The organism is Saccharomonospora amisosensis, from assembly GCF_011761185.1.
Classification (GTDB): domain Bacteria; phylum Actinomycetota; class Actinomycetes; order Mycobacteriales; family Pseudonocardiaceae; genus Saccharomonospora_A; species Saccharomonospora_A amisosensis.
This window is the reverse complement of the sequence record NZ_JAAOYM010000003.1, coordinates 1-56,797: the sequence shown is the minus strand read 5'-3', so window position 1 is coordinate 56,797 and position 56,797 is coordinate 1. Positions and strand designations below refer to the sequence as shown.

General features: G+C 67.7%; 50 protein-coding genes and 10 pseudogenes. 32 read left to right on the top strand and 28 right to left on the bottom strand.

Annotation, left to right across the window (positions count from 1 at the left end):
- Positions 1-145: 145 nt before the first annotated feature.
- Together FHU38_RS25720 and FHU38_RS25715 are read left to right on the top strand one after the other, a co-directional pair.
- On the top strand, positions 146-1,039 hold the full coding sequence (locus FHU38_RS25720; RefSeq protein WP_167177710.1) for a DMT family transporter: 894 nt from the start codon (positions 146-148) through the stop codon (positions 1,037-1,039).
- Positions 1,036-1,482, top strand: coding sequence for a DUF6328 family protein (locus tag FHU38_RS25715; RefSeq protein ID WP_167177304.1), 447 nt, complete (start codon positions 1,036-1,038; stop codon positions 1,480-1,482). Before FHU38_RS25720 ends, FHU38_RS25715 begins: the two co-directional genes overlap by 4 nt.
- A gap of 156 nt (positions 1,483-1,638) precedes the next feature.
- Here FHU38_RS25715 and FHU38_RS25710 read toward each other — a convergent pair whose 3' ends face one another.
- The gene (locus FHU38_RS25710) at positions 1,639-3,207 is read right to left on the bottom strand and encodes a glycoside hydrolase family 13 protein (RefSeq protein WP_167177302.1); all 1,569 of its coding nucleotides are present in this window, start codon (positions 3,205-3,207) and stop codon (positions 1,639-1,641) included.
- A 260-nt stretch (positions 3,208-3,467) separates the two neighbouring features.
- On the opposite strand from FHU38_RS25710, the gene FHU38_RS25705 reads away from it, so the two are divergent.
- A complete protein-coding gene (locus FHU38_RS25705; RefSeq protein WP_167177300.1) occupies positions 3,468-3,917 on the top strand; it encodes an SPW repeat domain-containing protein in 450 nt (149 codons plus the stop codon).
- Here FHU38_RS25705 and FHU38_RS25700 read toward each other — a convergent pair.
- The 7 genes from FHU38_RS25700 to FHU38_RS25670 all read right to left on the bottom strand — a co-directional run bounded on the left by FHU38_RS25700 (position 3,893) and on the right by FHU38_RS25670 (position 11,784).
- A complete protein-coding gene (locus FHU38_RS25700; protein ID WP_167177298.1) occupies positions 3,893-4,894 on the bottom strand; it encodes a hypothetical protein in 1,002 nt (333 codons plus the stop codon). The two genes, FHU38_RS25705 and FHU38_RS25700, sit on opposite strands and share 25 nt — an antisense overlap.
- Positions 4,895-4,924: 30 nt before the next feature.
- Positions 4,925-7,636: a helix-turn-helix transcriptional regulator gene (locus FHU38_RS25695; protein ID WP_167177296.1), complete on the bottom strand. Its 2,712-nt coding sequence runs from the start codon at positions 7,634-7,636 to the stop codon at positions 4,925-4,927.
- A gap of 58 nt (positions 7,637-7,694) precedes the next feature.
- Entirely contained in the window at positions 7,695-8,264 is a 570-nt protein-coding gene (locus FHU38_RS25690) for an NADPH-dependent FMN reductase (RefSeq protein ID WP_167177294.1), read from the bottom strand.
- A 288-nt stretch (positions 8,265-8,552) separates the two neighbouring features.
- Positions 8,553-9,704: an acyl-CoA dehydrogenase family protein gene (locus FHU38_RS25685; RefSeq protein ID WP_167177292.1), complete on the bottom strand. Its 1,152-nt coding sequence runs from the start codon at positions 9,702-9,704 to the stop codon at positions 8,553-8,555.
- Positions 9,705-9,706: 2 nt separating this feature from the next.
- Complete coding sequence (locus FHU38_RS25680) at positions 9,707-10,501, bottom strand: HpcH/HpaI aldolase/citrate lyase family protein (protein ID WP_167177290.1); 795 nt, start codon at positions 10,499-10,501, stop codon at positions 9,707-9,709.
- Positions 10,498-11,343 (bottom strand): hypothetical protein, encoded by an 846-nt coding sequence (locus FHU38_RS25675; protein ID WP_167177288.1) that lies wholly within the window; start codon positions 11,341-11,343, stop codon positions 10,498-10,500. The genes FHU38_RS25680 and FHU38_RS25675 overlap by 4 nt, the downstream gene beginning before the upstream one ends.
- Positions 11,344-11,451: 108 nt before the next feature.
- Entirely contained in the window at positions 11,452-11,784 is a 333-nt protein-coding gene (locus FHU38_RS25670) for a hypothetical protein (RefSeq protein ID WP_208417120.1), read from the bottom strand.
- Positions 11,785-11,857: 73 nt separating this feature from the next.
- On the opposite strand from FHU38_RS25670, the gene FHU38_RS25665 reads away from it, so the two are divergent.
- Positions 11,858-12,064: a hypothetical protein gene (locus tag FHU38_RS25665; protein ID WP_167177254.1), complete on the top strand. Its 207-nt coding sequence runs from the start codon at positions 11,858-11,860 to the stop codon at positions 12,062-12,064.
- Here FHU38_RS25665 and FHU38_RS28215 read toward each other — a convergent pair.
- From FHU38_RS28215 to FHU38_RS27850, 4 genes and pseudogenes are all read right to left on the bottom strand, one after another.
- Positions 12,065-12,172 (bottom strand): annotated as a pseudogene (locus tag FHU38_RS28215) (siderophore-interacting protein); the annotation flags it as partial.
- Positions 12,173-12,204: 32 nt separating this feature from the next.
- Positions 12,205-12,540, bottom strand: a complete 336-nt coding sequence (locus FHU38_RS28210; protein WP_208417056.1) for an iron chelate uptake ABC transporter family permease subunit — start codon at positions 12,538-12,540, stop codon at positions 12,205-12,207.
- Positions 12,507-12,632: a hypothetical protein gene (locus FHU38_RS27855; RefSeq protein WP_279590298.1), complete on the bottom strand. Its 126-nt coding sequence runs from the start codon at positions 12,630-12,632 to the stop codon at positions 12,507-12,509. The genes FHU38_RS28210 and FHU38_RS27855 overlap by 34 nt, the downstream gene beginning before the upstream one ends.
- Positions 12,629-13,111, bottom strand: coding sequence for a FecCD family ABC transporter permease (locus FHU38_RS27850; protein WP_208417055.1), 483 nt, complete (start codon positions 13,109-13,111; stop codon positions 12,629-12,631). Before FHU38_RS27850 ends, FHU38_RS27855 begins: the two co-directional genes overlap by 4 nt.
- Positions 13,112-13,375: 264 nt before the next feature.
- Here FHU38_RS27850 and FHU38_RS25655 point away from each other — a divergent pair, with 264 nt between their 5' ends.
- The 8 genes from FHU38_RS25655 to FHU38_RS25620 all read left to right on the top strand — a co-directional run bounded on the left by FHU38_RS25655 (position 13,376) and on the right by FHU38_RS25620 (position 20,781).
- Positions 13,376-13,594, top strand: coding sequence for a cold-shock protein (locus tag FHU38_RS25655; protein WP_167177285.1), 219 nt, complete (start codon positions 13,376-13,378; stop codon positions 13,592-13,594).
- Positions 13,595-14,216: 622 nt separating this feature from the next.
- Positions 14,217-15,013 (top strand): IS5 family transposase gene (locus tag FHU38_RS25650; RefSeq protein ID WP_167175274.1). Its coding sequence is split into 2 segments (ribosomal slippage): positions 14,217-14,547 and positions 14,547-15,013, totalling 798 coding nucleotides; the frame shifts between segments, so codons are not numbered across the junction.
- 34 nt (positions 15,014-15,047) lie between these two features.
- Complete coding sequence (locus tag FHU38_RS25645; protein ID WP_040925931.1) at positions 15,048-15,449, top strand: helix-turn-helix transcriptional regulator; 402 nt, start codon at positions 15,048-15,050, stop codon at positions 15,447-15,449.
- A gap of 301 nt (positions 15,450-15,750) precedes the next feature.
- Positions 15,751-16,611 (top strand): hypothetical protein, encoded by an 861-nt coding sequence (locus FHU38_RS25640; protein WP_009156951.1) that lies wholly within the window; start codon positions 15,751-15,753, stop codon positions 16,609-16,611.
- Positions 16,584-16,988: a hypothetical protein gene (locus FHU38_RS25635; RefSeq protein ID WP_009156950.1), complete on the top strand. Its 405-nt coding sequence runs from the start codon at positions 16,584-16,586 to the stop codon at positions 16,986-16,988. The genes FHU38_RS25640 and FHU38_RS25635 overlap by 28 nt, the downstream gene beginning before the upstream one ends.
- A gap of 111 nt (positions 16,989-17,099) precedes the next feature.
- On the top strand, positions 17,100-17,258 hold the full coding sequence (locus FHU38_RS28205; protein WP_157617326.1) for a CHC2 zinc finger domain-containing protein: 159 nt from the start codon (positions 17,100-17,102) through the stop codon (positions 17,256-17,258).
- 268 nt (positions 17,259-17,526) lie between these two features.
- Entirely contained in the window at positions 17,527-18,426 is a 900-nt protein-coding gene (locus FHU38_RS25625; RefSeq protein ID WP_198285915.1) for an AAA family ATPase, read from the top strand.
- A gap of 9 nt (positions 18,427-18,435) precedes the next feature.
- Positions 18,436-20,781: a S8 family peptidase gene (locus FHU38_RS25620; RefSeq protein WP_083841008.1), complete on the top strand. Its 2,346-nt coding sequence runs from the start codon at positions 18,436-18,438 to the stop codon at positions 20,779-20,781.
- Positions 20,782-21,023: 242 nt separating this feature from the next.
- Here FHU38_RS25620 and FHU38_RS25615 read toward each other — a convergent pair whose 3' ends face one another.
- Together FHU38_RS25615 and FHU38_RS27590 are read right to left on the bottom strand one after the other, a co-directional pair.
- Positions 21,024-22,511 (bottom strand): tyrosine-type recombinase/integrase, encoded by a 1,488-nt coding sequence (locus FHU38_RS25615; protein WP_167177283.1) that lies wholly within the window; start codon positions 22,509-22,511, stop codon positions 21,024-21,026.
- Positions 22,512-22,594: 83 nt separating this feature from the next.
- Positions 22,595-22,873, bottom strand: coding sequence for a helix-turn-helix domain-containing protein (locus tag FHU38_RS27590; protein ID WP_009156946.1), 279 nt, complete (start codon positions 22,871-22,873; stop codon positions 22,595-22,597).
- A gap of 172 nt (positions 22,874-23,045) precedes the next feature.
- On the opposite strand from FHU38_RS27590, the gene FHU38_RS27030 reads away from it, so the two are divergent.
- Positions 23,046-24,482, top strand: coding sequence for a hypothetical protein (locus tag FHU38_RS27030; protein WP_208417054.1), 1,437 nt, complete (start codon positions 23,046-23,048; stop codon positions 24,480-24,482).
- 7 nt (positions 24,483-24,489) lie between these two features.
- Here the strand turns inward: FHU38_RS27030 and FHU38_RS25600 are convergent, their stop codons facing one another.
- Positions 24,490-25,386: a DNA cytosine methyltransferase gene (locus tag FHU38_RS25600; protein WP_009156944.1), complete on the bottom strand. Its 897-nt coding sequence runs from the start codon at positions 25,384-25,386 to the stop codon at positions 24,490-24,492.
- 77 nt (positions 25,387-25,463) lie between these two features.
- Here FHU38_RS25600 and FHU38_RS25595 point away from each other — a divergent pair, with 77 nt between their 5' ends.
- Complete coding sequence (locus FHU38_RS25595; RefSeq protein ID WP_167177281.1) at positions 25,464-26,204, top strand: TIGR02391 family protein; 741 nt, start codon at positions 25,464-25,466, stop codon at positions 26,202-26,204.
- A gap of 342 nt (positions 26,205-26,546) precedes the next feature.
- Here FHU38_RS25595 and FHU38_RS25590 read toward each other — a convergent pair whose 3' ends face one another.
- The 4 genes from FHU38_RS25590 to FHU38_RS27025 all read right to left on the bottom strand — a co-directional run bounded on the left by FHU38_RS25590 (position 26,547) and on the right by FHU38_RS27025 (position 29,648).
- A complete protein-coding gene (locus tag FHU38_RS25590) occupies positions 26,547-26,699 on the bottom strand; it encodes a hypothetical protein (protein WP_167177279.1) in 153 nt (50 codons plus the stop codon).
- 292 nt (positions 26,700-26,991) lie between these two features.
- Entirely contained in the window at positions 26,992-27,648 is a 657-nt protein-coding gene (locus FHU38_RS25585; protein ID WP_167177277.1) for a DNA cytosine methyltransferase, read from the bottom strand.
- Positions 27,649-27,784: 136 nt separating this feature from the next.
- Entirely contained in the window at positions 27,785-28,924 is a 1,140-nt protein-coding gene (locus tag FHU38_RS25580) for a TRM11 family SAM-dependent methyltransferase (protein ID WP_167177275.1), read from the bottom strand.
- A 67-nt stretch (positions 28,925-28,991) separates the two neighbouring features.
- Positions 28,992-29,648 carry a hypothetical protein gene (locus FHU38_RS27025; protein WP_313886909.1) on the bottom strand — a complete coding sequence of 219 codons (657 nt, stop codon included), beginning with the start codon at positions 29,646-29,648 and terminating at the stop codon, positions 28,992-28,994.
- A gap of 828 nt (positions 29,649-30,476) precedes the next feature.
- On the opposite strand from FHU38_RS27025, the gene FHU38_RS25570 reads away from it, so the two are divergent.
- The 9 genes from FHU38_RS25570 to FHU38_RS25530 all read left to right on the top strand — a co-directional run bounded on the left by FHU38_RS25570 (position 30,477) and on the right by FHU38_RS25530 (position 44,885).
- Positions 30,477-31,601 carry a sigma-70 family RNA polymerase sigma factor gene (locus FHU38_RS25570; RefSeq protein WP_243852807.1) on the top strand — a complete coding sequence of 375 codons (1,125 nt, stop codon included), beginning with the start codon at positions 30,477-30,479 and terminating at the stop codon, positions 31,599-31,601.
- A gap of 119 nt (positions 31,602-31,720) precedes the next feature.
- Positions 31,721-32,044, top strand: coding sequence for an Mbov_0395 family pilin-like conjugal transfer protein (locus FHU38_RS25565; RefSeq protein WP_009156939.1), 324 nt, complete (start codon positions 31,721-31,723; stop codon positions 32,042-32,044).
- 60 nt (positions 32,045-32,104) lie between these two features.
- Positions 32,105-34,378, top strand: a complete 2,274-nt coding sequence (locus FHU38_RS25560; RefSeq protein WP_243852806.1) for a hypothetical protein — start codon at positions 32,105-32,107, stop codon at positions 34,376-34,378.
- 11 nt (positions 34,379-34,389) lie between these two features.
- Complete coding sequence (locus FHU38_RS25555; protein WP_167177269.1) at positions 34,390-35,601, top strand: PrgI family protein; 1,212 nt, start codon at positions 34,390-34,392, stop codon at positions 35,599-35,601.
- A gap of 663 nt (positions 35,602-36,264) precedes the next feature.
- Positions 36,265-38,037 (top strand): group II intron reverse transcriptase/maturase, encoded by a 1,773-nt coding sequence (ltrA, locus tag FHU38_RS25550; protein WP_208417053.1) that lies wholly within the window; start codon positions 36,265-36,267, stop codon positions 38,035-38,037.
- 95 nt (positions 38,038-38,132) lie between these two features.
- The gene (locus tag FHU38_RS25545) at positions 38,133-40,010 is read left to right on the top strand and encodes a VirB4 family type IV secretion system protein (RefSeq protein WP_009156936.1); all 1,878 of its coding nucleotides are present in this window, start codon (positions 38,133-38,135) and stop codon (positions 40,008-40,010) included.
- A gap of 59 nt (positions 40,011-40,069) precedes the next feature.
- Positions 40,070-42,628, top strand: a complete 2,559-nt coding sequence (locus FHU38_RS25540) for a type IV secretory system conjugative DNA transfer family protein (RefSeq protein ID WP_167177267.1) — start codon at positions 40,070-40,072, stop codon at positions 42,626-42,628.
- Between the two features lie 106 nt (positions 42,629-42,734).
- Complete coding sequence (locus FHU38_RS25535) at positions 42,735-43,823, top strand: replication-relaxation family protein (protein ID WP_167177264.1); 1,089 nt, start codon at positions 42,735-42,737, stop codon at positions 43,821-43,823.
- Positions 43,824-43,895: 72 nt separating this feature from the next.
- Positions 43,896-44,885 carry a hypothetical protein gene (locus FHU38_RS25530; protein WP_167177262.1) on the top strand — a complete coding sequence of 330 codons (990 nt, stop codon included), beginning with the start codon at positions 43,896-43,898 and terminating at the stop codon, positions 44,883-44,885.
- An 84-nt stretch (positions 44,886-44,969) separates the two neighbouring features.
- Here the strand turns inward: FHU38_RS25530 and FHU38_RS25525 are convergent.
- Positions 44,970-45,182: pseudogene (locus FHU38_RS25525) on the bottom strand (transposase); the annotation flags it as partial.
- A 48-nt stretch (positions 45,183-45,230) separates the two neighbouring features.
- Between FHU38_RS25525 and FHU38_RS25520 the strand changes: the two are divergent.
- A pseudogene (locus tag FHU38_RS25520) lies at positions 45,231-45,581 on the top strand (transposase); the annotation flags it as partial.
- Positions 45,582-45,692: 111 nt separating this feature from the next.
- Positions 45,693-46,977, top strand: a pseudogene (locus FHU38_RS25515) (ISL3 family transposase).
- 265 nt (positions 46,978-47,242) lie between these two features.
- Here the strand turns inward: FHU38_RS25515 and FHU38_RS25505 are convergent.
- Genes FHU38_RS25505 through FHU38_RS25495 form a run of 3 tightly spaced genes read right to left on the bottom strand, consistent with a single transcriptional unit; the run spans position 47,243 to position 49,608 of the window.
- Positions 47,243-48,388: an acyl-CoA dehydrogenase family protein gene (locus tag FHU38_RS25505; RefSeq protein ID WP_009156931.1), complete on the bottom strand. Its 1,146-nt coding sequence runs from the start codon at positions 48,386-48,388 to the stop codon at positions 47,243-47,245.
- A 54-nt stretch (positions 48,389-48,442) separates the two neighbouring features.
- Positions 48,443-48,928: a PaaI family thioesterase gene (locus FHU38_RS25500; protein ID WP_009156930.1), complete on the bottom strand. Its 486-nt coding sequence runs from the start codon at positions 48,926-48,928 to the stop codon at positions 48,443-48,445.
- Between the two features lie 44 nt (positions 48,929-48,972).
- The gene (locus tag FHU38_RS25495; protein ID WP_167177260.1) at positions 48,973-49,608 is read right to left on the bottom strand and encodes a TetR/AcrR family transcriptional regulator; all 636 of its coding nucleotides are present in this window, start codon (positions 49,606-49,608) and stop codon (positions 48,973-48,975) included.
- Positions 49,609-49,650: 42 nt separating this feature from the next.
- On the opposite strand from FHU38_RS25495, the gene FHU38_RS27585 reads away from it, so the two are divergent.
- Complete coding sequence (locus tag FHU38_RS27585) at positions 49,651-50,154, top strand: LLM class flavin-dependent oxidoreductase (protein WP_167177258.1); 504 nt, start codon at positions 49,651-49,653, stop codon at positions 50,152-50,154.
- A gap of 7 nt (positions 50,155-50,161) precedes the next feature.
- Here FHU38_RS27585 and FHU38_RS25485 read toward each other — a convergent pair.
- The 5 genes and pseudogenes from FHU38_RS25485 to FHU38_RS25470 form a co-directional block, all read right to left on the bottom strand.
- Positions 50,162-50,278 (bottom strand): annotated as a pseudogene (locus FHU38_RS25485) (IS5/IS1182 family transposase); the annotation flags it as partial.
- 24 nt (positions 50,279-50,302) lie between these two features.
- Complete coding sequence (locus FHU38_RS28065; protein WP_313886908.1) at positions 50,303-50,800, bottom strand: integrase core domain-containing protein; 498 nt, start codon at positions 50,798-50,800, stop codon at positions 50,303-50,305.
- A 161-nt stretch (positions 50,801-50,961) separates the two neighbouring features.
- Positions 50,962-51,210: pseudogene (locus tag FHU38_RS28060) on the bottom strand (IS3 family transposase); the annotation flags it as partial.
- A gap of 17 nt (positions 51,211-51,227) precedes the next feature.
- A complete protein-coding gene (locus tag FHU38_RS25475; RefSeq protein WP_083841069.1) occupies positions 51,228-51,545 on the bottom strand; it encodes a helix-turn-helix domain-containing protein in 318 nt (105 codons plus the stop codon).
- Between the two features lie 45 nt (positions 51,546-51,590).
- Positions 51,591-52,271, bottom strand: a pseudogene (locus FHU38_RS25470) (transposase family protein); the annotation flags it as partial.
- 521 nt (positions 52,272-52,792) lie between these two features.
- Here FHU38_RS25470 and FHU38_RS25465 point away from each other — a divergent pair.
- From FHU38_RS25465 to FHU38_RS25440, 6 genes and pseudogenes are all read left to right on the top strand, one after another.
- Positions 52,793-53,272, top strand: a pseudogene (locus FHU38_RS25465) (transposase); the annotation flags it as partial.
- A gap of 100 nt (positions 53,273-53,372) precedes the next feature.
- Positions 53,373-54,431 carry an IS110 family RNA-guided transposase gene (locus FHU38_RS25460; RefSeq protein ID WP_009156928.1) on the top strand — a complete coding sequence of 353 codons (1,059 nt, stop codon included), beginning with the start codon at positions 53,373-53,375 and terminating at the stop codon, positions 54,429-54,431.
- Positions 54,432-54,632, top strand: a pseudogene (locus FHU38_RS25455) (transposase); the annotation flags it as partial. It abuts the gene before it with no gap.
- 7 nt (positions 54,633-54,639) lie between these two features.
- Positions 54,640-54,950: pseudogene (locus tag FHU38_RS25450) on the top strand (integrase core domain-containing protein); the annotation flags it as partial.
- A gap of 169 nt (positions 54,951-55,119) precedes the next feature.
- The gene (locus FHU38_RS25445; RefSeq protein WP_167165498.1) at positions 55,120-55,557 is read left to right on the top strand and encodes a hypothetical protein; all 438 of its coding nucleotides are present in this window, start codon (positions 55,120-55,122) and stop codon (positions 55,555-55,557) included.
- A 141-nt stretch (positions 55,558-55,698) separates the two neighbouring features.
- The gene (locus FHU38_RS25440) at positions 55,699-56,562 is read left to right on the top strand and encodes an MlaE family ABC transporter permease (protein WP_009156926.1); all 864 of its coding nucleotides are present in this window, start codon (positions 55,699-55,701) and stop codon (positions 56,560-56,562) included.
- The last annotated feature ends 235 nt before the right edge of the window (positions 56,563-56,797 follow it).

Sequence of the window (56,797 nt, the reverse complement as noted above, 5' to 3'; positions counted from 1 at the left end):
TCGGAGACGGTCCGCAACCGGATCACTCCGTGGAGTTATTCCAATGGCTGATACGCACGGCTGTTCGCCAGCTGAGGCCTCGTAGCCTCAACGCGTGACAACGGCACACCTTGAGGGGTCGGCGCGACCCGACCGGACATGGCTGGTGGCCGTCGCGGCCGCGCTGTGGGGCACGGATGGATTGTTGCGGCTGCCGCTGGCCGACGCCTTGCCGGCCGCGACCGTGGTGTTCGCCGAGCACCTGCTGGTCGTGGCCGTGTTGTTGCCGCTGCTGCCGAGGGCGGTACGCGCGCTGCTCGCGTGTGGGCCCGTTGAATGGGTCGCCGTGCTCGTGATCGGCGGTGGTTCCTCGGCGCTGGCTACCGCCCTGTTCACCGCTGCGTTCCAGAGCGGCGATCCGGTGACGCCGCTGGTGTTGCAGAAGCTGCAGCCGCTGTTCGCCATGCTGGCGGCTTTCTTGCTGCTCGGTGAGCGGCTGCGCGGCGGCTACCTGCTGTTCGCACTACCCGCGCTGCTCGGTGCCTGGCTGCTGGCCTTCGCCGATCCGTTCGAGGTCGAGGTCGCCGCCGCTCGGACCGCGTTGCTCGCGCTCGGTGCGGCGGCGTTGTGGGCGGCGGGCACCGTGCTCGCGAGGCTGGTGTCGGCCAGGCTGCGCCCCGCGGAGGTCACCGTGTTGCGATTCTCGATCGGCCTGCCGTTCGCCGCGATTGTGGTGGCCGTGCAGGGGAATCCGTTCGCGGTGGGTTGGGGAAACGCGGTCGGTGTCGCGCTGTTGGCGCTGGTTCCGGGGCTGCTCGCGCTGAGCCTGTACTACGTCGGCATGCGGGCGACGCCCGCGGCTCGCGCCACACTTGCCGAGCTGGCCTTCCCGGTGACGGCCGCCTTGGTGAGCGTGACGGTGTTGGGTGCGACTCTTTCGGTCACCCAATGGATCGGGCTGGTCGTGGTCGTCGCTTCCATCACGGGGTTGGGCTGGCACGAGCGAGGCAGCGAAGCCGCTGTGGTGGTCGAGCCACGAAAGGTGGGTGTGTCGCCGTGAACGACACCGACGAGCCGCGCCACAAGCGCCTAGCGCGCAACGTGAACGAACTGCTTGGCGAGTTGCGGGTGGCGCAGGCCGGTGTACAGATCCTGTTCGGCTTCCTGCTGGCGGTTGTCTTCACCGGCACCTTCCGGCAGGCCAGCGGGTTCGAGAAGGGGCTACACCTGGTCACCGTCCTGGTCACCGCCTCGGCCACCGCGTTGCTGACCGCGCCAGCCGTCTGGCACCGGCTGCTGTTCCGTGCGGGAAGGCGGACCGCCATCCTGCGGGTCGGCAACAAGGTGGTCATCGCGGGCCTGGCGTGCTTGGCCGTGGCGGTCACCCTCACCGTCGCGTTGATCGGCAAGGTGGTCTACGGCCCGGTCGCCATGATCGTGCTGGGCGGCCTCGTCGGTGTGCTGTTCGCCGTGTTGTGGTTCGTGGTGCCCCGGCTGCTTTGAGTGGGCTGCGGCGAAGCCCGCTCACGGACGTGTCCGCAGCACCCAGGTCCATACCAGTTGCCCCCGCTCCTGCCCGCGAGTCCCCCGCTCCTGCCCGCGAGTTCTGCGCTCAGGGTCGAATCGCCGGTTCACCATCAGCCTGATCGACCGAAGCCGTCAACGGTCGGAGTCCCTGCTCCACCACACGGCGCTGTCCCCGGGAAGGACGATGGCGCGGTCGTCGCCGCCGAGTTCGGACTCCGCACAGCTGGCCAGCAGCGACCTGCCCGGCCGCGGCAAGGTGACCGGAGCCGAACCGAAGTTCACGGTGCAGGCGAAGCCGGTCCCCCTCGTGAAGGCCAGCACCTCGCGGCCGTGGTCAAGCCACCGTAGTTCGGCATCGGACAGGGCGCGCCGCAGCCGCAACGCCGTGCGGTACAGCGACAGTGTCGAGCCGGGATCGCCGTCCTGGGCTTCGACCGTCAGCGCGGCCCACTCGCGCGGCTGCGGCAACCACGGCGATGTGCCGAAGCCGAACGGCGGCTCCTTCCCCGACCACGGCAGTGGGACCCGGCAGCCGTCACGACCGCGGTCGGTGTGGCCGGAACGCTCCCACACCGGGTCGGTGAGCACCTCGTCCGGCAGGTCGGTCACCTCCGGCAGCCCAAGTTCCTCCCCCTGGTACAGGTACACCGAGCCGGGTAGGGCCAAGGTGAGCAACGCCGCCGCCCGTGCCCTGCGCAGCCCGGTGGCTCCTCCGCCGTAGCGGGTGACGTGGCGCTCGACGTCGTGATTGGACAACACCCAGGTCGTGGGCGCGCCGACATCGGAAACCGCGGCGAGGGAGGTGTCGATGACCTCGCGAAACTCCCGCGCCGACCAGCCGGTGGTGATGTAGTGGAAGTTGAACGCCTGGTGCAACTCGTCGGGCCTGAGGTAGCGCGCCAGCCGGTCAGGGCTGCGTACCCACGCCTCGGCCACCCCGATTCGCTCACCCGGGTAGGAGTCGAGGACCTTGCGCCACTCCCGGTAGATCTCGTGCACGCCGTCCCTGTCGAAGTACGGCAGTTCCCCGCTGACCACCAGCCTCGCCTGGCCGGTGCAGCCCGCGTCGGGTAGTCCGTCCGCCTTCACCATGCCGTGTGCGACGTCGATCCGGAAGCCGTCGACACCGCGGTCGAGCCAGAACCGCAGGATGTCGTCGAACTCCGTACGCACGTCAGGGTGTTCCCAGTTGAGGTCCGGCTGCGCGGGGTCGAACAGGTGCAGGTACCACTGCCCGTCCGGTACCCGTGTCCAGGCCGACCCGCCGAACATCGACTCCCAGTCGTTGGGTGGCTCGTCGCCGCATCCGTCCCGGAAGATGTAGCGCTGCCTCGCCGCCGAGCCTGCCGGAGAGGCGAGCGCCTCGACGAACCACGGATGCTGTGAGGACGTGTGGTTGGGCACCACGTCGACGATGACCCGCAGCCCGCGAGCGTGCGCGTCGGCGATCAGCGCCTCGGCGTCGGAAAGGTCGCCGAACAGTGGGTCCACCGCGCGGTAGTCGGCTACGTCGTATCCGCCGTCGGCCATCGGAGAGACGTAGAACGGGGTGAGCCACACCGCGTCCACCCCTAGGCCAGCGAGGTAGTCGAGCCTGTCACGCACGCCAGGTAGGTCACCGACGCCTCCGCCGTTGCCGTCGGCGAAGCTGCGCACGTAGACCTGGTAGATCACAGCGGTCTGCCACCAGAGGTCGCTCATGGTTTCCCTTCGGCTCCCGGCCAACTAATTCCATACCAGGATGGTCCCGTACTGCTCGACGAGCAGTACGCCGCGACAGGGCACCACGTACCCGCACACGTGATCGGCAAAGGTGAGAAAACGGCCGAACCGGCGAACCAGAAATTTCACGCGAGCCTCGCAAATCACATTCCGAGGTCGATGCTGATTGACTCGCGGTGCCATACTCGAGAAGGACTTTTCGAAGACACCGGCCGGGTACGGCAGCCAAGGAGTCGGAAATGTCGGGTCGCGTGGTGGGAGAGAACCAATTCTGGATCGGGCAGGCGGTCGAAGGTCTGCCGACGCCCAGCTTGCCGAGTTCGCTCATCTTTCTCAGCGCGGTGTGGCTGGGCTTCGCTCCGTTCGCGCTTCACTACGGCTTCCCGGGCCTGGAGGCCGCGGTGGATACGAACGACGTCACACTCGCTGTCGTCGTTGGCACGCTCGCCTTGTTCAGGGTGGTGTTTCCCCGAGCGTTGCCCGCGCTGAGCCTCGTCAACGCCGCACTGGGTGGTTGGCTGGTCGTGTCGGCGTTCGTCCTCGATCACGCGGCGGCCCGCCGAGGCGACGTCGCCCTCATCAACGACGTGGTGGTGGGGCTGGTGCTGGTGACGCTTGGCATCGCCAGCGCGTGGCTGACCTACCGGCAGCGCGACCGGAGGCCTCAGTCGTCCTCGTCGGCGAGGTAGGGGTGTAGCGGCCGGGTCCCGCCGGTGCGTGGCCGAAACCATTCCTCGAATTGTGCGCCGGGGTCAACCGAGACCGTGTCCGAGTCGTACAGCAATTCGTGGTCGCGGTTTTCGAAAGCGATCTCGTCGAACAGCGCGAAAATGTGTTCCACGCGGTCCTCGTCCAGCACTCCGGCGAGATCGAGTTCAAGCTCGGCCCTTGCCTTGGCGAGTCGCAGCGCGAGAGCCTCCGCCAGGCACAGCGGCGGTTCCCAGTCCGGCCGGGTGAGGCGGAAGCCGAGGATGGCCGTGGTCACCAACAGTTGCTTCGCGAACAGTGGACCGTAGCGATCAGCGTATTGCTCGGGCAGCTCGTCCAGCACCCACAGTGCCTCCACCTCGTCCGCGGTGGCGTCTTCGTCCTCCAGTAGCTGGATGTCGCCGAACAACTCGTCGGTCAGCATCTCGATGCCGTGCATCAGCGCGCCCGCGACATAACCTGCCTCCTCGGTGGTGACGTCGCCGAGGGTGCCGAGGTCCAGCGCACGCAACTGCTCGCCCGCGCGCAGCAGCCGAGCCCGCCGGTCGCCGAGCTCCTCCTCCGGCATGTGGTCGACGTCGCCGACCAGGCCGGGCTCCGGCTCGGTGGCGGCGAGCGCGCTCGCCAGTTGATCGTCGGTCGCCGTCACCGCGCAGTGCTTCACCTCCCAGCCCGCGAGCAACTCGATCTCGTCGAGGATCTGGTCGAGCACGGTGCGGGTGGCGTCCTCGGCGAGCACGAGCGCGGGCGCGTCGAGCAACCAGTGCACGATCGCCCCTCCGAGGTGAACCTTCAGGGAGTGCTCGATCGGGGTGATCTCGGTGCCGTCCGGACCCTCGATGCTCACGAGACTGTTCAGCCTGCTGTCCAGCAACGAGACCACCCCGACCTGCTGTAACGGGTCGAGGTCCTGGCTGTCGGCGGGCGAGGTCAGTTCGGCCGTGAGTAGGTACTCCACGGTGCGCAGTCTGGCATGGTCGCGGCGCGGTCAGCTTGCCAGGCCGAGCTTGCCCAGCTCACGCCGGGAAGAGACGCCGAGCTTGGGGTAGGCCTTGTAAAGGTGGTAGCCGACGGTCCTTGGGCTGAGGAAGAGCTGGTCGCCGATGTCTCGGTTGCTGAGCCCGTCCGCGGCCAGCAAGACGATCCGCAGCTCCTGCGGGGTGAGCCGTTCGGTGCCATTCGACTCCTGCCCTGGCGTGGTCAGCCGCTCGCCTGTCGCCCGCAGTTCAGTGCGGGCACGCTGGGCCCAGGATCGAGCGCCGAGCCGTTCGAAGCCGGACAGCGCCGACCGCAGCAGGCGACGCGCTCGGGTGCGGTGGCGCGCCCTGCGCAGGTACTCGCCGTAGACCAGCTCCGTACGTGCCCGCTCGAACGGGTGGTCCTGGCTCTGCCTGTGTAGTTCGACGGCTTCCGAGAACAGGCGATCCTCGTCCTCACCGAGCAGCGCCCGGCAGCGCAGTGAGACGGCGAGTGCCCACGTCGCATCGCTGAGTTGCGCCCATTGGCTGAACAGCTTGCCGGCGTCGGCGGCCCGCTGTGGTTGCCGTGCCCGCACCGCCGCTTCCACCAGGTCGGGGAAGGTGGCCACCGCGTGCAGCGGGTCGGTTTCGTCGGCAAGGGCCGTCAGCCGGTCGAGTGCGGTGTCGTTCCTGCCGAGCCCCAGTTCGAGCAGGCCGAGGGCAGCGGCAGCTCGCTCGGCGGAAGCCTCGGCGGCGTGGGCGGTGGTGCCTGCCTCATCGCCTTCGATCGCCGACAGCCGGGCGAGTACACCGGCGAACAGCGCCGCGCTGTGCCGCTGCCCGATGTTCTCGGCGAGGCGCATACCCTCCTTCGCCGTGTCGAGGGCCTGCCGGTGCCTGCCGAGGTGGAGGTGAGCGTCGGCGAGTACGGCCAGCGCACGCGGCAGCACACCGTCCGCCGAGTCGGCGTGTATCCGACGCACCAACTCCGCCGCCTGCTCGTGGGCGGTGCCGTGATCACCGAGCAGCACGTGCCAGGCCGCGTTCCTCGTCCGCGAGCGCAGCGTCAGCGCCCGGTCGGCACAGCCTGTCCTCATCGTGGGAGCGTCGAGCAGCCAACGCAGTGCCCGGGTGGCCGCCACCAGGTCACCGCCCGCCGCGGCGGCCAGTGCCCTGACCCGGTCCGCGCCAGGCAGCCGCAACGTCTCTGCGTGGTCGGCGATCACGGCAGCCGTGACGGGCTCACCGGCGGTCCAGGCCGAGCTCACTGCCCAGAACAGCAACTCGCTCGCCAGTTCGGGTGCGGAGGTCACCACCTCATCCGCTGCGAGCCGGAGCACGCGCCGTGATTCGGCGGGCTGGTCCTGGTCGTCGGCGAGCGTGGCGTGGATCATCGCTGCCTTCGCCTTCTGTGCCGGGTCCGTGAGCTGGGCGGTCGCCTGCCGCGCCAGCTCACAGGCCCGCTGTGGCTGCCCCGCATCGGTGGCGGCGCGGGAGGCCGCGAGCAGCCTCCTGCCGCGCTCCGCCCGCCGCGGCGTCAGTGCGGCCGCCCGCTCGTAGGCGATGACCACGGCGGAGTACCCGCCCCTGGCTCTGGCGTGCTCGGCACTGCGTTCGAGTTCGGCGGCGATCTCCTCGTCGGGCCCTGTGCTCGCGGCCGCGCGGTGCCATGCCCTGCGGTCGGCGTCGTCGGGCTGGTCGAGTACCTGAGCAAGCGCGCGATGCACCGCGATGCGGTCCAGCAACAGCGCGTCGTGGTAGGCGGCCGTGCGAACCAGCGGATGCCGAAACCACAGGCACGTCTGGGTGAAGGCGAGCAGTCCGGCGTCCTCGGCCAGTCGCAGGTCGGTGATATCGGCGCCTAGCAACCGTGCCGCAGCGAGCACCCTGCCGGTGTCGCAGGTGCCGTCTGCCGCGGCTACCAGCACGATCGTTCTGGTGCGTTCGGGCAGTGAACGGATACGGTCGGCGAATGTCTTGGTGACCCGGTCGGGCGCGGGCAGTGGGGCGAGCGCGTGGGGTTCGGGTCGTCCCCGGTCCAGCAGCAGCGCCGAGGACAGTTCCAGCAGCGCCAGCGGGTTTCCCATCGCCTCGGCCACGACCTGATCGGCCAGATGTCGCGGCAGTTCGGCAGCGTGCGTGCGCAGCAGCGCTTCGGCCGCCTCGGTGCCGAGGCCGTCCAGGTGCAACTGGTCGATGTCCCGCGCGGGAAACGCTGGTGCGTCCGGCTCCCGGGCCGTGAACAGCAGCGCGACCCGCTCGGTACCGAGCCTGCGTGCGGCGAACAGCAGTGTTTCCTTCGTCGGCCAGTCCAGCCAGTGCGCGTCGTCCACCAGCGCGAGTACCGGTGATTCCTTTGACAGTTCGGCCAGCAAGGTCAACACGGCGACGCCGACGGAGAACCGGTCGCCGGTGTGTCCGTTGCCGGTGCCGAGCGCGTTGCGTAGCACCCCGGCGTGCGGGGCGGGAAGGCGTTCGATGCTTTCGCGTACCGGGCCGAGGAGCAGGTGCAGCCCGGCGAAGGGAAGCTCGGCCTCCGATTCAACGGCGCTGCCGCGCAGCAGTCGCATGCCGTCGGAGTTGGCCGCGGCGTGTTCCAGCAGCGCGGACTTTCCGATGCCCGCCTCGCCACGGATGACGAGTGCGGCGGCGCGGCCCTGGCGAGCATCGGAAACCAGCGCCTCGATCGTGGCGATCTCGTCGGCGCGGCCGACAAGCGTCCTTGTTTCGGTGAGCGGCATGCGCACAGGCTCCAACTTAAAGTTAAGTAGAAGTCAAGCCAGGAGCATCCCGGGAGGTTCACGCGGCATACGGCCGCTTCGCGCGGGCCTCCCTCAGCGCGTGCCCCCACCAGGCGAGTTGGTCGAGCATGCCCTTGGCTGCGGAACCGCACGAGGCCGCGTCCGTCGGCTCGCCGTTGTCATCGAACCGTTCCCAGAAGTTGTGGAAGCTGATGGTGTCGCGCACGGTCGCCGCGTGCAGTTCGGCGAAGACCTGGCGCAGGTGCTCCACCGCGCGCAGCCCGCCTCCCATTCCGCCGTATGAGACGAACGCGACGGGCTTCGCCTGCCATTCGTGCCGGTAGTGGTCGATGGCGGTCTTCAGCGAAGCCGGGTAGCTGTGGTTGTACTCCGGTGTCACGATCACGAAGGCGTCCGCCATCGCGAGCCGGTCGGCCAGCCTTTCCGCGTCGACTGAGCCGTCGAGTGAGTTGGGCAACTCCAGTTCGGCGAGGTCGATGACGTCCACGCTCATGCCGTCGTACGACCGGGCCCGCTGGGCGAACCAGGCGGCCGGAATTGGTCCGAACCGGTCCTTGCGGGTACTGCCGACGATGATCGCGAGCCGCAGCTGTGTGGTGGTTTCCATGGGGTCGAAACTAGGGAACGGGGCTCGCGTGCGGCATCTGTCACGTGACTGGGTCTGCTTACGTAGTGAAACCGGCATGTGTCACTCGGGTAGTGGTGTCGTGATCACCGCAATGTGCATAGCGTTGATTGCCGGAAGGGAACTCCTGTCGAAAGGGTGGTGATCACCATGGCCGGCTGCGGATGCTGCGCTTCCTGCTCCGGACCTGGCTGCGGCTGCTGCGGGAAGTGCTGAAGCAGCGTGGATTGCGCCTGACCGGTCCAGCCGAGGCCGGTCAGGCGATCGTGTTCACAGTCCGCCCCTGGCCACCAGCTGGGAGACGATGACGTTGCGCTGGATCTCGTTGGTGCCCTCGCCCACGATCATCAACGGAGCGTCCCTGAAGTAGCGCTCGACGTCGAACTCGGTGGAGTAGCCGTAGCCGCCGTGTACTCGAATCGCGTTGAGGGCGATCTCCATCGCCGTCTCCGAGCAGAACAGCTTGGCCATCCCCGCTTCGAGGTCGCTGCGCTCGCCGCTGTCGAACCGGCGTGCAGCGTGCAGCAGCAACTGCCGTGCGGCGGTGAGTTTCGTCGCCATGTCGGCGAGGTGGTTTCCCACCGACTCGTGCCGCCAGATCGGCTTGCCGAAGGCCTCCCGCTCCTGTGCGTACCGCAGTGCGTCGTCCAGTGCCGCCCTGCCGACTCCGGTCGCGCGGGCGGCGACCTGTATCCTGCCGATTTCCAGCCCCCGCATCATCTGCGCGAACCCCTCGCCCTCCACCTCGCCGAGCAGCGCGTCGGCGGGCATCCGGCAGTCCACGAAGGACAGTTCGCAGCTCTCGACACCCTTGTAGCCCAGCTTGGGTAGATCTCGCGACACCGTGAAGCCGGGCACCTTCTCCACCAGCAACACGCTGATGCCCTTGTGGGCGGGCTCGGCATCGGGGTCGGTCTTGCACAGCAGGGCCACCAGCCCCGCCCTGCGTGCGTTCGTTATCCATGTCTTGCTGCCGTTGATGACATAGCCATCGGCGTCGCGGCGGGCTACGGTGCGTATCGCTTGCAGATCCGAACCTCCGCCCGGCTCGGTGAGCGCCATCGTCGCGCGCAACTCACCCGTCGCCATCCTCGGCAGATACTTGCGCTTCTGCTCCTCGGTGCCGTAGTCGAGCAGCAGTTTGGAGACCACGGTGTGCCCGCCCATCGCCCCGGCCAAGCTCATCCAGCCCCTGGACAGCTCCTCGGTGATCATCGCGTAGCACGGGGTGGAAACCCGCACGTCACCGTAGGGCTGCGGGATGGCGAGGCCGAACACGCCCATGGCCTTCAGCTGCTCGATGAGCGTCTCGGGGTAGGCGTTGGCGTGCTCAAGTTCGCGCGCGACGGGCCGCACCTCGCGGTCGACGAAGTCGCGGACCGTGGCGACTATGGCCTGCTCATCGGCGTCCAACTCGTACACTTTCAGCCTTCCCTTTCGATCAGCCCGCGCGCCCGCTCGACCACTGGCTTGTCCACCAACTGCCCGTCGACCTGGGCGGCGGCGCCGTCGGCCGCCGCCGCGAGCACCCGCTTTGCCCAGTCGAGTTCGCTCGGTGTGGGTTTGAGCGAATCGTGCAGCGGTGTCACCTGGCTCGGGTGCACGCACAACTTTCCGGTGAAACCGAGCCTGCGAGCGTGCCGCAGGTCGGCAAGCAGGGCGTCGGTGTCGTGCAGGGCAGTGGTGACGCCGTCGATCGGCCCCGGCAGTCCCGCCGCCGCGCTTGCCACGACCAGCGCCGACCGTGCGTAGGTGAGCGCGAGGTGGTCGTCGTGCGCCACGCCCAGTTCGGCCGCGAGATCGACACTGCCGAACGCGACCCGCACGACACCCGGCGCCGTGCACACCTCGCGGGCGCGCTGGATTCCGGCCGCTGTTTCGACGAGGGGGACCACCCCGGCGGCTCCGAGCGCGGCCAGCACCTCGGCGTCCTGCGCCTTGGGCAGCATCACCGCCGCGTTGGCTTCGATCACCATGGCCAGATCGTCGGCGAACCACGGTGTGCCGTGGGCGTTGATCCGAACCAGCGTGTCGGCGTTGCCCGCCGAGAGCCACTCGGCGGCAGCCGCTCGGGCCCGCTCCTTGCTTTCCGGCGCGACCGCGTCTTCCAGGTCGACCACCACCGCGTCCGCGCCCGTGGCCACCGCCTTGGCGAACCGATCGGGGCGGTCACCCGGCACGAACAGCAGCGTTCGCGCGCTCCGCAGTAGTCGTGTCATGCCAACTCCACCCGTGCTGTCGCGTGCGTCCGCCCACCCGCGCCACTCACCACCAGTTCGGCGGCGTCCGCCTCGGGGAAGCCGTGCACCAGCACCGGCTCGCCGCAGAACACCGGCCTGCGCAGCCGGTAGTCGAGACAGCGCACCGGCCGCGGCTCGTTCCTGCGCACCAGTTCCAACATCAACAGCACCAGCAGCGGGCCATGCGCCACGAGCCCCGGGTAGCGCTCGACCCGGGTGGCGTATGGGGCGTCGTAGTGGATGCGGTGCGCGTTGGCGGTCAACGCGCTGAACCGGAACAGCAGCGTGGGATCGGTGTCCACCGGCAGTCGCCACGGGTCCGACGGATCCGGCGGCGGACCGCTCGCGGGTTCGAACACCCTGCGCGAGTCCTCGCCGCTGCGATACACGTAGTCGACCTCGTCGATCACGCGAGTCTCGCCGCGCTGCCGCAGCTCGGTGTGCACCGTGACGAACACCATCTCGCCTGTGCTGCCCTGCTTCACGACGGCGCGATCCAATGTGGATATTCGCTCGGTTTCGAGGCCCACCAGCAGCGGGGCGCTCACTCGCGACCTGCCACCGGCGAACATCCTTCGCCGGTCTGGGATGGGAGGAAGGAAGTGGCCTGCCCTCGGGTGGCCGTCCGCGCCCAGTTCCTGCTGCGGCGGCCATTCGAGGAAGTGCAACCAGTGCCACAGCGGTGGCAGCGGTTCGCCCTCCCGCGCGGCGAGGGGCTGGTCGAGCACCGCGGAAAGCGCGGCCACCGGAGCCTGCGCGATGACGTCGTGCTCAGTGATCGGTTCCGGCTGCCAGCCATCGAGCTGAGTTCGCAGTGACATCTGTTCCCTACCATCCATCGTGCCCACCCACGACGCCTCGGCCGCGCAGGTCCGCGGAACCCCTCCGGGGTCAGCCCCAACACCTCGATGAGCACATCGGCGATGTGTTCACCGAGTCGCGGAGCGGGCACCGCGGGCTTTTGCCTGCCATCGAACACGATCAGCATGCCCGGCGCGAGGTAGGTGCCGATGCGAGCAGCATGACGCGAGCGCCGTCGCGGGTGGTGAGTCCCGGCCGAAGTCGCCGTACACGTCAGTGCCTATGCGCTGCCTGGGTTGCTCCGACAGTTGTGCCTCCGCCAGGTACCCGAGGTCGCCCGCGGTGGCGAGTGCGACGTCGTGCAGCGAGACGGTGAGCCGTGTTCCCTCACCCGTGCGTGACCGCCTGCGCTCGGCGGCGAGCGGACCCACCGCGAGATGGAGCCCGTGGCGATATCCCATGCGGGCAGCAGGTGGTTGCCGGACCTGAGTACCCGGAGGCCGTCACCGAGGGGAGCCAGCGGGTGCGTTGTCGATGCCGGAGCCGGATCTGGGGTCGGATGTGGCGGTGCGGGCGTTTGAGTTGGCGGTGGAGTATGCGCAGCAGCGGCGGACGCTGTCGACGTCCACATCGTCCACCGGCTGGCCGGTTCGGCGTTCTTCCTCGGCTGGCAAACCCGGCGGCGATCCCGCGCAGCGCTGGACCGAGCCTGCTGCCGTGGGCCGCGCCGTCGCTCCCTAACCACGTCACCCGCATCCCTCCCGGGTGGGTCAGCGTGAGCGCGTCGACCGCATGTGGAACCTCCAGCAGCACCTCACCGCGCGGGTAAGCGGGCAGGCATTCGAGGATGCTGGCGATGGCCGGTGTGGCGGTCTCTTCGCCTACCAGCAGTATTCGCCGGGCACCGTTGTGCGGCCGGAAATCGAGACCGCCAGGTGTCCCGCCGTACGCGGCATCCGGCCCGACGATCGACCTGGCGCTGGCGTGGCGTGGCGGCTTGGCCGGTCGGCGGTTCGTGCTCTGCGGGATCGCCCTGTCGTTCGCTTGCACGAGTGTCTCCTCGTGGCGAGGTGTGGAACCAGCAGGCCGGCGAACGCGATCGGCCCAACCAGCGCGGTCGCGCCACTGGCCAGCAACACCGCCGCGGTCAGCACCCGCAGCCGGCCGTGGTTGATGTTCTGCCTCAGCCCCTTGGCGAGTTCCTCGCCCAGCGCCACGCGTCCAGGAACCGGGCACTGGCCGCCGCGAGCACCACGCCCACCGCGGCGACCGGGAGTACCAGCAGGACCAGATCCGTGGGACGGTTCACCGGAGCCCCCACCGACCAGCAGCGGTACTCGGCGAAGCGGGCTGGTCGGTGAGCAACATCAGGGTGATCGCCGAGGTCGCGGTCGCCGTCACGGCGGCCCCCAGGAGAATCAGCGTGACTGGAGTCGGGCCTTCGGGCCCCAGCGTTGCGGCAGCGTAGACGAGGGCGGCGGCGGTCGCCCCACCGACGAAGGCGAACCACACGAACCCGGCGGGGTCGGTGACGCCGAACAAGGCGATCGCCGAAACCACCGCGAGCGAGGCGCCCGCGTTGATGCCGAGTAGCCCGGGGTCCGCGATCGGGTTCCTGGTCAGTCCCTGTAGCAGCGCGCCTGCCACACCCAACGCGACCCCGGCGAGCAGGCCGATCAGGGTCCTTGGCATGCGCTGGTTCCAGATGACCCCGTGGTCGGCGTTCGAGTGGTCGTGGCCGAGCAGCGCTTCCCACACGGCTGCGAGCGGGATATCCCGTACCCCCACAGCAGGCTCGCGCAGACCGCCACGGCAAGCGCGCCGATGATGAGCGGCCAGGTGGACCGGGTGCGCGCAGCGTCGGGGGAACGAGCGTCGGACGCACGGGTCCGGGCCACGGCACTCACCTACTGGCTCGTCGGATAGGTGAGCCTTACCGTAGTTACAAGCCGTGCGGGTGCTCCACCTCGACCCGGCTGTCGGTGCCCGGGCGGCGGGCAACGGCGCGCAAACTCGGTTGCCCGGCCGGTAGGTGCCCGTCATGCTGCTGACATGGCACACGGCACCGTCAAGTTCTTCAACCCCGAGGAGGGCTGGGGAGCGATCGCCTCGCCCGACCTGCCTGCCGGGTTCGACGCCTGGGTTCACTACAGCGCGATCGAGCTGGACGGATTCCGGAATCTGGAAGCAGGCGAAGCGGTCGAGTTCCGCTACGAAGAAGCCCAGCAGGATGGCTTCTGCTTCCGTGCGACCAGCGTCCGCAAAGCTTGACGACCCGTGATCGAAGTCGCCAGGTGTGGGCAGAGGCGCTTCGCGGACGGGTCCCGCCGGCGGCCAGGTCGCGGTCGGCGGGGCCGCACCGGGGTGGGGCGTCAGGCGCTGGATCGCCTCGACCGGACTGCTGGAGCGTGATCCACTCCGTGGTTGCCCGCCGGAGACCCGAGCGGTCTCGGCCCGCCGGGCCGCCGCTATACTTCGGCTGGTCCGGGCCGTTAGCTCAATTGGCAGAGCTGTGGACTTTTAATCCCCGGGTTTGCGGTGTCATCGAGTGTCACATAATGCCGCCAAGGGTTGATCTGTGCAGGTCGGGCGGCATTTTTCGCGAGCGTTAGTGTCGGGCAGTGTCGCGGCGTATCGGGTGCTCCGTGAGCAACGGAGCCCAATCGGAGACCAGCATCGGGCCTGCGTGCGCCCGCTGTAGGCCACCGCAGGCAGGTTGAGGGGGCGTCCTGCGGTACCACTATCACGCTTGTTATGAAGCAGTTTTGCCTCGTATTTTCGGCGCATATCCCCGGGTTGACGATTATATGATCAACTGTGTCGACTATTAAGAGCGTGTCTCACTTGGATGTGGGCTGAGGTGCGGGCATGATCATGGCCTGTGACGGACGAGTTGTCGCGGCGGCTGGTGCCCGACGAGTTGTGGGTGCTGGTCGAGCCGTTGATCCCGCCGGGAAAGACGCGCCCGCAGGGTGGCGGCATGCCGCGAGTGGACGATCGCGCGGTGTTCACCGCGATCGTGTTCGTGCTGACCAGTGGCTGCGCCTGGCGGCATCTGCCGCCGAGCTTCGGGGTCACCGTGCCGACGGCACATCGCCGGTTCACCGAATGGACCGAGGCGGGACTGTGGCGGCAGTTACACCAGGCGGTGCTCGACGAACTGGGTGGCCAAGGCATGATCGACTGGTCCCGAGCGGTCCTGGACGGAGCATCCGTCAGGGCCAAAAGGGGGGCGGTCTGACCGGCCCCAGCCCGGTCGATCGCGGCAAGCCCGGCTCGAAGATCCACGTGCTGTCCGACCGGGACGGCCTGCCCCTGACGGTCGGGATCTCCGCGGCCAACACCCATGACAGCCACGCACTCAAACCTCTGGTCAACGCGCTTCGGGCGACCCGGTCCCACCGTGGACCCCGGCGCCGGAAGCCGGTCAAGCTGCACGCCGACAAGGCTTACGACATCCCAGCACTACGCCACTGGCTGCGCCGGCGCGGGATCATTCCCCGCATCGCACGCAAGGGCATCGAATCCGCAGAGAAGCTCGGCAAACACCGGTGGGTCATCGAACGGTCCATCGCCTGGCTGACCGGCTACCGGCGCCTGACCACCCGCTACGAACGCAAACCCAACCACTACCTCGCCTTCCTCACCCTCGCCGCCACTATCACCTGCTACAAGAAACTCCCCAAATGAGACACGCTCTAACTACTCGATTGTTTCGGCGCGGGTGCTCTCGGCGATCACGCATTCGCCGGGGTTTGAGTCGTTCGGTGCCGAGATCGCACGGAGGACCGGGCTGCGGGGGCCGTCGATCTACAAGTCGCTCGCACGGTTGACCGAGCGGGGGTTCCTCCAGGAGGCGCGGGTAGAGCCCGCGCGGCACGGGACCCCACGACGCTGGTTCGCCTTGACTGATGCTGGGCGCGTGCTGGCCGTCCGGTGGGGCGTGATGCGGCGGGAGACCGTGGTCGCTGAACGCTTGCGTGCGGTGGCCGCCGTGCTGGACTTGGGTGCGGACGATCCGTTGTCCAGGGCGGCGGACTTGCTGGACGTGCCCGGTGTGCCGGGCGCCGAGTTCGACGTGAACGCCCTGGTCGAGGCGGTACTGGGACCCGACGGCGGATCTTGAGGATCTCGCCCGGGTCGGCTGCCTGCTGGCTGGGGTGATGCGGTCCGGGTGCGGTCATTCCACGGCCGCTGGCGCGCCTGCCGGGGCTCTGGTGCACCTGCGCTCGTGACCCCGCCGCCGCCAGGTCGCGTTCTGGATGACGACGGTGAACCTGTCCGGCTCGTTCGCCATGCCGCTGGCTGGGCTAATCCGGTGTTCCCCCTCCGCCGCGAGCTACCGTCGAGGGCGATACGGGCACGGATCGAGAGCGAACGGCCATCGGTGTGGTCTCCGTGATGGTCGGTGGCGAGGTGAGCGGGCGATGCCTGATGTGGAGGAGCCGGGGCAGCGCGATCGGAGCCTGGTTCTGGAGTTCATCACCGAGGATCCGTGGGAGCAGCAGCTGGCCCGGGACTACTGGCTCGTGGACGGCGATGGGAAGTTCGTCTACAAGGTCGGCGACCTGGAGCGGCGGGCCTATGACGAGCGCCCGGCGCTAGCCCGGCAGCGGATCCCGGGGTTGGCGTACTACCTGCGCAAGCGGGTTCGTGCGCAGGTCTCGGCGGCGTCGTGCCCGGGCTGCGGTGCCCGTGTTCATGTCGACAACCGGCCCGACTATCAGAAGGTGCTCAAGCTGCTGGAGGCCGGCGAGGTCCAGGCGTGCGCGCCGTGCCGCGCGTCCGCAGCCGATGCGGCAGATCGAGCGGTCGCTGTGAAGCGGTGGCGCGAGGACCACGGCTGGTATGACCAGTACCGGCCGGTGAAGGTCGCGGCCTTGTCGCTACGGGAGGCGGTGAGCCTGCTGGCGCTATTCAGTGCCCTTCGACAGCGCGTTCACCTCGACCACGCCGCTGCAACGGTGGCGGCGGAGGCTGGTGCCGCCTTACGCAGGAACCGAGCTGGACGCCCGCGCGCGGCTGCGGGAGCTGGTCAAATCGGGACTCCTGTTCCCGCATCCGGACTGCCCGTCCTCGGGATATGGCTCTGTCCGCAGCCGGGGTCAGGAGGTGTCGCTGAACTTCGAGACGGCACGTTTGACCGCCCCAGGGCCGGGGCCGACCGGCCCGCGCAACGAAGCCCTCGTCGCCGACCTCGTGGCGGCCTTGACCAGCCCGTGGCCCGAACGGTGGCACCGGCAGCGCGCGGTGGAGTGCCGTGCACGCCGAGAACACCGGCTACTTGATCCGAGCGCTGCACGAGCACGGCCTGCCCACACCTCGCCACGACCTCGAACGCGACATCATGGGACGCTTGGCCGACACGCTGACGCTGGCGGAGGCGGCCTACTTGATCGAGACAGCGACTGAGCGTGCGCATGAGCAACTCCGGCAGGGACACCTGGCCAACGTCCGCGAGGCCACCAACCAGGCCCTGGAGCGCTTGCGCTGGTATCTCCGCCAGATCACCACGGGCGAGGCCGAGCCGAAGGCACTGACCGCCCTGCCGACGCCCTGCTCGATCGTCGCGACGACGTTCTTCCGTACCGCGCTGGGACGGGATTCCGCGTTGCACGAACGCGCCGACCCGCTCACGCCGCCACCCGCATTCGAGTCCATGTGACGACGCGCTGGCGGTCAGCACCGCTACGGTGGCCGTGATGACCGCCGCCACGGCAGGCCCGGACCCGTCCCACGGCAACGACAACTTGGCCGTGGTCGGGGCCGCCGCGTCGTGTTACATGAGCGCGGCCCGCGACCGTGGTACGGCCGCTGCCCCTTCTTTGCATCGACGACCTTCCAGGTTCGCCCGACCCACGGGACCTACCACTGCTTTGGACGTTGCAACGCTGGCACGGCGCGGACGTCCAACGCTCGTGTCGAAGGATCGTGATGTCGAGCGGATTGACTGTGACGTGGCCTTCTCACGCCGCGCCGGTTGAGCATGTGCAGTAATCAAAAGGTCACTCTAAGTGCGGATCGATGTGGTTGGCGCACCCCACCGCTGTCTCTGTTGCATTACTCCTCTGGGGCGTGATCAGCCCGGCTAGCCCGACACGGCGTCACGGCCCTCGTATGCTGCCTGCATGGCAGGTCGGCATCTGAAAGAGATCTTCAAGGCGTTCCATGCTCGTGACGAGCTGGCGTTCCGACGTGCCGGGATGGAGATCATCGAGGAAGAGCGGGCGAAGCACCACAACGCGCTCGCACGTGACCTACAGAAGCTCCTGGTCGCCGGTGGGGGGCCCATCGATTCGAGCGCAACACTGATTGTGCCCCCACCGCCTAAGGATCGCGAGGGCGAGTGGGACCTGGGGGAGGTCAAGGAACCAGAGCGGATGCTCGAGGATCTGATCCTGGACCCCGCATTGGTGCAGACCCTGGACGGCCTGGTCGAGGAGGTCCGTCAGTGGCCTCAGCTGGATGCGGCCTCGATTCCGCGCCGCCAGCGGCTGCTGCTCGAAGGGCCTCCCGGCTGCGGAAAGACGACCGCCGCCGAAGCGCTGGCCGCAGAACTGGGGCGCCCGTTCCTGCTGGTTCGCCTGGATGCGGTGGTGTCGTCCTACCTCGGTGAGACGGCCAGCAATCTGCGGCGCATTCTCGACTACGCGGACCAGGCACCCTTCGTTGTCCTGTTCGACGAGTTCGACGCACTGGGACGGTCCCGTGACGACCACGCCGAACACGGAGAGATGAAGCGTGTCGTCACTGCGTTTCTGCAGATGACCGACCGCTACCGTGGGCCGAGTCTCCTGATTGCGGCCACGAACCACTCGGGCTTGCTCGACCACGCTCTCTGGCGCCGCTTTGACGAAGTACTCACCTTTCGCAAACCGACCGTGCACGAACTGCGGAGGCTGCTGCGGCTGCGGCTCAAGCGAGTACCGCACTCCGGCCTCGATATCGAGCGATATGCCGGAAGGCTGAAGGACCTCCCGCATGCCGCCGCGGAGAAACTCGTCACCGACGCCCGGCGCCATGCCCTGCTTCGCGACAGTGACACCGTCGAAAGCGACGATCTCGACGCCGTGCTCGCCAACGTCACATCACGTCCCTGGTAGTCCGCTGCAATGAGCGACCACCTCCTGCTCCCCAATCCGCGCCCGCTGCCGTCCCGACGCGCCGGAGGTGGCGGTGGCGGCGCGCCACCGCGTCAACGAGACCAGCACGCTGACCATCTCCAGCGGCAGCTCACCGCCACCGCGCGCGCACCGCGACGGCTCGATGCCGGCGTCGACCCAGCCCTGGTGTTCAAAATTAGCGCGACAGCCAGGCCGGATGAAAACGTCTTCGCGCGCCAGGCGCTGCAGGTTTTGGGCGAAACCATCGACTACACCTACTTCGTACTTGCCAGCGACCAAGGCGACGCACTCGGACACGCGATCGACGTGTACCGACGCACTGGTGACATGCGATCGTTCTTTGCGCTTATCGACGACATCGAGCCCTACGGTCCCGAAGATCGGCGTGGCCCAGGCATAAGCGAACTCGGTGACCGATTCCCCGGTCGCGTAGTGATCGACATCGGAATCTGGGTCGCTGGCACACGCGATGAGGCCGTCGCCCGCGTGCAGACCGTCGAGAACGTTCTCGCACGCACCGGTGACACCATCCTGCTGCGATCGGTCAGCGCCCGCCGCACCTACTTGCGTGCCGAGGTCACCGCAGAGGGCTTAGCGAACATGCTGGACACGAGCGTCGTCGAGTTCGTGCGGACACCACCTGTGCCGTTCCTGGACTTCCGAGACTGGTGGAACGCCGGCGCAACCGACGTACGCCGCGTTGAGAAGCCCGGTGCCGTAGTCGGGGTCCTCGACGACGCGCCTGCCACTGCCCACCCCCTGCTCGACGGCATCGTGCTCTCTGTCGAATCCCTCGCTCCCGCCAGCTACGCGTGGCAGCAGCCGGGAAGCCACGGCACCGAAGTCGCCGGACGCGTCCTCTACCCGCATCTAGCCGAGGAACTCCGCGACCTCCGTCCGCTTTCCAGCGTCGGCGCAGTGCGCGCGGTGCGGATTCTTGAACCGGATCCGCACCGGCCGAACAATCCACCGCGGTTCGCGACGTACGCCGTGCCGCACGAGCTCATCGGCACCGCTATCCGGCACCTCCACAGCCAGCACGGCGTGAAGGTCATCAACCTCTCTGTGGGCTACGACGAACCCTTCAATGACGCACACCTCGGCGCGCTTACCGAAACTATCGACGATCTCGCACGCGAACTCGACATCGTCCTGGTCGTCCCTACAGGCAACGTCGGAATCGATCTCCACGCGCGGACGCCCAGCGGCCACCACATCCTCGATGACAAACCCGAGTATTTCTTCACCCCCGAACACCGGCTTGCCGAACCTGGACCCGCAGCTCTCGCCCTCACCGTCGGCTCGATCGCGATGAGTGGCGCGCCGGCGGAAATGCCGAACAGGTTCGGCTGGCGCACCGCCGCAGGCGCCGGAGAGGCGTCCGCTTTCAGCCGTAGCGGCCCGGGTCTGGGAACGAACAGCAAACGCGCCAACAAACCCGACATCGTCCACTTCGGTGGCAACATCGTCCTCAACGACTCCGGTCACCCTGTCCTCAATGACCCCGGCGCCAGCGTGGTCACGCCCTCCTCCCGGCACACTGATGGACGGCTATTCGCCGCCGTCAACGGCACCAGCTTCGCCGCCCCAGCAGTCGCCCGAGTCGCCGCCGACGTAGCCCACGCCTACCCGGACGCCTCCGCGAACCTGATCCGCGCGCTCGTCGGATCAAGTGCCACTCACCCAGCGCCTGCCGAGCAACTGGCCGACACGCACCGACGGCTGCGTGTCTACGGCCTCGGCACCCCCCACGCCGATCGGGCCATCGATAGCGATCGCAACCGAGTCACAATGACTTTCGACGGCAAGATGAGCATTGACACCGTTCAGATTCACCCACTGCCGATACCGGAGTTATTCCGTCGCGGACACCAGGGTGGCGAACGCACCATCACCGTCGCGCTCGCTTTCGATCCGCCTGTCCGGCGGCAACGCCGCGAGTACCTCGCCGGTACGATGAAAGTCGATATCTACCGCAACATCGACCCCGACGAACTCGCCGAAATCCTTATCCGGCAGGATCCTGACGATCCTCGAGAACTCATCAATGATCTCCGCCGACTCAAGCTCGAGCCCGGAAGCAGCGCATTTACCAACGCCACCCTGCAGGTGCGAAGCTGGAAGCGCAAGCAGACGTTCGTTGACGACACCGACACCTTCTACGTTGTTGCGACCCATAAGGCCCAGACCTGGGCGCGAGGCGCCCCCGAATATACCCACCAGCGATACGCGCTGGCGGTCACACTTGAAGATCAACATCTCGTGCAGGCGGACTTGCGTGAACTTCTGATCCAGCGTGTTCACAATCCAGCGCGCGTTCGAGTTAGAGCGTGAAGCGGGGATCTGCCTGGGTTTTAGAAATGCAGACACTTCTCCGATTGCGTTTCCCCTTGATGGATCTCTTAGAAAGAGAATCGCCGCGCGACGCGCTTCACCGATAGGTCAACCGTCACAGGGATTCGAGGAACGGCGCGGCGACGCGGCTCTCAGCACAGCACAGAGAAAATCGGGGCACGGCCATCCGCTGGATGGCCGTGCCCCGGTTTTTCTCGTTTCGGGCCCGCGCCGTGGGAGGGTCAGGCGGCCGTGGGCCGGTTGCGCCGCCGGTTGCGCGGGACGATGGATGCGGCGGCTTCGGCGGTCTCGCGGGCGAGTTCGGGTAGGACGTGGGAGTAGGTGTCGGCGGTGACCGCGATCGTGGAGTGGCCGAGCAGTTCCTGCACGACTTTGAGGTCGGCTCCGGCTGCGAGCATGAGGGTGGCGGCGCCGTGGCGCAGGTCGTGTAGGCGTACGGGCGGGAGTTCGGCGGCGTCGGCGATCGCGTGGAAGGCGTCGGTGAGCTTGGCCGGGTGCAGTGGGCTGCCATCGGGTTCGGTGCACACCAGCTCGTGCTCAACCCACGCCGCTCCGGCTGCGGCGCGCAGTTCGTTCTGGTGCTTCTTCTGCCGCCGCAGTACCAGGGTGGTCGCCTCGTCGAGGGCGATGATGCGGCCGGAGGCTTCGCTCTTGGGTTCACCGAACTCGGCCTGCCACCCGATCTGCACCAGTGCGGTGCTGATGGTGATCGACTGGTTGGGCAGGTCGATGTTCCACCACGGCAGGCCGCAGGCTTCGCCGCGCCGCAGGCCTCGGTAGGCGATGAGGTGGAACAGCGCGTAGTAGGGGTGGCCCTCGGCCTGGTCGAGGAACCGGCCGATCTGCTCGGGTGTCCACACCATGACCCGGGACGGTTTCTGTCCGGTGCGCCGCCACCGCTCGACCCGGTCCGGTGTCCACAACAGGGCTTTCGGGCGACGCCCGGAGGGCAGCTCGACGTAGGATGCGGGGTTGAAAGTGATCTTCTGGGCCCGGATGGCGGCATTCAGCGCGGCGCGCAGGGTGGCTCGGTAACGCTGCATGGTGGCCGCGCCCGTGATCCGCATGCCGTGCACGCTCTTACGGATCTCGGGGTCGTCGCTTTCCTTGGCGGCGGAGATGGTGTCGTTGCGTTCGGCCATCGCGTCGAACATCCGGGAGATGTGCTCGACAGTGAGCACGTCGAGCCGGTAATGGCCCAGGTGCGGGATCAGCCAGTGCCGGATGTGGGATCGGTAGCCGATTCGTGTTCCTTCCCGGATCTTCTTCCGTGTGATGACCCAGCTCTGCAGCCATTCGCCGACCGTGGGCATCTCGCCGAGGCTGGTGGCCCCCTGGTCCAGCTGCTTGACGACTTCCTCGGGTGAGGGGAAGGGTTCGCCAGCGCTCAGCCGGTTTTCGATCAGGTCGCCGATGGAGGTGAGCACGGCGCCGCCGCGTCCGGTGCCGAGCTCGATGAGGGCCGCGATCTTGTCCAGTTCGGCCTGCGCGTCTGTCTGGGAGGCGAACCCGTGCCGCCTTCGGGTGCGACGGGTGCCGTCATGGCGTTTGGGAAGTTCGGCTTGAAAGGACCAGCTTCCGTGGTTGGAACTCCATGCCCCGTTACTGCGCTTGAGTTTTGGGCATCCGGGGCCGAGTTGTTTCTTGGTGGCGGCGTCTGTGCAGGTGCAGCGTTTGTAAGTGGTTCCCTTGAAGGCGCGTGCTGTCATCGCGGATTTTCCTCTCCCGCAATCCGTGGGTGGTGCGTTCGGACAGCAGCTATGGACGCTCCAGTGCGTGCGGAGGGGAAGCGTCAGCTATGAGGCTCTTTGTCCACCAAGCCGAGTAGCTCGAGCAATGGAGCGACGGCGATGCGGTAGGTGCGGCCGATGCGCACCGCTGGCACCGGGAAGGTTCCAGCACGGGCGAGCTTGTATGCGGTCGTGCGGCCAATACCGAGAATCCGCGCGGCGGTCATCAGGTCGGTGGTGACTCCCAGTTCCCGCAGCTGCTCGCGCGACCACGCCGGTGGGCACGCGGTCGTGGTGGTCGAGTCGAGACTGTCGTGGGTGGGCCGGTTGAGAGCGTGCATGAAACCTCCTCCTTGGTGCGACCCTGATCGTGGAAGTCAGCGGACCGAGCGGGGTCTCGTCGTTACCCGTTGCGGGCCGCGTCCACGATCAGCGTGATCCGCAAGACCCGGCAAACGGTCACCCTCGGCATGCCCAGCATCCGCCCACCCCCCGAGACCCGGTGAACACGCCATGACCGAACCCACCACGCCCACGGCGCTGGCCAAGGCCCGCCGGCGCGACGTCAACCACCGCCAGCAGCGGGTGCACCAAGCGCTGGCCGACATGACGGCCGATGGCTCCGAGATCACCATCTCGGCGGTCGCGGCGCAGGCACGCCTGCACCGGTCGTTCATCCACCGCCACTCCGACCTGCACGCGGCCGTGCTCGACGCCGCCAGCCGGGCGCTCACAGCACCGTCGCCCGCGTCCACCGCGATCAGCCACCGCTCGGTGCTGGCCGAGAACGCCAACCTGCGCGCCCAGAACCACCGGCAGGCCCAGCACATCCGCGACCTGGAGGACCGGCTTTCCGACCTCATCGGCCAACAAGCCTTCGAACGCGGCGGGCTCGGCGCACCCACCAACGCCGCCGCCCTGCAAGCCGAGATCGACAAGCAACGCCAGACCGTCCTCGACCTCACCCGCGCACTCGAAGAACGCGACGAAGAACTCGCCGCCGCCCGCGAAACCAACCGGCGGCTCATGGCCGAGCTCAACAGAATCCCAGGTGCAACATCCCCGCTCGCCGGAGCGATACTGACCGGTGTGAACACCTTGTCGACCAGAACCTTGGGACACCTCATCACGGCGGCCGGAAACAGCTACCTGAGCAAGTCCGACCTGCGAGATCTGCTGATGCAGTCCGGTCTTTACGAGGCCGCCGAGTTGGACCCGACGGAACTGATCGACCACGGAACTTCCGGCCCCAACAGGCAAGAGACGTTGCGCACTCCGCTGCTGGCGGCCCACGAACAAGCCAGGACCGGCAATCGGGAGGCGCACGATGCCCTTTTGGAGATCGTTCGGCTCGGGGCAGAGCGCGTGGCTCGGCGCGGCTACGCAGAATCGACATTGTCCGCGTTGCACGAGTCGCTGCTCAGCGACGGCTACGAGCTTCGAGTTGGTGATCCCGACCTGCACGGCAACCGCGAATGTCGGCTGCTGCCCATCGACCCGGACGCGGTTCCGGTGGGTACCGAGATCACCGCGCTGGAAGCTGAGCTGGACCAACGGGGATACACCGAAGCGCTCGTGCACTACCGGTCGGCCGTGGACAACTTCACCGACCAGGACCACCCCGCCTCGAACCGACAACTCCGCAACATGGTCGAGAGCCTGGTCAAGCACCTCGCAGTCGACCACACCGGCTACACAGACAACGGACGATCGGGGCAAGGCGGCGCGGCCATCAACACCCTCTACACCCCGGGTGGTCGACCGCCAGCTGTGGTCGGCCAGCCGTTGCCCGAGAACGACGGCGGACGCATGCTCCACGGCATCTGGAACATCCTGCACTCCAACGGCCCGCACCCTGGCCTGTCCAACGCGGACGAAGCGCGCATCCGGATGCAGCTGTGCACCGCGCTCGCGCGGTTCCTGCTCAAGCACTTCCCGGCCCGGCCGTGAGCGCACGTCAATAGCCGAGGTGCATGTCGACTCGGTCATGCCGCCCGCTCCCGTCGCGATCGCGGCCGACGTCGGCCGCGCGGTCAGCCAGCAACGCGCGGATCGCGTGGGACGCCTGCCGTGGCACGACCCCATTCCCCAGGACCCGCAGTTGCGCGGTTCGCGGAATGTCCAGACCGGACACAAAGCCATCGTCGAGGCCCATCAGGAACTCGACGAAGCGGCCGGACAACACCGGCCTGCCATGCCGGCCGGGCTCGGTCGGATGCGGCGCAGACCTGCCCAGGATTGCTTCCCATCGCCGGATCGCGGCTTCGTACTGGCCCCATGAGACCGTCGCCGCGTCACCGGAGCGGCTGCCGGCCCGCGTGCCTGACGCAGCGTTCGCCGAGTTGTCCTGCGGCCAGGCGAGGATGAAGACCCTCTCTCGGCGGTGAGCGGCGCCGACATCGCTGGCGCGGACGCTGTTCCACACGCAGGCGTAGCCGGCGTCGGCCAAGTCGCCGAGCACGATGTCGAGCCCTCCGGCACGCCAGCGCAACGCCGCGACGTTCTCCACCACAACCAGCGCGGGCCGCAGCGAGCCGATCGCGCGGGCGACGTGATGCCACAAGCCGCTGCGGGTGCCGGTGCGGATGCCTGCCCGCCGCCCAGCCGCCGAGATGTCCTGGCAGGGGAACCCCGCCGTGACCACGTCTACCGGCTCGACGGCCGACCAGTCGACCTCTCGGATGTCGCCCAGGTTTGGCACGTCCGGCCACCGTGCGGCAAGCACCGTGCGCACGTGCGGATCCGGGTCGGCCACCCAGGCGATGCGGCCATCGCCGAACGCGGTCAGCGCGCCCATGTCCAGGCCGCCATAGCCGGTGCACAAGGAACCGATCACTGGACTCGCCGTGTTCATCGAGACCACCTCGGTTCGGGCACCACTACGGCGCCCATCGCGGCAGGTGGGCTCGAAGGGTCACCTACAGTCGCTGCATGAACCGGCAGTGGATGCGCGACCAGCTCACCGAGTATCTGGCGCTGCTTGAAAAGTACTTCTCCTTGCAGGGTCCGCCTGGCATAGCACCCACCGGGTCGCGCACTGCCCGCATCGTTGGTCCGCGGACGGCAGCCTTGAACGAACTTCGGCAGAGTGAGCCAACCGTGAAGGAAGTACTCAAGCATCTCGACCCCACCCTGGCCGAGTTCAAGTTCGAGACGATGGGCGGCAAGGAAGACGCTCGTGCCGCCGCGCAACGCGGGCTCGGCATTCTCGATCGCATGGACGAATGGGCCGCCAATCTCGCACCCGACGCTCCGACCCTTCCGGCCGACCAGTTCCATCCATGGGTCTGGGATGCCGCCCGCACGTTCTGGGACAGCAAGCACCACCGCGAGGCCGTCCGGGCCGCCGCGACAGCCATCAACGCCCACACGCAGGACAAGGTGGGGCGCCGCGATATCGCGGACAACGACCTGATGAACCAGGTCTTCACCGACAAGCCGAAGTCCGGCCAGAAATACCTGCGACTGCCCGGCGATCCCAACGACCAAACAGTCAAGAGTCGTAACCGGGCGCTGCGGCCGTTCGCCGAGGGGTGTTTCGCCGGCATCCGTAACCCCGCTGCGCACGAACACGGAGCCGACTGGGACGAGCAGAAGGCACTCGAACAACTCGCCGCCCTCAGCGTTCTCGCCCGCTGGATCGACGAGTGCGACGTCGAACAAGCCCCATGACCGTCGCGGCACCGCCGACGCCACACGCCCCTCGCTCCAACCGTCCGCAACACATGTCGCGCACGAACATTGACGAACGACATGCCCTCTGGGCTGGGCAAACGGGACCAGTGAGACCTCGTGATCATTTGGGAGCCCGATGGAAAGGCCCATGAGCCATTCGACGAATGGCGGCGCGAGTACGGGTCGTCCGTGCCGCCCAGGCTGGGTCGGGAATGGATCGGGTCGGTCGGTGATGAGTTCCCAGCGGTGCACGGCGGCGTAGTCGCCCCAGGTCGCGGGCCCGGGTTCACCGCGTGCGATGCGGCGGGCGCATGGTGCGTTGGCGATTGCCACGGTCACTCACCTTCTTCCGCGCGCGGGGCTCCGGTGGGGCGTGGTGACGGCGATGACGACCGAGGGCAGCATCAGATCGCCCTTCGAGCCGCGCTGAGCGGGACAGCCCTTGGTACCGTCGGTCGCCCGCGGGGTCGGCAGCAGTCGTGGGGTGTCCACGCGAGACGGGCCTCCTTGTCGTGACGTAGCGGAGATTGCGTTGGAAGAACCGTCGTGCGCGGTCGGCTTCGGTATTGGGCCCCACGCACCAGGGGAAAGACAGCTACGCATCCCCCGAATTTGCGTTACCGCGCAGCATGTTGCGTCCGCAGGGGACGTCAGTGTGTCAAGCGCGCGGGCGTGGTCAGGAAGAGATGGTCCGCCGTCCTGGGTCGTGTGGGTGCAGTTCTTCGCGTCCGCCGCCGTCGGTGTTGGCAGCAACTGAGTCTGTCGGACGACCGAGTCGACCGCGTCATTGAGGTTCACCTGATGCCCGCCCGCACGCCTGTGTGCTGGATCGACCGGGCCGCGGGGTTCGCCGTCGCGGGCCTGCGGAGTGGGCATCATCCGCATCCCGTCCCGCGCCGGGGACGGCACACAAGAACACGCGTTCGCGGCGGTGGGCGGCGCCGATGTCGGCGGCTCGTAAGCAACGCCAGACCGCGTCATACCCCGCTTCGGCCAAGTCTGCGAGTACGCGGTCGAGGCCGCCGTTTCGCCATCGGAGGGCGGCGACGTTCTCCACGACGACGAGCCGGGGTCCCAGTAGGCGAATGACGTCCAGGATGGTGTGCCACAGTCCACTGCGAGCACCTTTCTCGATAGCCGCGCGCCGACCGGCCGCGGAGATGTCCTGACACGGAAATCCCGCCGTGAGCACGTCGATGGTCTCGATGGCGGTGAAATCGACAACGCGGAGATCACCGAGGTTTGGTGCGTCCGGCACGTGAGCGGCGAGGATCGCGGACGCGTGTGGGTCGACCTCGCAGTACCAGGCGATCCGGCCACCGAGCGCGGCCGCGACACCGTGGTCGAGCCCGGCCATGCCCGTGCACAGCGATCCGAGCACGGGTCCTTCGGTGTCGATGAACCGCAGCAGATCGGCTACGGCCGGCACACGGTCAGGCATGGTGCACCTCCTGTGCCTGCGGCCCGTCGATCAGAGGCAGCGTTCGGCAGTGGGCAGCGGTGGCAGGCGATGGTGTGTCGGGCGGCGACAGGACGCCGGTAGCTGGCGTCCCAGCTGCAGCAGTGCACGAGCGTGCTCACTCCTGCCACCGTCCGCTACGCTCGAGCTCACCGTCGCGCGAGGCGGCGTGACCGTGATTCGGTGACGTCAGGACCGAGGCGCTGCGGGGTACAAGCGATCTGCGGAGCACGACCACGTCCTCGTGCGCGATGAGGTGAAGCGGCAATCCTTGCTCGCGCTGTTTGCGGATGAAGTCCCGTTGGAAGAAGCTGCCGCGGGCAACCAGCTGGCGGTCGGCAACCCGGGCCAGTAGCGCCACGCAACGCTCGACCGGTACCAGCCCGGCTGCCCGGGCGCAGGCGACGATCTGCGAGGGCAGGTCGATCAGTTCGGAGTGCTCGCGCCACGGTCGCACGGTGATCGCGACGTGCCCGCCCGGGCGCAGTACGGCCGCGCAGCCGGCGAGGATGCGGGTGAAACCAGCGAGGAGTCGGTGGTGGCCGACGTTGGCCAGATTGCCCCGGTCGAGTGCGGAGCCGTAGCGGTGATGGAACTTGTGTACCTTCCCGTCCGGTGAGTCGGTCGCGGCGGTGACGACCTGCCCGTGGGTGGACGGCCCGTACGGGGGAGAGGTCACCACCAGCGCGACCTGTCCCCGGTACTTCTCGGGCAGTAGGAATGGCAGTTGGCGAGCGTCGCCGTGCACAACCTCCGCGTCGTGGTCGTGACCTCGTTGCCGGGCCAAATCAAGGTTGGCGCGCGCGATGCCGACCCAGTGCGGTTCGTACTCGACGCCGATCGCGCGGCGCCCGGCGTCAATCGCCTCCACCAGCGTGGTGCCTGACCCTGCCATCGGGTCGAACACCAGCTCTCCAGGACGCGTGTACTGGTGGATGGCGTGCGCCGCAACGGCGGGGAGCATCTTCGCCGGGTGCGCGGTCGAGTCGGCCACGTAGCGGCCCTTGCGCTGCCCGGCCGGCGAGGCTTGCGCGGTTGCCCACACCGACAGTGGCAGCTCGCAGGTGTCGGTGGCACCGGTCGCGACCGGCGGGTCGCCTTCGGTCGGTGTTTGGGCCGCTGCCGTGGTGGGATCGGCAGCGGCGTCCAGTGTGTCTATGAGTGCACTGGCAATGGGCATGGTTGGTTCGTCACCGTGTTCGACGACACTGCCGGTACCGGCAGTGTTGGTGGAGGTCGGCAAGTGCAGGTGGGACATAAGTACGACGCCTTTCACGAGTACAGGGCGGCCGGCAAGTGCTGAAGTGAATGGGTTAGTTGTGGGGTTACCGGCTGCCTGGCGATCGGGGCGCGCGCTCGTGCGTTGCGACGGCCGAACCGGTCCCGGGCGGCGCTGTACGGGAGTCGACAGGCTGCGCGAAGACAAGGACATCGCCATGCACGCGTAGGTGTGGTGTGGGCAGTCCGCGTGCGGTCGCGCGATGGCAGGTGCGGTGGTAGTCGGCAGCTACTGCCGCGTTCGGCGTGGCGTGCAGACGACTGTCTCGTATCGGGGTGTGCAGGGTGACGATGTGCTGAAGGTAGAGCAGGTCCGCGTGCTGGCAGGCGGCAACGATCGCGCCAGTCGGGTCGACCAACCGGCCCTGGCTCCAGTCACTGTGTGTGTACACCGCGAAGATGCCGCCCTGCCGCAGCCGGTCCGCCGCTAGCAGCGCGAGACGGTCTAGTGAAACAGTCTCGGCGGCGTCGGCGGGCAACGACACGACCACCAGATCCGCACGCTCAGCGGCGTTGGTATCCGGCGCACCTGAACCGCTGACAGTACCGGCGGGCACCGGCGTCGGAGAAGACTCGGTGAGGGCTGCGGGCGGGTTGCCGGAGTCGGTAACCATGCCTGCCCAGAAAGGTTTCGACGACAGGGTGTGGACCTCAGCGCACGTGCCAAAGGTGAGCGTGTCGGCGGTGCGGTCGAGCGCGCGCACCGCCTCGTGTGCCGCCATCAACGCCGACTCGCTTGGCGCCGTAGCACCATCGGCGCCGGGGGTTCGGACCGTAGCCCACGTAGTGCTGAGATCGACGAGGACCACGTGGGCGCCGGGTGTGGTGAATGCCGCCGTAATGGTTTCCACGATCGGTGTCGGCCATGCCGCATGTGAGTCGATCGGGTCCGGTCCGCACGTCCACACTGTGACAGGAGTCGGTGCTGAGGATGCGGTTGCTGTGCGCCGACGCGATGGTCTCGACTTGTCCCCGGGACGCAAGTTCGCGGAGGTCTCGCTGGCACCTTCACCGGTGGTTCGCGCTTGCGCTCCGGGATAGGGTGCGCGGTCGCCTCCGCGCCGGGTGCGCGGCGGACGAGCCGAGCCTCCGCGGCGACCGGGACGGCCATCCGGGGACTGCGGGCGGTGGGCCATGAGAGGTCCTCCTCGGACGAGAACAGCCGGGTTGCGCACGGCTTGGTATGTGCTGTCGTGGAGCAATACCGGGACAACCCTCGATTTGCGACACGTTCCCGCCAAGAGATTTACAAGACCTTTTTTCGATAAAGGCTTTCGAGTTCAGTGGAGACGCGGCCTTTGTTCTTCGGTCGCAGAACGTCTCGACTAGCCTGAATCGGTTCCCGTCCTCGACGACGCCACCGCGCGGCGATACCGCCTCAAGGAACGTCGTGCCAGCCCACTGCCATGTTCTGAGTGCCTCGGAGATCAGCGGCGTTGTGGGCATCCGCTCCTTCCTTGATCGGAAGGCTGATGGTTTGAGGCGCCTTTGATGTAATTCGGAAACGGTGTCGAGGCGTCTTTGTTTCGGTCTTGAGGCGCCTTCGGTGGCTTGCTGGCAGCTCACTTGATTGTCCGATCTCTCAGGGAGCTGTCATGGATTTGTCTTCGCGTGAAAATGAGGTTCACGAACACGGCTTCTACCTGCGCGACAATCCTGCTTTCGTCAAAGACTCCGACGTGTTCGCGATGGCACGGTCGAGCTTCGCGTGGCTGGTGACCGGGCCGGATCCGGTCAGCATCGACGGCCGCGAGATACCGGGGTTGCCCCCGCGTCCGGTGCCGCTGGACGAGCTCGGCACGTTGCTGCTTGCGAAGGACTGCACTCAGGTCACGCGGGACACGGCGTGGGCACATCTGATCACCCGCGCCCGTGCAGACGGTGGTGCCTGGACTGTGGCGTGTGTCGGCCTGGCGCTACCGGTGCTGCTACGGGTTGCGGCGATCGTGACCCGCCGGTTCACCGGCGACACCCATGACCTCAACGCTGCCGTGCTGACGGGCTTCCTACACGCGCTGCACGAGGTCGATCTGGTCCGGCCAGCGATCCTTGCGCGGCTGTACTACGCGGCCTACCGGGAGGGGCGGCTGGCGCTGCACGAAGCAGTAGGCGGCCCGATCCCGGCCGGCAACCTGGTGTTCAATTCTGCCCCGCCACCACGCCCGGAAGGTCACCCAGACCTAGTGCTCGCCGCAGCGGTGCGCGCCGGCGCGATAACCGCCGACGAAGCGGGCCTCATTTCCGAGACCCGCATCGGTGGGACTCCGCTGGCCGAGGCCGCATACGCGAGGGGCATGTCGTACAAGGCGACCGCGAAGATCCGTGAGCGCGCTGAGCCTCGCCTCGCCGCCTACCTCGCAGGGGACGCTGCGGACGTCTCTGCGGATCCGTCAGCCGAACAGTCGGACTCGCTTGCACCAGTTCAACCGCGCCAGGTCGAGCAGACCACCAGCACTCGGCGCACAAGGTTACGAAACGTGACCAGGGTGGGAGCGGCATCGGAAGAAAAAGTCAGTCCAACCGTGTCGCAAAGCAGCCCCAAATCCCGCATTGCCTCGCGCGGGACCCGCCTGCCCGTCGAACGCCGTTCCCGCGCCCACCGCACCCGGCCCGGACCGGCCACGCCCACCAGTCGAGAGGTCCGCTCATGCGACTGACACCATCCCGCCGCTGCCGTCATTACTGCCCACCGACACGACGGACAGCGTCCAGATGTTCCAGCTCGGTCGCGCCCGCTGTCACGCGGCCACGACGCGGTCGACACGGCCACCGTGTCGTGCTGGTCCTCGGCTGGCTGACCGTCAGCGGTGTGCTGTTGTCGTCCTCGGTCGCGCGGGCGGAAGCGGTGCAGGTCGTCGCGCTCGCCCGCACCGTTGATGAGGTTTTGAACAACATTCGCTCTTGGATTATGGGGATCCTCGCTGGGGTCGCCGTGGTGTTCTTGACCATTGGCGGATTGCGCTACTTGATGGCTTCGGGTGATCCGGGGGAGGTCGAGAAGGCCAAGGGCGCGTTGAAGGCCGCTGCTGTTGGGTTCGGCTTGGCTGCTCTTGCCCCGCTGGTGGTCGAGATCCTCAAGGGCATCGTGGGTGGGGTGTGAGCCGTGGCCGCACCATGCCGAACATCTTTAGCACGGCCGCCGGTCCCGCCCGTGCGGCTGATGTCCGCTCCGCCCACCGGCAGGGCGAGGCGGGGTTGGGTCCGCGCGGTCGGGGTGCTGGCGCCGTTGCTCGTCGCGGCGGCTGGGGTTGTCCTCACCGCGTCGGCCGCGACCGGGCAGGCACCCCAGCCCGCAGCCGCGGCAGTACCGTCGGCTGCGGCGCAACCGCCTCCGTTGCCGCTGCCGTCGGTGGACGATCCGGCGTGTGGTCCGGACTCGATGGACCCGGTCTGCACGAGTTCCGACCGGGGTCGCGCGTCGCGGTCTTCGAGCGATCCGTCACCGACGTCGGTGCTGCCGCCGATCACCGGTCTGCCCACGCCTGTCCCGTGTTTCCCGGGGGCGTTGCTGCCCGAGTGCGGGGGGTTGGGTGGCGCTTCCGCATCGACCCTGTCGGCGCCCGCGCCGTGTGAGGGGCCGAATTGCATTCCGCAGCCGATACCGATCGGCCCCGCTGGCCCGAGCCAGCCCCAGGCACCCGGTTCGGGTGATGGGGGTCAGGGGCAGGAGTGCGGCATCACCGATCCGGTCGCCTGCATCAGCGAAGGCATCGACAGCTTCTTCCGGGGCGTGGTCACCGACGCGCTGAATCCGCTGCTGGAGTTGTTGGGCAAGACCCTGCTGACCACGCCGGAGCCGAGTGCGCTGCCCAGCGTGGGGCAGTTGTGGACTCAGTCGTGGCAGATCCTGCTCGCGACCTACGTGATCCTCGTCGTGCTCGCCGGAATGGTCGTGATGGGCTATGAGACCCTGCAGACTCGCTACTCCGTTAAGGAGATCGCGCCCCGGGTCGTCGTGGGGTTCCTCGCCGGAACGTTGTCGTTGTTTCTGGCGACGAAGGCGATCCAGATCGCCAATGCGCTCGCCCGGGCGGTGATCGGTGAGGGTCTCAACCCCCGGGCCGCGGGCAGGGCGCTGACCGACATGGTTCTGGCCGCGCTCAGCGGCGGCGGGTTGTGGCTGGTGTTCCTTGGCCTGGCGCTCGCGGTCATGGTCGTCGTCTTGCTGCTGACGTTCATCGTGCGGGTGATGCTGACGATCCTGCTGATCGCGGCTGCCCCGATCGTGCTGATGTGGCATGCCTTGCCGCAGACCGAGGGCATCGCGCAGGCGTGGTGGAAAGCCTTCGGCGGGGTGCTGGCGATCCAGGTCGGGCAGTCGCTGGCGATGGTCGTGGCGTTGCGGGTGTTTTTCGCGCCCGGCGGGTTCACGGTGTTCGGCCCGAACGTGTCCGGGTTGATCAATCTGCTGTTGTGCCTGGCGCTGATGTGGGTGCTGATCAAGATCCCGTTCTGGTGTGTGCGACCGATGAGTAGCGGGCGACGCTCCCTGCTCGGGTCGCTCGTGCGCGGCGTGATCGTCTACAAGACGATGGGCCTGCTCGGCGGCGCCGGTTCCCTGTTCGGTGGCAACGGCGGCAAGGGCGGCGGGCCCCGCCTACGGGGCGGTGGTGGGGTGTCGGCGGATCCCCCGTCGACCCGGTCGGGCCAGCTCATGCTGCCGATGCGGGTAGGCCGCCGGCGGCCTTCGCCGCGTGCGTCCACACGCGTGGGAGAGGTGCCTGGCGCAGGGAGCGTCGCGGACCGCGGGCCCGGCCCTGGGCAGCTGTCGCTGTTCACCGCGAGCGGGTCCGGGCAGCAGCGGAAGGTGGTCGCGAACCCGAGAGCGCTGCCTCCAGCTTTGCTGCCCGGTGCGTTGCCTGGTGATCAGCTCGGGTTGCCGATCACCACCCGCCGGGAGCCGGATCGGGTTGGGCGCCAGTCGCTGGCCGACGACCTGGCCGAGCGGCGACACCCCGCCATGCCGCCGCCGGGGCGGCAGCCCGGGCTGTTGACTGCGGATGGGCGGGTCAACCGCAACGCCCGCCCGCCCGCGCAGCTGCCCCGGGCGCTGATCGCGCCGAACACCGGGATGCTGCCGATCCACCTGCGTCCCGCGCCACCGCGCCCGCCGAGGCGGACGGTGGCCGACGACCTCGCCGACCCCACGCAGACCGGCCCGCCGCGGCAGAGCGGGCCCGCACTGATCACCCCGTCCGGCCGGATCAACCGCGCCGCCCGCGCCCCGCGCCGCCCGGTACGTGATGCCTACACCGGCAACCGGCCGCTGGCCTCGGGCCAGTGGCCGCTGCCCCTGGGGGTGCGCCGCGAACCCCAGCCGCCACCCCCGCCGGCCGACAGCGAGGGCGCGGCTGCCTCGGCGAAGCGGCGAACCGGAACGCAACTGCCGCTGCCCCTGGACCTGCCCGGAGGACGGGGCCCGACAACGAAGTGAGGTGCTTGGTGATGACCAGTCCTGTGCGCGTCCCGGCCGATGTCGATCGCCCGGACCGGGTGCTGGGGCCGCTGACCACCCGGCAGCTGGCGATCCTTGGCGCGGCCGGGTCGCTGCTGTATGGCCTGTACTCGCTGACCCGCACGCTGGTGCCGCTGCCGGTGTTTTTGATCGTGGCGGTGCCGGTCGGGCTCGCGGTCACGGTGCTGGCCCTGGGACAGCGCCACGGAATCCCGCTGGACAGGCTCGCGCTTGCCGCGATCCGCCAGCACCTGTCCCCGCGGCACCGGGTCGCCGCGCCCGACGGTGTGCGCGCGGCCCCGGCCTGGCTGACAGCTCGGGCAACCCAGGCGCGCTCGGCCGGTGCCGAGCCGGTGTCCCCGGCACCGTTGGAACTGCCGGCCCGTGGTGTCAGCGACACCGGCGCGCACGCCGGGATCGTCGACCTCGGTCGGGACGGGCTCGCCGTGATCGCGGTCTGCTCGACGGTGAACTTCTCGCTGCGCACACCGGGCGAGCAGGAGGCGCTGGTCGCATCGTTCGCCCGCTATCTGCACAGTTTGACCGCTCCGGTGCAATTCCTGGTGCGGGCCGAACGGCTCGACCTCAGGCCCCAGATCGCCGCGCTGCGTGCTCGCGCGGGAGGGCTCGCGCACCCAGCGCTGGAAGCCGCCGCGCGGGACCACGCGGACCACCTCGCCGACCTCAACGCCCAAGCCGACCTGCTGCGCCGCCAGGTGCTGCTCGTGCTGCGCGAGCCGATGCGCCCCGGCACGGCACCTGCCACGTCGAGCGTGCTGCCCTGGCGGCGGCGGGGCGCCGAGCGCTCGGTGGACGATGGGGCGCGGCAGGCGGCCGAGCAACGGCTGGTGCGCCGCCTCGGTGAGGCCGCCGAGCTGCTCGCCCCGGCCGGGATCGTGCTCACCCCGCTGGATGCTGCCGCCGCGACCGGTGTCTTGGCCTCAGCCTGCAACCCCGACACCTTCCTGCCGCCCTCGGCGGGGCTGGCCGCCGCCGAGGAGGTCGTCACCGCCACCGCCACCTTCACCGACCTCTACGGCGACGACGAGGACGCCACCGATCCAGACCTCGAAACGGCTTCTTACGCGGCCCGCCCGGAGACGACGCGGCCGTCCGCGCAAACGCCGCGACCCAGCCGGCCGCAGTCCGGGCCGTGGCTGGACGAGGACGAGGACTGGGACTACGACGACGGTGCGAGCTGAAAAGCCGCTCTGCCCAGTGGCGACAAGAAGGAGGTGATCTGTCGCTCCGGCTAAGTGATCACTGAGCCGGTCTCCCAGGGAGCGAACTGCGCTGGTAACGGCGTGGGGAGAAGCCTCCCGGAAAGCCCGAAGGGCACTGCCGAGCCATGGCGGAGCCACGGGGCGGGGAGAAGACCTGACGGACGAACACCAGTGAATCCCTGATGAAGCCTCGTCATAGTCAGACCGCGTCATGGCAAGCAATCGGCGGTTAATGGCCTACCGGGTTGAGAAGCCCACGTGGCCGTCCGAGTCGTCTATCGGGCGGCGTGATCACCACCGGGTCCGGGGTATAGGGGACGTCCTCGCAGGTCGTTTCTGGAAGGAGCGGAACAGCGAAACCCCGTAAGGGTCCGAAGCGGATGCGTTTCGGTAAGCCACGGGCAACCACGGCAGAACTCCCTTGCGGGAACAGGAAGACCCGAGAAGCGAACGCCGCTGGGGCGAAAGCCCAGGGGAAACCGCAGCACCAGGCACCTCAGCCGCTGCGCATAACCCGGCGGATACCGGCCCATGGTGGCCGGGCCCGAAAGGGAGCCCACGCGGGTCTGGTGGGTCCGTGAGGACAACCGAGCACACAGAAGTCATTACCAGCAGCCGAGTTAGACGACGGAAGGGAACAACGTGGACGCGGTAGCCGACATGGCGGTGCCTCCGTTGAACGAGGCCACGGGCGACGCGCAAGCCTGGCACAGCATCAACTGGGCACAGGCCGAGCGGGACGTACGGCGACTGAGGCAACGGATCTTCACGGCCGCGCAGGAAGGGGACCTGAAGAAGGTCCGGAATCTCCAGAAGCTCATGCTGCGCTCCCGCGCGAACACTCTGGTGAGTGTTCGCCGGGTCACGCAGCTCAGCGCGGGGCGCCGTACTCCCGGCATCGACGGGGCGAGGGCTCTGACGGCACAGGAGCGAGGCAGACTGGCGAGGACACTCGCCCACGAGCCCGCCACCGACGTCAGGCCGGTACGGCGAGTGCACATCCCGAAGGCTGGTGGGAAATCCCGTCCGCTCGGTATCCCGACGATCCGGGACCGGGCGCAGCAGGCCAGGGTGAAAAACGCCCTCGAACCTGAATGGGAAGCGCGGTTCGAGGGCAAGAACTACGGTTTTCGCCCTGGACGTGGCTGTCACGACGCGATCGAGAAGATCTTCCGGCTCACCGCGCGCAGCACTGCTCGCCGCACGTGGGTCCTCGACGCGGACCTGGCCGGCGCTTTCGACAGGATCGACCACACACGCCTGATGGACGCTATCGGAGGTTTCCCCGCTGCTGGGGCAGTCCTCCGGTGGTTGAAGGCCGGTGTGATGCAGGACGGGCGATTCATTGCCACCGGGGAAGGAACTCCCCAGGGCGGTGTCATCAGCCCGCTTCTGCTGAACATCGCCTTGCACGGCATGGGAGCCGCTATCGGCGACCTGGACAATCTCACCGAAAGGCAGAGGGCCCAGGTGCCGCTCCTGGTCCGCTACGCCGACGACTTCGTGGTGTTCTGCACCTCGAAGACCGAGGCCGAACAGGTCAAGGAGAAACTGGCCGAGTGGCTGGAGCCACGCGGGCTGACCATCCATCCGGACAAGACACGAATCGTCCGGCTCCAGGATGGTTTCGACTTCCTCGGCTTCAACGTGAGGAAGTACGGCCCGAAGACGCTCATCAAGCCCAGCGCCGAGGCGGTGAAACGGGTCAAGGACAAGATTCGCCGGATCGTCGAGCAGAGCCCGACCACGGAGCTGCTGATCCAGCGTCTCAACCCGTTGATCAAGGGCTGGGCCACCTACTACCGCGGTGCGGTAGCCAAGGAAATCTTCGCCGACCTGGACCACTACGTGTGGCACAGGACATGGAGATGGGCCCTGCGGCGGCATCCCCGGAAAAGCCGGTCATGGACCAAGGACCGGTACTTCGGGCGCTTCCATTCCCGGCGCGACGACCACTGGGTGTTCGGTGATCATCACAGTGGACGGTACCTGTACAAGTTCGTGTGGACCGTCATCCAACGGCACATCCCGGTCAAGGGAACGGCGTCCAAAGACGACCCGAGCCTGACGGACTACTGGGCCGCGCGGACACGGAAATACAGGCACCCACAGGCCGACGGGCAATTCCACGTCAGCCTTGCTGCGAAACAGAAAGGGCTCTGCCCACTCTGCGGGCTGGACCTCATCGCGGGCGCGGGCTACGAACCTGACTCAGTACATGACTGGGCGAATTGGTTCGCGGCATTACACCGCACCCGCACCACGGACGGCCTGATCTACCGATCAACCGGAGGACACCATGCGCAATCTCCCTTTTTGCTCGTCCACGCCGACTGCCACCGCAGTCACCACGCAATTGGCAGTCAGTGTGGCCCCCTGGAGCTCCCTTCTGCACGGTCCTTGGGACCTGCTTGAGCCGGATGCGCCGAAAGGTGCACGTCCGGTTCTGAGGGGGGCTCCCCCGCAGCAATGCGGGGGGCCTACCCGACAGATCGAAAGGTAGACACCTCATGGCACGCACCCGACACACCGCGCCCCGCTCGGGGTCGGCGGAGGCATTCACCCCCGACTCGTTGTCGGTGGCCGCCCGGCACTTGGAGGTCGGCAACGAGTTCGTCGCCAGCTTCGGGGTCACCGGCTATCCGCAGGAGGTCTATCCCGGTTGGCTCGCCCCGCTGCTGACCTACCCCGCGCGGCTGGACGTGTCGGTGCATGTCCAGCCCCTTGATCCGGCCACCGCCGCCAGTGGGCTGCGCAAGCAACGCGCGAAGCTGGAGTCCTCCCGTCGGCACAACGCTCGGCATGACCGGCTCGACGACCCAGACCTGGACGCCGCGGCCGAGGACGCCGCCGAACTCTCCCACCGCATCGCCCGCGGCGACGGGCGCCTGTTCCGCTGCGGCCTCTACCTCACCGTCCACGCCCCCGACGAAGCCACACTCGCCGAGGAAGTCTCGGCACTGCGGTCGCTGTGCGCGTCGCTGCTGCTGGACGCCAAACCCGCCACCTACCGGGCGTTGCAGGGGTGGGTATCCACGCTGCCGCTCGGGCTGGACCCGCTTGGTCTGAAAAGGACGTTCGACACCGCGGCCGCCTCGGCCGCGTATCCGTTCACCTCACCGGATCTGCCGCCCACGGACCCGACCACCGCCTCCCCCAGCGGCGTGCTCTACGGCTACAACATCGGCTCTGCCGGGCTGGTGCACTGGGACCGGTTCGCCTGCGACAACTACAACTCCGTCGTCCTGGGCCGAAGCGGCGCGGGCAAGAGTTACCTCGTCAAGCTCGAAACGCTGCGCAGCCTCTACCGCAACCCCGAAAGCACCGACGACGGGGCGGCCGCGCAGGGGGTGCAGGCGTTCGTCGTCGACCCCGAAGACGAGTACGCCCGACTGGCCTGCCAGGTCGGCGGCAGCTACGTGCACCTCGGCGCGGGCGGGGTGCGGCTGAACCCGTTCGACCTGCCCGTGCACACCGACGCCCGGGGACGGCGCACCGCACCACGAGACGCCCTCAAGCGGCGCAGCCTGTTCCTGCACACCGTCCTGGCGGTGCTCTTGGGCACGGAGGTCACCGCCGCCGAACGCGCCGTCCTCGATACCGCGATCACCGCCACCTACCGGCGCGCGGGCATCACCCATGACGCCCGGACCTGGACGCGCCCGGCGCCGCTGCTGCGCGATCTGCGTGACGTGCTCGCCTCCACCGGCGACGACGGTGACACGGTGGCCGGTGATCTGGCGGCGAGGTTGCATCCCTTCGTCGACGGGGCGTTCGGCGACCTCTTCGACGGTCCCACGACCGTGACCCCGGACGGGCACCTCGTGGTGTTCTCGCTGCGGGATCTGCCCGACGAACTGCGCGCGATCGGCACCCTGCTCGTGCTCGACGCGGTCTGGCGACACGTGTCCCATCCCGTGTACCGGCGGCCCCGGCTGGTCGTCGTCGACGAGGCGTGGCTGCTGATGCAGCAGCCCGAAGGCGCGAAGTTCCTGTTCCGCATGGCCAAAGCCGCCCGCAAACACTGGGCGGGACTGACCGTAGCCACACAGGACACCGCCGACCTACTCGGCAGCGATTTGGGCAAAGCCATCGTGAGCAACGCGGCCACACAAATCCTGCTGCGCCAGGCACCGCAGGCCATCGACGAAATCGCCGAAACCTTCGACCTCTCCGCAGGAGAGCGGCAGTTCCTACTGTCGGCCGACCGCGGCCAGGGACTGCTGTCCTCCGGCACGCAACGCGTGGCGTTCCAGTCGCTGGCCTCACCCACGGAGAACTACCTCGTCACCACCGACCCGGCCGAACTCGCCCAGTTCGCCGAACAAGACCCGGACGCCACCGACAGCGGCCTGGCCGACACCTACGTCGACCTCGACCCCGCGTGAACGAGCCAGGCGCTGTGGCCCCGTGGCTTTCTGGAGATTCCCCGAAGGGAGTTGGTGTCATGACCACACACGCTGCGGCATCCGCGATGCCCGGCTGGGTGGGTGACTATCTGCGCGACCCCGGCGGCACCACCCTCGACCTGCTCACCGCCCTGCGGGACTGGACGCTGACCTGGGGTCCCGTCGCCGTGCCCGCCCTGGCCGCGGCCCTGGCGGGCGCGCTCGCGGCTCGCCGCTGGTGGCGCGATCGCCGTCACGCCGCCCTGCAGGTCGACGCACGCCGGATCACGGTGCTCGCCCCGCCCACCGTCGATCCGACCGGTGGGGCCGCCCTGTGGGCCAATCTCGTCGGACTGCTGCGCCCGGCATGGCGGCGGCTGTGGGCAGGCCAACCCCACCTGGCGATGGAGTACGTGTTCGGCGAGCACGGCGTCACCGTGCAGTTCTGGGTGCCCGGCGTCATCCCACCGTCCTTGGTGGAACGGGCGATCGAAGCCGCCTGGCCCGGTTCACACACCCGCACCACTACCGCCGCCTCACCGCTGCCCGAGCCGGAAACCGGGCGGCGACGGATCACGGTCGGCGGGCAACTCCGCCTCGCCCGCTGTGAAGCACTACCGATCCGCACGGCCTTTGACGCCGACCCTCTCTGCGGGCTCCTGGGCGCCCCGGTCGGCCTCGGCCACCACGAACACGCCTGCGTACAGATCCTCGCCCGCCCGGTCACCGGCCGCCGCGTGGCCCGGGCCCGCCGCACGGCTCGCGGGATACACCACGGCTCCCCGGGCCCGCTTGCCGGCCGGATCCTCGACGCGCTCACGCCAGGGAGTAACGCCACCCGAGGCGGCCGAATCTCGCAGGCGCGGCGCATCAGCCACGATCCGCAGCTGTCGCTGGAATACTCCGCCCACAACAAGGCGATCGTGGGCAAACAACGTGGCTCGCAGTACGAGACCCTCGTGCGTTACGCCGTCGCCACCGACCTGCCCGCCGATGCCGCCGACGAGCTGGCACGCCAGGCCCGCGACACCGCGCGCGGCCGGGCACACGCGCTGGCCGCCGCGTTCGCCGCCTACACCGACCACAACCACTACACCCGCACCCGCCTACGCCACCCCGCCCACGCGCTCGCAGCCCGACGCCTCGATCGCGGGGACCTGCTGTCGGTGCCGGAACTGGCGGCGATCGCGCACCTGCCCACCGACGCCGACATCCCCGGGGTCGAACGCGCGGGCGCCAAGGCCATCGCCCCACCGCAGGGCGTGGCCACACCCGGACCGGACGCCAAACCCCTCGGGCAGGCCGACACCGGCCACGCCCGCCCGATCGGGCTGCGGGTCGCCGACGCGCGCCACCACCTGCACGTGCTCGGCGCCACCGGAAGCGGGAAATCGACCCTGCTGGGAAACCTCGTCCTCGACGACGCGGACCACCACCGCGGCATCGTCTTGATCGACCCCAAAGGTGACCTGGTCACCGACATCCTCAACCGGCTACCCCGCTCGGCCGCGAACCGGATGGTGCTCTTCGACGCCGACTCCCTGCATCGCCCACCCATCCTCAACCCCCTGGAAGGCGGGAACACCGACCGTGAGGTCGACAACCTGGTCTCCGTCTTCCGCCGGGTGTACTCGGCATTCTGGGGCCCACGCACCGACGACCTCATGCGCGCCGCCTGCCTCACCCTGCGGGCACAAGAAGGCGTGCCCACCCTGGCCGACTTGCCGAAACTCCTGGCCAGTGAGGCGTTTCGCTCCCGCATCACCGCAGGCCTGACCGACCCGGTGCTGACCGGATTCTGGGAATGGTACGACGACCTCACCGACAGCTCCCGCAGCCAAGTGATCTCACCCCTGATGAACAAACTGCGGGCATTCCTGCTGCGCCCCTTCGTGAAAGCGGCCATCGCCGGGGGACGCTCCACCGTGGACATGTCCCAGGTGCTCGACGAGGGCGGCATCTGCCTGGTCCGCATCCCCAAAGGCTCGCTCGGCGAAGAAACCACACGGCTGGTCGGCTCGCTGGTCGTGGCCCGCACCTGGCAGGCAACCACCGCCCGCGCCCGCATCCCGCAGCGCCTGCGCCCCGACGCCTCACTGGTGGTCGACGAGTGCCACAACTTCTTGAACCTGCCCTACCCACTGGAAGACATGCTCGCCGAAGCACGGGGGTTTCGCGTCTCGATGACCCTGGCGCACCAACACCTCGGGCAGCTACCCCGAGAGCTCAAGGAGGGAATCTCCACCAACGCCCGCAGCAAGATCTTCTTCGCCGCCGGCCCCGAGGACGCCCGCGAACTCGCCAGGCACACCGCACCCCGGCTATCCGAGCACGACCTGTCGCACCTGGGCGCCTACCACACCGCCACCCGACTGGTCGTGCACGGCGAGGAAACCGAACCCTTCACCATGAGCACCGCACCCCTGCCCGACCCGATTCCCGGACGGGCACGGGAAATCCGCTCCCTGCTCCGGGCCCAGCGCAAGGCGCACAGCACCGCAAACAGCGACACAACCCGCAGCGACGCGCCCGCCACCACGACCCGGCCCGCCCCGACAGGACGGCGAGTCCCGCCGAGTCGACCTCCCACGACCGACCCGCGCCGCAGCGGCCCCTAACCACCCGCCCGAAGGACTTCGCCACACCACAAGGGAGCCGCTGGAGTCAGCTCCGAGCTACCCACAGTAGTTATCCACACCCTGTTGATACCTTCCAGGAGCGCGCGTGATCACCACCACCACCCGCCAGCACACACTGCGCAGCCACCTACCCGGCCGCCCCACCATCCGCGCCGCCAGCACGGTCGAACACCAGGCCATGCTCGCGTCCCGGCTCACCGCCCGCGACAAGTGGCTACTGGCCCTGCTGCACGAACACCGCGTCCTGACCAGCAGCCAGATCCGGGACGCCACATTCCCCTCCGGCCGCTCGGCCCGCCAACGGCTACGCGACCTCTACCTCTGGCGCGCCCTCTCACGATTCCAACCGTTCCAGCAACTCGGCTCGGCACCCATGCACTACGTCCTCGGCCCAGCCGGCGCCACCGTGCTCGCCGCCGAACACGGCCTGGAAGTCAAAGACCTCGGCTACCGCCACGACCGCGCCATGGGAATCGCCCACAACCAGCGCCTCGCCCACACCATCGGCGTGAACAACTTCTTCACCTCACTGATCGCCCACACCCGCCACACCCCCACAGCACAGGCCGCGCTGGTGGCATGGTGGTCGGAATCCCGCTGCGCCCGCCACTTCGGCGACCTCGTCATCCCCGACGCCTACGGCCGCTGGCGCACCCGCCACGACAACACCGCGCGGACGGTGGAATGGTTCCTCGAATTCGACACCGGCACCGAATCCCTCACCAAAGTCGGTCGCAAGCTGGCCGGATACGCGCGGCTGGCCGAATCCACCGGCATCGCGACACCGGTGCTGGTATGGCTGCCCACCAGCCGCCGCGAAGCCGGGGCCCGCGCGGCGCTGGCCCGGGTGCATACCCAACTCGACGACCCTCGCGCGGTGCCAGTGGCCACCGCGGCAGCCGACCTGCTCGACCCGGCCGCCCCGCATCCCAGTCCCGCCGACTCGGTGTGGCTACCGCTGGCCTCAACGCGCACCGACCGCGCCGGCCCGCGCTACCGCCTCGCCGATCTCGCCAACGCCTGGCCCGGCCTCGCCCCACCAACCGACCCCACCACCGAACACGGTGAGCCCCAAGCCAGGGACCTCGCGGCGGCCACGCCCTATCGGCTGCCACCCCCGAACCCCATCCCACCACCAGCCACACCCAACCGCCTCACCCGCGGCCAGCGCTGACAAGGGGCACCTCCCCGACTTCCCAGCTCCAGTCCGATGTCGAGCGCCGCGCGAAAGGGACAGCGATCAGAAATGACTGGCAAACTCGGTACCGGGGTCGCCGCCCTCGTCCTGGCCATACCAATACTCATCGGCGCCGCAATCACCGGAATCACCAACGCCTTCACCGCGAGCAGCGCCTCACCGGGCGCACTCACCTGCACACCGGACGGCACACCCACAACCGTGCCCGGCTTGACCACCCAACAACGGGCAAACGCCACCACCATCGTGGCCGTCGGCAAACAGATGCACGTGCCCCAGTACGGACGGGTCATCGCGATCGCCACCGCGATGCAGGAATCCGGGCTGCGTAACCTGCACCACGGCGACCGCGACAGCCTCGGCCTCTTCCAGCAACGACCCTCGATGGGATGGGGCACACCCCAACAGATCCTCACCCCAAGCTACGCCGCCACCCAGTTCTACAACCACCTGCTCGCAATACCGAACTGGCAGCACAGCGACCTCGCCACCAGCGCGCAAGCCGTGCAACGCTCCGGATTCCCCAACCGCTACGCCGCGCACGAACATCGCGCCCGGCAGGTCGTCGGCGCACTCACCGGCCTGTCCTGCACCAACCTCACCGGGGCACCAGGACAAACCCGCACCGACTGGCCTGCCGAACACGCCACCGAACCCGACCCCACCAGCAACGGCCGCATCACACCCCGCACCCTCGCGCTGGTCCACACCCTCCGAACCACCGGAGTAACCGGCACAGGACTGCGCTGCCACGCACCCCGCCCAGCCAACCCCACCTCCGACCACCCAAGAGGCCGCGCCTGCGACCTCATGTTCAACCCCCACGACCCCGCCTCGGTCGCCGACGGATGGCGGGCCGCGAACTGGCTCACCGCCCACCAAACCCACCTCGGAATCCACTACCTCATCTGGCAAGGCCAATACTGGTCAGCCAAACAACCCACTTGGACGCCCTACACCTCCAGCGCCTACGGCTGCCCCAACCCCGCCAACCTCACCGGCTGCCACTACGACCACGTACACATCTCCATGTACTGATAGTGACCATTACTCGATGAGCGATGACTCGGCATGATGGGACTGTAAGGATCTTCGTGGGCGGGCTGGTGATCGCCTGTCTGGTTACTGAGCGTTGATCCTGTCACCGTAGTAAATGGACAGCGTGTTCAATGCCCGCCTCCAGCCTACCGTTTTTCCGGTGATGTTGGTGCGGTTTTTGAGGGGTTTTCTGATAACGAGATAGAGAACTTTCAGTGCGGCTTGGTCGGTGGGGAAATGGCCGCGCCGACGGGTCGCCTGACGGAACCGCGAATTGAGGCTCTCGATCTGGTTAGAGTGTGTCTCGTTTGGTTCTTTGTCGTTGGGCTGTCATGATCTTGGGCTGTGATCGACTCGCTGTCGCAACGGTTGGTGCCCGACGAACTGTGGGTGTTGGTGGAACCGCTGATTCCACCGGCGAAGGAGCGTCCGCAGGGTGGCGGCCGGGCGCGGCCGGATCCGCGGGCGGTGTTCACGGCCATCGTGTTCGTTTTGACCAGCGGGTGTGCGTGGCGACACCTGCCGCCGTCGTTCGGGGTGTCGGTACCCACGGCGCATCGGACGTTCACCAAGTGGACCGAGGTCGGGTTGTGGAGGCAGGTGCACCAGGCGGTGCTGGACGAACTGGGTGGCCAAGGGCTGATCGACTGGTCGCGCGCGGTCCTGGACGGAGCATCCGTCAGGGCCAAAAGGGGCTCTTTGTACTGATGTGTGGGTAGTTTGCTCAGGTAGTAGAGGGGGCACGTCGTTGCTGGGTCTAGGTTTCTGAGCTGTCGAGGAACAGAAACCGGATAGACGGAGAACGACGTGCCCGGTGTCAGGGTATGGGGTCGGCTGCTGGGCGTGAACACAGCGGTCGTGGAGTCGGTGGAGTTCGATGAGGCCGAGCAGGTGCTGGTGGCCGCGGTGCGGGTCCGGCGGCGGGATCGTGACCGGTGCGGGGTGTGTCGTCGGCGGTGTCCGCGCTATGACGCCGGCCGGGGCCGGCGTCGATGGCGTGCGCTGGACCTGGGAACCGTGCAGGCGTTCGTCGAAGCTGCCGCATCCCGGGTGCGGTGTCGTGAGCACGGGATCGTGGTCAGCGCGGTGCCCTGGGCCCGGCACGGCGCCGGGCATACCCGCGCCTTCGATGACACCGTCGCCTGGCTGGCGACCGCGACGTCGAGGTCCACGGTCCGGCAGCTGATGCGGATCGCCTGGCCCACCGTGGGGGCGATCATCACCCGGGTCCGGGCCGATATCGACGCCCGGGTTGATCGGCTGGCCGGGCTGCGCCGGATCGGGATCGACGAGATCAGCTACAAGAAGAACCACCGGTATCTCACCGTGGTGGTCGATCACGACACCGGACGGCTGGTATGGGCAGCGCCGGGCAACGACAAGCCCACGCTGGCGGCGTTCTTCGAGTTACTCGGCCCCGACCGGTGCGCGCAGATCACGCATGTGTCTGCGGATGCGGCGGCCTGGATTGCCCGCACCGTGGCCCAGTACTGCCCGGACGCAACCCGCTGCGCTGACCCGTTTCACGTGGTCAAGTGGGCCACCGACGCGCTGGACCAGGTACGGCGTCAGGCATGGAACACCGCGCGCCGTCAGCCCGGCGGCAGCAATAAGGACCGGCGCGGCCGGCGGGCCTCGGCCGGTGCCGCACAAACCATGAAACGAGCACGATGGGCGTTGTGGAAGAACCCGCAAAAACCTCAACGATCACCAACGCCACAAGCTTGCCTGGATAGCCAAAACCGACCCCCGCCTCTACCGCGCTTACCTGCTCAAAGAAGGACTCCGGCACGTCTTCGCAATCGGTGGCGAAGCCGGTAAAGAAGCGTTGCAACGCTGGCTGTCCTGGGCGGCACGATGCCGAATACCCGAGTTCACCAAACTCGCCCGCACCATCCGATCCGAGCTCGCCGCCATCCACGCGACGCTCGACCACGGCCTGTCGAACGCGCTGATCGAATCGACCAACACCAAGATCCGGCTGCTGACACGACTGGCCTTCGGATTCAAACACCCCGACGCCCTCATCTCCCTCGCACTTCTGGCCCTCGGCGGCTACCGCCCCGAACTACCAGACCGCACCCACACATAGATCAACAGAGCCCGAAAAAGGGGGCCCGGATACCGGTCCCAGCCCGGTCGACCGGGCCAAGACCGGCTCCAAGCACCATGTGATCTGCGACGGCGGCGGCATCCCGCTGGCGGTGCGTCTCACCGGCGGCAACCGCAACACTCATGATCATGATCCTCTCCGGGTGGCAGAGGATCGTCGCTCGTGTGCCCGGAGGGTGCCGAAACCGCGGCCGCCGGTGCCGGCGGCCGCGGTTTCGGCGCACACGGTTCCGGTGAACGTCGAGTCACAGCGTGCGGGCGATGATCTCCTTCATGATCTCGTTGGTGCCGCCGTAGATCTTCTGGACTCGCTGGTCGGTCCAGGCGCGGGCGATGCGGTACTCGCTCATGTACCCGTAGCCACCGTGGAGTTGGAGACAGTTGTCGATCACCCGCATCGCTCGGTCGCTGCACCACCACTTGAGCATAGCGGCGGTGGCTACGTCCAGGCCGCCGTCGAGGTGCCGGCTGATGCAGTCGTCGAGGAACACCCGGCACACTCGGGCCTCGGTGGCGGCCTCGGCAAGGGTGAACTTGGTGTTCTGGAAGGAGAAGATCTGCCGGCCGAAGGCCTGCCGGGTTTTGGTGTAAGACAGCGTGTCTTCCAGCGCGGCTTCCAGGGCGGCGACCGAGGCGATACCGATGAGCAGCCGTTCCTGCGGGAGTTGCTGCATCAGCTGGAGGAAGCCCTGACCCTCGGCGGTGCCGAGGAGGTTGGTGGCCGGGACGCGGACGTCGTCGAAGAACAACTCCGCGGTGTCCTGCCCGTGCAGGCCGACCTTGTCCAGTACCCGTCCGCGCCGGAATCCCGCGCGGTCGGTTTCCACCACGACCAGCGAAATGCCCTCCGCACCCAAGGTTGGATCGGTCTTGGCGACCACGATCACCACGTCGGCCTGGCCACCGTTGGTGATGAAGGTCTTGGCACCGTTGACCACATAGCCATCGCCGTCACGGATCGCTTTCGTCGCCACGTTTTGCAGGTCGGAGCCGGTTCCCGGTTCGGTCATGGCGATGGCGCCCACCCATTCGCCGGTGGCGAGTTTAGGCAGCCACGCCTGCTTCTGGTCCTCGGTGCCATATGCGAGCAGGTAGTGCGCCACGATCGCGTTGTGCAGCCCCACACCCCAGCAACTGTCGCCGCTGGCGGCCTGCTCTTCCAGCAGCACGGCCTCGTGCGCGAACGAACCACCACCTCCGCCGTACTCCTCCGGAATGGACAGGCACAGCAGCCCTATCTCTCCAGCCTTGGTCCACAGCTCCCGGTCGACGCTTTTCTGCTCGGCCCAGCGTTGCTGGTTCGGGGCCAGTTCTTTCCTGCAGAACTGACGTGCCAGATCACGGAACTCGTCAAGATCAGCGGTCGTCCACCGGCTGCGGTACTCACTCATGGCATGCTCCTTCGCTGTTGCTCATTCCCCAACGGGTGCGGGCACGTGTGCTTGTCAGCAGTGTTCGGGCGGTCGGTTGAACATGGCCAGAACATCGGCGTCGGCGCCGTGCGGGGTGAAATGTTCGCGGTCGACGACGAGAAACAGTGCTTCTGCGATGAACCGGGTCACTCCGTCGTGGCCTGTGCCGGTGGCTTCCAGGTGGAGCCGTCGGCCCTGGCGGCGCTGCAGGCGTGCGGTGATGCGGTGTGGCTGACCTAGCGGCACCGGTGCCAGGTAGTTGACCGTCAGCGTGCGGGTGACGGCGATCTCCTGCACAAGGTAGAGCACGAAGCCGAACAGGTCGTCGCAGGCCGCAGAGATCGCGCCACCGTGTGCCAGGCCAGGGGCACCCCGATGCCGGGCGTCGAATGCCACGTCGGTGGCCACGCTGTCCCCGTCACGGTAGACCTCCAGATGCAAGCCGGCCGGGTTGTCCGGACCGCATCCCAGGCACTGGGGGTGGTGCGGCGGCAGCGAGATGAGCGAGGGGTCGGCCATCGCGTGTCGATCCTCCCAAACTAGAGGTCAGCAAGGCGGTCGTGTCACCGGATTGAGGTTGGGTTTCGCCGGGTGGCGGCGGCGAACTGGGTGGCGGCGACCTCGATGATGTCCTGGCGACTGACCGACAACTCCCCGGCCAGCCAGGCCATGAGCAGTTCGGCGAGGCCACTGGTGAGCAACAGACCGGCGATCTGGTCGTGCGGTGGCGAGAGTGCGTCGGCGCCGTGCAAGGCATGGGCATGCGTGGCGATCAGCTGGGCGAACTCCCGCAGCAGTTCGTGCCGCCGGGCATGCAACGGGTCGGCGGCAGCGGATTCCAGCATGGCCACGCGGCCGATACGCGGATCATTCGTGAGCAGGTCGACGAACGCGCTAATCGCCGCTGTGGCTTTCGTGTAGGGATCACCATCGGTGGTCGCCAAAGCGTGCAGTCCAACATCACGGATCTGAGACACGATCCGATCCAGCACCGCCGGCAACAGCGCATCACGGTCGGAGAAGCTCTCGTAGAAGTAACGCTCGGTCAGACCAGCCCGCGGACAGACGGCCGTCATCGTGGTCTGCCGCCACTCCTGGCTGCCCAGCAGATCCAACCCGGCCTCCAACAACTGCTGGCGTCGATCGTCGCGACGCTGCTGGGCACTGATCCCCCGATAGCTTCGCTTCGGCACCGACATAGCCCCATCTTGACATACCCTCCAGTCAGAATCATTTGGACTGTGATCTATGTCAGAAGTTGGAGGGCGGTGGAGGTGATGCCGGTGCGACAGTCGAAGGATGGGCAGCTGGCCGCGGATGGCTTTGGCCACGTCGTGCGGTTCATGGCAGCTGACCGCTCGTCCGTGGCTGGGCCTGCAGACATCCCGGGATTCGGAACGGGACTTTCTCTGGTGTGCACCGGCCGGGATGTGCACGAAGTGGCGGCAATGGCTGCGGACGCCGAACGAGTGGGGTTTGAGTGGGCGTGGGCGGCGCAGTTCTACAACCGCTCGGCCGTGGTCGCGGTGGCGGCGGTGACCGGGTCGATCACCCTGGGCACAGGGGCCGCCTACGCGTTCGGGCGCAGCCCGCTGGTGCTGGCCACCGAGACGCGGGACCTGGACATGCCCTGCGGCGGTCGACTGATCCTCGGACTGGGTACGGGCACGCGTCGCATGCAGCAGGACCGGCTGTTCCATACCAGGTTTGATGGAGACGATCAAGCCTGGATGGATGAGGAGTGAGCCTTTTTCATCCGTTCGCGAGTTCGTAGTTCTGTAGGACGTGGATGGCTTTGGTCAGGCGGCCGGCGCGGCGTGGGCAGTTGCGGAGTTTGCGTAGGATGCGCTAGGTCTTGAGCTGGGCGTTGGTGTCTCGCGTCAAGTTTCTGGCTCAGTTTTCTGTGTTTGAAAGTTGTGCCTGTTGATCTTGCTGGTGGATCTCTACAGGCCGCGCGAAGTCCAGTGCCTCGTGCGGCCGGATGTGGTTGAAGACCTGCCGGTAGGCCTCGGCCTCGACCGCGAGACTCGGACCGTCGCTGATCTCCAGCCGGTAGAGGTGCTCGTACTTCAGCGATCCGAACGCCCGCTCACGCACCCCGTTCTGGCCGGGTGAGCGCCGCCGGGTGCGGATGTGCAGCAACTCGGGCCGGGAGGCGATGAACGCGGCGAATCTGCTGCCTTTGAACGCCCCGCCGTTGTCGGTGACCAGCTTGATCCTTCTGATCCTGCCGGTGACACGGTCGGTGAGCTGCTCGGCCAGCGGTGTGCCGCCGGCCAGCCGCTCGGCCTCGGCGATCGCGACCCGCACGGCGAGCTCGGCATCGCCTGCGTTGCAGGTCGTCGCGAGATGCCAGCCGAACTCGTACTTGGAGAAGTAGTCCGCGCGCACCCGGCAATCCGCCAGATCCCGCCACGGGTCGTCTCGAACTCCGAGAAGTCCAGCTGCCACACCTGGTTCGGGCCGGTTGGCGGGTCGGCGAACGCGGCCTTGCGGGCCTTGGACAGCTCCCTGCATTCGGCCTGGTATTCCTTGGGCTGTAACAGGTTCCGCCGCCGCATCGCCCGCTCCACAGTGGATACCGACACCTCATGGCCGTCCGCTCGCATCAGAGCGTGGATCTTGCGGTGGCCCCACGCCGGCCACGCCTGGGCGTATTTCTCCACGAGCGGCTCCACGCGCTCGACCGCCGGCGCCGGCCACGGACCCTTCGACGCACGACCGACCCGGGCTCTGGCGATCCAGCGGGTATAGGTACGGCGCGGGATGCCGAACAGGGCGGTGAACCTCGAGACCGGCATCGCCGCGTCTTGGCGAATCACCTCGAGGTCCTCGAAGGGGCCAGCCGCTCCGCCGAGCGCTTCCACACCCGCAACTCGACATGCGCCTCACCCAACGCTTGGGTCAGCTCATCGATCTGCGCCTGCAACTGCTCCTCGCGACCGGAGGGCCCCGGCTTGCCACCCGCAGCCACCCCCGCCCGGCCACCCTCCAAGAACTGGGCCTTCCACCGCGACACCGACTGCTCGGAAACCCTGTTCTGCCGAGCGGCCTCAGCGATCGTCAACTCACCAGACAACACGCTCAGCACGATCCGGATCTTGTCCTCAGCCGGGAACACCGGGGGACGGCTCATCCTCATACCTCCTGCTCAGGAACCTACATAACCCCTGAGCCACAAAGTCTGACGCGCGACATTGGCGCGTTCACCGGGGCCGCGGAGCCGGGCGTGGGCCCGGTTGGCGTCGGTTTGCGATTCGGGCTTGTTGCGGCCCTTGTACGGCGTGATCACGTGTTCTCCGGTCGGGTCGTAGCCGTGGTAACCCTTGTCGCCCAACGCGATCAGCCCGGCGTCGCGCAGGGCGGCGAGAATGTTCCAGATCCGGGCGGCCGCGGTGTCATGCGTGGCGCCGGGCAGGTCACCGGACACTCACAGGATGGCGCCGTCCGGTGAGGCGATGACCTGCACGTTCACCCCGTGCTTGCGGTGTTTGCCCGAGTAGAAGGGCCGGTCGGCGGCGACCCGGTCGATCGGGATCAGCGTGCCGTCGATGACCACATAGGCATGGCCTGCACGCTTGGCCTCCCGCAGCGCCGCACGCAGCTTCGGCGCCCGCGCGGTGAGCAGTTCGACGGTCTCGTTCACATACCGCCAGCACGTCGTGGTCGACACCCCGAACCCGGCGCCGACCTCGGCGAACGGCTCGCCCTTGCGCAGGTGGACCAACACCAGCAACGCCTGCTCGGCTGTGTTGAGCAACCGCCACGGCGAGCCGATCTCGCGGCGGTACGTGCGGATCAGCCCGGACACGAAGGTCAGGGTCTGACGTGACAACGGCAGCGCAGCACGGTAGAACAACACCTGAAGCCCCTGGTTCAGCAGAACGATTTTGGTCGAAAGTCCTGCTACCAGGGGCTTTACCACATCACGGCGCCGACACGCCGAAGATCATCAACTCGTGATCAGCGAGAGTCCTTGCCTGCCAACGCATCCAGACCAGGATGAAAACGGCTCACAGAGCGTTGTGCGATACCCGTAATCTCTTGGCGACCTCCGGCACCGGCACGTCCTAGGCGAACAACTCCGCCGCCTGCAACCGAACCGCCTCACGCCGGGCACGACCCTCAGCCATCAGCCCACCACCATCGGGATAACGCACCCGAAACCAGATACCGCAGTCATCAGCCGTCGTCAGCCCGACACGCCGGATCAAACCCTGACAGTTCAACCTCCGTAGCTGCAGGCGATCGCTCCGCGCCCGCCAACGCAGCAGCCCGCCACCACGACCGGAACCGCCCTCGCAGCTTGCTTGAGCTGCCTGCGGTGAAAGCCGCACGGGCAGTTCTCAGGGGACCGGCGGGGAACCCGCCGGTCCTACCCGACTCATCATCGGCACCGGCCGGTCAGCGATCGGCACGATCGTCGAACGCAAGAGTCGTTCGACCCTGCTGGTGCATCTGCCGCGCCTGGAAGGCTATGGCGAGACACCACAGGTCAAGAACGGCCCGGCACTTGGTGGATACGGCGCGGCCGCGATGAACGCCGCACTGACGGCATCAATGACCAAGCTTCCCGAGCAACTCCGCAAGACGCTCACCTGGGACCGTGGCAAAGAGCTCTCTGGCCACGCTCAGGTCGCGCTCGACACGGGCACGAAGGTGTTCTTCGCCGACCCTCACTCGCCGTGGCAACGCGGTACGAACGAGAACACCTATTGGTGCAGGGTGATCAAGGCCGGGCTTCTTCGACGGGAGACGCTCCGGTCGGGCCGCTGGGTGACTCGGAGAACACGTGCCGCAAGGCTTTCCGTTGATGTGTCCACGGTGGTCCACAGGGCGAGAGCCCTGACCGGGGTGACTTGATAGAAGCCTGCTGAGCCGTCAACTCGCAATAGGTCTGTCCCCTGGCCAGGGCTCTTGCCTCTGCCCCGTCATCCACGGCAGCGGAGGAGAGGACATTTCGATGGTGACAGTAGGGATCGACCCGCACAAGCACGTCCACGTCGCGGTGGCCGTCAACGCTCAGGGCAGGCGGCTCGGCAAGCCGCTGACCGTGAAGAACGACGCGTTCATGATCACTGTGCTGCTCACCTGGGTTCGGTCGATCGCGGGTGACATGCCCGTAACCTGGGCGATCGAGGACGGCCGTGGGTTCGCCCGCCGCCTGGCTGACGGTCTGTTGCTCGCCAGCCAGGAGGTGGTCTGGGTTCCGGCCCGGTTGACCGCGGCCCACCGCAAGCTGCACGCCGCCACCGGCACCAAGTCTGACCCGGTCGACGCCGCCGCAGCCGCTCACGCCGCCCTCGCTACTCCCGGCCTTGACCGGCACCGCATCGACGAGCGAGTGCGTGAGCTGCGTGTCCTGGTCGACTATCGCGCGGATCTCATCAAGCGGCGCACCATGATGATCAATCAGCTCAAGGCGCAACTGCATGTCTGGCTCGACCACACTCCGGGCGATCTCGCCCGTCCCAAGGGCATGGACGCGGTGACCGCATTGCTGGACGCGGCCTCGCTGGGCGCGCACGTCCGCCAGGCGCTCACCGAGATGAGCATGGAGATTGCTGAGCTCAACCGACGTGTCCGCCAGCTCGACGACGCCATCAGGGAGCTCGTGACCCCGCTGGCCCCCACACTGCTGGAAATCACCGGGATCAGCCACATCTCCGCAGCGATTTTGATCGCTGAAATCGGTGACATCACCCGCTTTTCCAGCTCTGCCAAACTTGCCCGCTACACCGGCTGCGCACCGATCCCTGTCTACTCCGCCGACAAAGAACGCCACCGCCTGCATCGGGGCGGCAACCGCCGCCTGAACAGCGTCCTCTACACCGCAGCCATCGTGCAGAAACGGCGCTATCCCGCCGCGCAGGCGTTACTGGCCCGCCACGAACCCACCAAGGGCAGCCGCGGCGCCCGACGCATCCTCCAACGTCACCTCATCGACGTCATCCACCGGGCCATGACCACCGATCAAGCCTCCTGGCAACACCACATCACCCGCCACGACCACGCCGCTTGACATAGAAGCATCAACGGCCTGCTGCGCCAGTACTTCCCGAAAGGCACGGACCTCTCGCGATGATCCGCCGAGAACCTCGAAGCCGTCGCTCTCGCGCTCAACAACCGGCCCCGCAAGAGCCTCGACTGGAAGACCCCCGCCGAAATCTTCGACGAACAACTACGCTCGCTCCAACAACCCGGTGTTGCAACCACCGGTTGAACCCAGGCAGTACACATCACTGGCCTTCACCGAACGTCTGACCGCAGCCGGCGTCGACGCCTCGATTGGCACCGTCGGCAACAGCTACGACAACGCCCTGGCTGAGACGATCAACGGCCTCTACGATACTGAGCTGATCAAGCCCGTAAGCCGTGGCGCACGGTCGAGCAGGTCGAGTTCGCCACCGCCGAATGGGTCGACTGGTTCAATCACCGCCGTCTCCACGAGTACTGCGGCGACATCCCACCGGTCGAACTCGAAACCGCCTACTACGTTCACGACCGGGCCCAGCAACCCGCTGAGCTCTTAAACCCATAGCTCTCCGGACACGCCGGGGCGGTTCACTCGTGTTGTTCGTTGGCCCGTTCGGACCAGTGTTGGCCCACACGTGCCGTGTGATCCACGGCATACTCTCACTGCGTTCGGGTCGTGCCTGCGGTGTCGAACGGGAACTGCGCAGCGCCGCGCGACAGAGAGGTTTGATCACATGGGTGTGACGTCGGTTCGCCGCCAGCATGCGGAGCGGACCCGCCGAAGCGGCTCCGGTCAAGGAGGAGCCGGGCAGCGAGCGCCTGGGGACGTCATCGACATGCCGCTCGCGGTACGTGGCGCGTCTACGGGATTCACCGTCCTGCTGCTGGGAAGTCTTACGCATCCGCTCGTCGCCGCTTGGACTCCAGCATTGTCTCAGCTGTGGCTTCCACTCGTGGCATTGGTTGCTTTCGTGGTGGCGGCGCGCCGCGTCGGCAGGGCGCGCATTCCCATCGTGCACGGCGCGGTGGCCGCGATGAGCAGCTATTTACTGATGTTGCCGCTGGTGTTGCTCGGCCCCGCCGGCGGTGATCCGGCGCAGATCGCTCTGACGGTGGCGGCCTCGCTGATCACCGGAGCTGCCGTCGGCTTTCTGCAGGGCAGCCGAAGGTAGTCGGCGACCTCATGTGAGCCTCGCGTTCGTCGATCCTGTACGGGTTGACGGCCTGGCAAGCCCCCCGCCGCCGGGCAGCTCCGGCCATGTCTGCTGCCCAAGTCGTCAGCATCGGCACACGTCTGAATCATAGGAGCGGCTTTGACTTCCACCGACATCTCGGTGTCATCGCGGCGGCCGTCGCGCGAGCCCGAAGCCAAAACGCGCACACTTGGTGGTCTCGGTTCGTCGGTAGCGAAGCCGTTCGAGCAGGCCGGCGAGATGGTGCGGCTACTCGGTGTCGTTCTGTACTCGGCGATTCGCCACCCGATGGGCTACTGGGGCGAGGTCCGGGACCAGATGTTCCTCACGCTGAGGTTGTGCTCAATTCCGATGATCATTTCCACGATCGCATTCGGACTTGGCGCACCTGGCCTCCAAGGTGGCAACATCTTCTATCTGTTCGGCATTCCCGAGCGTCTGGGTTCGTTCTTCATCATGGCGAGCGTGCGCGAGTTCGCGCCGTGGATCAACGCGATGATCATCGCCGGAGTCATGGGCACCGCCATCACCGCCGACCTCGGTGCGCGCCGTATTCGGGAAGAGATCGACGCCATGGAAGTGCTCGGCGTCGATCCGATCCGGACGCTTGTGGTGCCTCGAGTTGTCGCGCTGACGCTCATCACGGGATTGATGGACATCGTGGCGTTGGTATTCGGCGTCGTCGGTGGATACATCGCGGCCGTCCCTATTCTCGAGGCGAATCCGAGCGCCTTCGTGGCGAGCTTTTTCGACAACGCGACAACGACCGATATCTGGGCGAGCGTGGTCAAGACGTCGCTGTTCGGCATGATCATAGGCGTCGTCTGCTGCTACAAGGGGATGAACCCGGGGAGCGGCCCCATCGGTGTCGGCAAGGCGGTGAACCAGGCGGTCGTCATCGCATTCGCGACCATCTGGATCGTCAATGCCGTGTTCACCGCGATCATTCTCGGTGTGAACCCGGACATGATTGTCTTCAAGTGATGAGGCGGTGGACCCTGTGAGTAGCGGAATGCCACGACCGACAGAGACCGGCACGCAGGCCGGCCGTTCACGAGCCCGTCCTCCGAAGCCGGCCGATGTCATCGTCTCCCCGGGCAGTATCGTCAAGTCCATCAAGGAGGCGGTGACGACCGGTGGTGACATCGCGCGGTTCTCCTGGCAGGTGGTTCGCGCGTTACCTGACTTGCGTCATTACCCGACCGAGGTGTTCCACCAA

What these genes read in the sequence shown, in the direction of transcription:
- FHU38_RS25680 (WP_167177290.1), bottom strand. Translation starts at nt 10,501, where the DNA reads ATGACACGACTACTGCGGAGCGCGCGAACGCTGCTGTTCGTGCCGGGT.
- FHU38_RS25505 (WP_009156931.1), bottom strand. Translation starts at nt 48,388, where the DNA reads ATGAGTGAGTACCGCAGCCGGTGGACGACCGCTGATCTTGACGAGTTC.
- FHU38_RS25540 (WP_167177267.1), top strand. Translation starts at nt 40,070, where the DNA reads ATGACCACACACGCTGCGGCATCCGCGATGCCCGGCTGGGTGGGTGAC.
- FHU38_RS25545 (WP_009156936.1), top strand. Translation starts at nt 38,133, where the DNA reads ATGGCACGCACCCGACACACCGCGCCCCGCTCGGGGTCGGCGGAGGCA.
- FHU38_RS25705 (WP_167177300.1), top strand. Translation starts at nt 3,468, where the DNA reads ATGTCGGGTCGCGTGGTGGGAGAGAACCAATTCTGGATCGGGCAGGCG.
- FHU38_RS25530 (WP_167177262.1), top strand. Translation starts at nt 43,896, where the DNA reads ATGACTGGCAAACTCGGTACCGGGGTCGCCGCCCTCGTCCTGGCCATA.
- FHU38_RS25675 (WP_167177288.1), bottom strand. Translation starts at nt 11,343, where the DNA reads ATGTCACTGCGAACTCAGCTCGATGGCTGGCAGCCGGAACCGATCACT.
- FHU38_RS25615 (WP_167177283.1), bottom strand. Translation starts at nt 22,511, where the DNA reads ATGACAGCACGCGCCTTCAAGGGAACCACTTACAAACGCTGCACCTGC.
- FHU38_RS25655 (WP_167177285.1), top strand. Translation starts at nt 13,376, where the DNA reads ATGGCACACGGCACCGTCAAGTTCTTCAACCCCGAGGAGGGCTGGGGA.
- FHU38_RS25670 (WP_208417120.1), bottom strand. Translation starts at nt 11,784, where the DNA reads ATGGGATATCGCCACGGGCTCCATCTCGCGGTGGGTCCGCTCGCCGCC.
- FHU38_RS25710 (WP_167177302.1), bottom strand. Translation starts at nt 3,207, where the DNA reads ATGAGCGACCTCTGGTGGCAGACCGCTGTGATCTACCAGGTCTACGTG.
- FHU38_RS25695 (WP_167177296.1), bottom strand. Translation starts at nt 7,636, where the DNA reads ATGCCGCTCACCGAAACAAGGACGCTTGTCGGCCGCGCCGACGAGATC.
- FHU38_RS25600 (WP_009156944.1), bottom strand. Translation starts at nt 25,386, where the DNA reads ATGAACACGGCGAGTCCAGTGATCGGTTCCTTGTGCACCGGCTATGGC.
- FHU38_RS25460 (WP_009156928.1), top strand. Translation starts at nt 53,373, where the DNA reads ATGGTGACAGTAGGGATCGACCCGCACAAGCACGTCCACGTCGCGGTG.
- FHU38_RS25580 (WP_167177275.1), bottom strand. Translation starts at nt 28,924, where the DNA reads ATGTCCCACCTGCACTTGCCGACCTCCACCAACACTGCCGGTACCGGC.
- FHU38_RS25625 (WP_198285915.1), top strand. Translation starts at nt 17,527, where the DNA reads ATGGAGATCATCGAGGAAGAGCGGGCGAAGCACCACAACGCGCTCGCA.
- FHU38_RS27590 (WP_009156946.1), bottom strand. Translation starts at nt 22,873, where the DNA reads ATGCACGCTCTCAACCGGCCCACCCACGACAGTCTCGACTCGACCACC.
- FHU38_RS25500 (WP_009156930.1), bottom strand. Translation starts at nt 48,928, where the DNA reads ATGGCCGACCCCTCGCTCATCTCGCTGCCGCCGCACCACCCCCAGTGC.
- FHU38_RS25560 (WP_243852806.1), top strand. Translation starts at nt 32,105, where the DNA reads ATGTCCGCTCCGCCCACCGGCAGGGCGAGGCGGGGTTGGGTCCGCGCG.
- FHU38_RS25555 (WP_167177269.1), top strand. Translation starts at nt 34,390, where the DNA reads ATGACCAGTCCTGTGCGCGTCCCGGCCGATGTCGATCGCCCGGACCGG.
- FHU38_RS25585 (WP_167177277.1), bottom strand. Translation starts at nt 27,648, where the DNA reads ATGCCTGACCGTGTGCCGGCCGTAGCCGATCTGCTGCGGTTCATCGAC.
- FHU38_RS25495 (WP_167177260.1), bottom strand. Translation starts at nt 49,608, where the DNA reads ATGTCGGTGCCGAAGCGAAGCTATCGGGGGATCAGTGCCCAGCAGCGT.
- FHU38_RS25640 (WP_009156951.1), top strand. Translation starts at nt 15,751, where the DNA reads ATGCCTGATGTGGAGGAGCCGGGGCAGCGCGATCGGAGCCTGGTTCTG.
- FHU38_RS25475 (WP_083841069.1), bottom strand. Translation starts at nt 51,545, where the DNA reads ATGAGCCGTCCCCCGGTGTTCCCGGCTGAGGACAAGATCCGGATCGTG.
- FHU38_RS25620 (WP_083841008.1), top strand. Translation starts at nt 18,436, where the DNA reads ATGAGCGACCACCTCCTGCTCCCCAATCCGCGCCCGCTGCCGTCCCGA.
- FHU38_RS25595 (WP_167177281.1), top strand. Translation starts at nt 25,464, where the DNA reads ATGAACCGGCAGTGGATGCGCGACCAGCTCACCGAGTATCTGGCGCTG.
- FHU38_RS25445 (WP_167165498.1), top strand. Translation starts at nt 55,120, where the DNA reads ATGGGTGTGACGTCGGTTCGCCGCCAGCATGCGGAGCGGACCCGCCGA.
- FHU38_RS25665 (WP_167177254.1), top strand. Translation starts at nt 11,858, where the DNA reads ATGCCGGAGCCGGATCTGGGGTCGGATGTGGCGGTGCGGGCGTTTGAG.
- FHU38_RS27030 (WP_208417054.1), top strand. Translation starts at nt 23,046, where the DNA reads ATGACCGAACCCACCACGCCCACGGCGCTGGCCAAGGCCCGCCGGCGC.
- FHU38_RS25690 (WP_167177294.1), bottom strand. Translation starts at nt 8,264, where the DNA reads ATGGAAACCACCACACAGCTGCGGCTCGCGATCATCGTCGGCAGTACC.